Consider the following 41,706-nt stretch of genomic DNA (forward strand, 5'->3'; position numbering starts at 1 on the left):
CCCTCTCATGAGTCGCACGAGAACATCAAACCCGGCGACAAACTGCTATCGGAGATCTAGACGATCATCGTGGCCGACGCCGTGATGAGTTTGGACAATGTGATCGCGATCGCGGGGGCCGCGGAAACGGCCGACCCGGACCATCGCATCGCGCTCGTCGTATTCGGCCTCGTGGTGAGCATTCCGTTGATCGTCTGGGGCAGCACGCTCGTGCTGCGCTTGCTCGACCGCTTTCCTGTCATCGTCACGCTCGGCGCGGCGCTGCTCGGCTGGATCGCGGGCGGGCTCATCATCAACGATCCGGCGGGCGACCGCTGGCCGTTGCTCGATACGCCGACAGCCGAGTACGGCGCGCACATTGCCGGCGCGCTGCTCGTCGTGCTCGTCGGGTATTGGCTCAAGCGCCGCCTGCACCGACGCGAGGCGGCCGGGGCCTCGGAATCGCATCGCACGCACTGACGGGGGCCGCCTTGCATCGTCGGTGCGAGGCTCGGCGCAATGGTGGGCGCTAAGGTGGGCGCAATCTGAAGTGAGACCCGAGGTGCGATCTGCCGCCTTGGCGCCATTGGCCATTTGGCCGACTGCTTGGGCTAAACGGTAGTCGATACGCTGCGAACGTGGTGTCCGCCCGTGCGTGGGTGGGCCGTCGTTCGAGGAGCGTATCTGCCGATGTCCACCGTCTTCGTTTCGTTTGCTCGTCGTCTGCTGTTCGCCGCCTTGCGGGAAAGAGCGTCTCGCCGCGCTCGGCACGGCTTTACCCTGATCGAGTTGATGATCGTGCTTGCGATCGTCGGGATCGTGGCCGCCTACGCGGTGCCCGCTTATCAGGACTATCTCGCCCGCAGCCGCGTGGGGGAGGGGCTCTCGCTGGCGTCGGGCGCGCGTCTTGCGGTAGCCGAGAACGCCGCGGCGGGCAGCCCGTTCGGCAGCGGCTACGTTTCGCCGCCCGGCACGCGCAACGTCGACGCGATCGCCGTGGACGACGCCACCGGCGAAATCTCGATCCGTTACACGGCGCGCGTGGCCCCGGCCGGCAGCGATACGCTGGTGCTGGTGCCGTCGTCGCCCGACGAGTCCGATCCGCCCACTTCGCGCGTGCCGTTGGAATCCGGCTTCGTCCACGGGGGCGCGCTGGCGTGGGAGTGCTTCGCTTCGGGCAAACAAGCGTCGTCGCTGCCCGCGCCGGGGGGCGGGCCGATGCCGAACGCGATGGCCACGTTACCGGCCAAGCTTGCGCCGCCCGAATGCCGCACTTAGAGATAAAAGGGCCGATGGCTGCGGACACTGAAAGGAAATTTTTGTATAGTGCGCCGGTTGCTTGCGGCCCCTATCCTCATGACTTCTCCATTTGCCCGTTATTTGTCGTTTGCGTCCCTGGCCTTCGCGGCGCTGCTGCCTTACGCCGTCACGAACCATACGTACCCGATTCCCACGTTCTACGCCGAGTTCTCGGCGCTCTCGCTCTACTTGCTGGTGGGCGCGTCGGTGTTGCTCATGGTGATATCGGAACGCTCGCGCGTGCAATTCGCGATGCCCGCCGTCGCGCTCGTGCCGCTGGCCTTCGGCGCGTTGCTCGTGGTGCAGACCTTCGTGCTGCCGCTCGCGCAACCGTCGATGGCCTGGCTCGGCGCCGGTTTTCTGTTGGCGGGCTTCATGGCGACGCAAGCGGGCTATGGCTTCGCGCGCGCGGGGGTGGCCGAAACGGCGCTGCGTTGGATGGCGGGCGCATTGATCGTCGGCGGCTTGTTCGCCGTGTTCTGCCAGGTCGTGCAGCTGTTGCACCTCGAAGCGAAGGTGTCGCCTTTCGTCGTGGCTTACAACGTCACGACCGAACGGCGCCCGTTCGGCAACATGGCGCAAGCGAACCATCTCGCCACGGTGATTGCGTTTGCGCTCGCGGCGGCCATGTACCTCGTGCAGACGCGCCGGATCAATGTGCTCGTCTGGGCCGTCGTGTCTTCGATCTGCGTGCTGGGGCAGGCGTTGACGGTATCGCGCGGGCCGTGGCTGCAGACCGCCGTCGTCGTAGTCGCGGGGTTCTGGATGGCACTCGTGGTGCCGAGCGGCAACGGTTTCTCGCGTCGGCGCACGCGGCAATGGCTCATGCCGGTGCTGCTCGTCGTGCTGTTTATCGCCGTGAATCTGGCTGTGCGCTGGGCGAACGGGCGGTTTCAGCTCGGCTTGGATGTCTCGGCCGCGCACCGCTTCCAAGACAAAAGTCAGTTCGTGCTGCGCCTTGCCATGTGGAAGTACGGCTGGACGATGTTCAAAGGCCACCCTTTGCTCGGTGTGGGCTGGGGCGAGTTTCCGCGTTTCGAGTTCGAACTCGTGAGACAGCTCGGCGACGTCGAAATCGCCAACAATTCGCACGATATCGTGATCGATTTGCTGGCGAAGACGGGCATCGTGGGCCTTGGCATCGTGCTCATCGGCCTGTTGGCGTGGTTGTGGCGCGTCTTGCGTGCGCGGCACACGGCGGAACGCGTATTCGGTCTCGGGCTGATCGGCGTGCTGCTCATGCACGCGTTGGTCGAATATCCGCAGCAATACATGTTCTTTTTGCTGCCGGCGATGTTCGTCTTCGGGATCTTGGAGACGAAGCCGCTGTCCTTCGTGCCGGGGCGGTTCGCGCTCGGGCTGCAGTTGGCGGTCGTCTTGGGTGGGTTTGCCGCGCTGGTGCCGATCTATCGCGATTACGCGCGCGCCGAGGTGCTGTATTACGGCGCGCATCCTGCTGAGGAATACCGGGCCGCGCCGTCGGTGTTATTCGGGGCGTGGGGCGAATACGGGTTGGCGACGCTGCTGCCGATCGATAGCAACGATTTGCAGACGAAGATCGATATGCATGCGAAGGCGCTCGCGCTGTTGCCTGGCGAGACGGTGCTGCGCCGCTATGCGGCGTTACTCGCGCTCGATGGTAAGCAGGATCAGGCGCTCGATACGGTCGAGCGGCTGAAGATCTTTGCGCTCGTGCTGCACGATTGGCCGGCGCAGTTGTCGGCGCTATACGGCCTGTGCGGCGATCAGCCGAAGCTGGCGCCGTTTAAAGCGGAGTTGGTCAAGCGGTATGGGCCGGCGCCGAAGGCGTCTACCGACGATGGGGATGACAGCAGCGATTGAGCGAACGCGCGAAGGGGCTGTGGCTGCGAACTTGGTCAAGGCCACGAACGTTAGGTGTTGCGACGCCGTTGAGGCCGGGACTCGATACCGTTCGCCGCCAGTAGCTTTCGAAGCCGATGGTTCTCGGCGAACAGCCCCACGATCACGGCGGTCGTGATGATCGGCCCGGACCATTGCCCGGTGTAGTGGTAGAACGCCCACGCGCCGAATGCGCAGGGGATCGCGGTGAGGACTAGCGCGATGCGGTCGAGGATCCAATTCATGCGAATGCCGTGTTCGTTGAGGGAAGAAAATGGGGCAATTCCAACAAGGCTTAACCCCCCGCCACCCAATCCCCCGACTTCCCCCCATGCTTCTCCCGCACGCCCACATCGGTGATCACCATCCCCCGATCCACCGCTTTGCACATGTCGTACACGGTCAAGAGCCCGACCTGCACGGCCGTGAGCGCTTCCATTTCCACCCCGGTACGTCCGAGCGTTTCGACTTGAGCGGTGCAATGCACGCCGGGTAGCGCCTCGTCGATGGCAAACTCGATGGCCACGCGCGTCAACGCCAGCGGATGGCACAGCGGAATCAAATCGGCCGTGCGCTTCGCACCCTGAATCGCGGCGATGCGTGCGACGCCGAGCACGTCGCCCTTCTTGGCATGACCGTCGCGAATCAGCGCCAGCGTGTCGGGCTTCATTCGAATCGAGCCGCGCGCGATGGCGATCCGCTTCGTTTCGTCCTTGCCGCCGACATCGACCATATGCGCTTGGCCGGCCGCGTCGAAATGGGTTAATTCAGGCATGTCGTGCTCCTTCGAGGGGCACCTATCTTAGCAGCCGCTGGCGGCCTGCCCGTCGCACCCAGCTCAAGGGGCCAGCGTTTGCGCGGGGCTGGCGACGAAGCCGAAGCGCGCGGGTACGTCGGCACGACGCACGGTCTCGATCGCCAGCGCGTTGCCGGCACGCCAGTCGAATGTGCCGGCAAGGCCCGGCTCGTCGATCGCCGCCAACTGCGCGAACAGATCGAGGTCGTGATCGTGCAGGACAGCCACGCGGCCATGGCCCGATTCATCGACGAAGAGCACGCCGCCTTCGTCATCGACGAGCACGGCGGTCGGCTCGAACGAACCGCCCGTTTGATCGTTGAGCGTGGGCATGCCGGGCGAGGGCAGGGCCAGCCGCACGACCCAAGGCGTATAGGCCAATTCGACATACACCCGCTGCGGCCCATTCTGAAAGAACCAGCAACCGCGATCGTCGCACTCGTAATTGCGCTCGATGAACCCGATCAGCGCGGCATGCCGGATCGGCGTACCGAGATCGCCGCGCGCCTGCGCCGCCTCGTCGCGCATGCGCCATTGGCCGCGCCGGTCGAGCAGCAGCCAGCCCGTGCAATGCGGGACGCTGGGCCACTTGGCGAGCGCGGCTTTGACGATGTCATCCATGGGTCGCAAACGGCTCCAAAAAATTGAACACGCGCCGCGGCAGCCAATCGATCCGTCCCGGAAAAGGACCGGTCATGAAACCCACGTGTCCGCCCGCCTCGGGTTGATCGAGTTCGATCGCGGGCGACACTTCCGCGCGGGTGGGCAGCGCAGCACTCGGCAAAAACGGATCGTTGCGCGCGTTCAGCACGAGCGTCGGCACCACCACGTCCGGCAATAGCGGGCGCGTGGTCGCGCGGGTCCAGTAGTCTTCGGTATCGCGGAATCCGTGCAGCGGTGCCGTCACGATATTGTCGTATTCGTACATCGTCCGGCAAGCGAGCATGGCCTCGCGATCGAACAGCCCCGGGTATTGCTCGAGCTTGCTCAGCGCTTTGCGCTTAAGCGTCTTCAAAAAACTCATCGTATAGACGAGGGCGAACCCCTGCGAAAGCGCGCGGCCGCCGGCGTGCACGTCCAGCGGCGTGGAAATGGCGGCGGCCGCCGCGACGAACGTCGCATCCGAGCCGCGCTCGCCGAGCCAGCGCAGCAGCACATTGCCGCCCAGCGAGACGCCGGCCACGACGAGCGGCCCGCCATGCGCCTCGTGCAGGCGGCGCAAGACCCAATCCACCTCGGCGCTGTCCGCCAGATGGTAAAACCGGGGCGCGAGATTGAGCGGGCCGCTGCAACTGCGAAAATGCGGCACGACGCCGTGCCAGCCGAGCGCCCGAGCCGAGGCCATCAGCACGCGCGCGTAGTGGGAATCGGAGCTGCCTTCCAGCCCGTGAAACAGGACGAACAGGGGCGCATTGGGCGCTGGGGCGGCTTCGCCCGTCTCGTAGGCCAGCCAATCGAGTTCGATGAAATCGCCGTCGGGCGTGTCCCAGCGTTCGCGGCGGTAATCGACCGCGGGGCGGCGCGCGAACAGGGCCGGCACGATCGTCTGGGCATGGCTCGTGGGAAGCCATCGAGGCGGGTCGTAGATCAGTTGAACTAGCCTTTCGGTGGCCGCGGCTCCCGCAGCCGGCGACGAAACCGGTTTGTCATGTGTGGTGCTCATGACCGTCCCCAAATCCTTTAACCGCCGCGACCGGCTGTCCGTTGCCGGTCGGTCAGTGCAATGCGCCTTGTCCGTGTCGAATTTTGGCGGCGAACTCGGTGGCCGTTTGATCCGGCATCGGGCTCGCATGAATGTGTGCGATTCGCCATTCGCCGCGCTCGTGAACCATGACGTACGTGGCATAAACCATCCGCGGCGGCGCCAAAGGCTCCTGCGACCGATGCGCTTCCGCGACCGTGTAGACGACCGTGCCGAGACTGTCGTACACGCGCACGTCGAGCGGCTCGATCGCCGCCGGCAGCGTACGCGCATCGGCCAGCGCGACCAGCCCCGCGCGAATTTGATCCACGCCGTGCCAGTGCGCTCCGCCCGCATTGACGTAGCTCGCGAACTCTTCGTCGATCCAAAGGGCCATCAGCGCATCGATGCTGCCGTCGGCGACGGCCTGATAGAAGGCGTTCAGCGTATCGGTTGCGGCTTCGAACAAGCGGGCAAAACGTGGCATGGCTCTTTGGGCTCGTAGGTTCGCGCAAAAACGCGCCGTCAGGCTAACTGCTCGCGCCGCGCGGCGATCCGTGCGGCGGGCTCGGCAATACGGTCGTTCAGGCTCGGCGTGCGGCGCCCACGAATCAATGAACGCATAAAGGCGCGCGCGCTTCCGTGCGTCAGCGCTCGCCGAGCAACATGGCACGCAAATCGGCGAACACTTGCTCGGGCGACAGCTCGCGCAAGCAGCGCAAATGGCCCAGCGGACACTCGCGGGCAAAACAAGGGCTGCACTCGAGATGCAGCCATTGTACCTTCGCGAAGTCGGACAAAGGCGGCGTGTGGCGCGGATCGCTCGAGCCGTAGATGGCAACCAGCGGGCGGCGTAGCGCCGCCGCCACATGCATGAGGCCGGAATCGTTGCTGACGACAGCACCGGCCCGCGCGATCAGGGCGCAAGCTTCGCCCAGCGAAGTCTGGCCGCACAAATTGCGTACGTTCGGCGCTTCGCTTGCGATCGCCTGTGCGAGCGGCGCGTCCTTGTTCGAGCCTAGCGCGACGATTTGCGTGTACGGAAACGACTGGCCGACCATCCGTGCAAGCGCGGCGAAATGCTCGGTGGGCCAGCGTTTGGCAGTACCGTATTCGGCGCCCGGGCAAAACACGAGCAGCGGCACCCGCGTGTCGAGATGAAAGCGTGCCGAGACGCGCGCCGATTCGTTCGGATCGGCTTCGAGGTGGGGCATGCGCAGGCGTGCTTCGAGATCGGGCACGTCCGCACTGGGCGCAAAGGCGAGCGCGGCGTAGTGCGGCGCCATGGGCGGCCGTTCGCGCTTGTTCGGATTCGGATGGCGCACGTTGAGCAAGCCGACCCGGCCCTCGCCCGTATAGCCGATGCGCAGCCGAATGCCCGCGAGCCACGGAATCAGGGCGGACTTCAGCGAATTGGGCAGAATATAGGCGGCGTCGTAGCCGTACTCGCGCAGATCGCCGGCGAGCTGCCAGCGCCGCACGAGCTGCAGTTTGCCGTGCGCGAGATCGGTCGCATGCACTTCGTCGATCTCGGGCATCCGTTCGAGCACGGGGGCGACCCAAGTCGGGGCGAGCGCGTCGATCGCGATGCGCGGATGGAGTTGCTTGAGCAGCGCGAACAGCGGCTGCGCCATCAATGCGTCACCGATCCAATTCGGTGCGATAACCAACGCGCGACGCATCAGTGTGGGTATCCGAGAAATAGACGAATGCGGCGCATCCAATGCGCCGCATTCGGTCGTGGTGCGAGAGGTGCCGCCCTAATCGAGCGCGCCCGGCTGCGGGTTTCCGGCCGCAAGCGCCGGCCCTGCCGCGCACGCCCGCTTGCGCATGCCGCCGCGGCGAAGCCGATACGGCGCGCAAGCGACCGTAGGGCGAATCAGTGGTGCTTGACGATTTCGCCGTCGCGCAGCTTATAACGCGTGCCGCAGTACGGGCAGCGCGCTTCGCCGTGCGTCACGTCGATGAAGACGCGCGGATGCGCGCTCCAGCGCGGCATCGACGGGTTCGGGCAGTAAGCGGGCAAATCTTTGGCCGACAGTTCGACCAGCGGCATTTCCTTCGTTTCGCTCATGAGACGGGTTCTCGTTATTGGCGGTATGGCGTGCGGCGTTCGGTGCTTCGGGTCAGATCTTCGTGAGCCAGTGCGGATACTTCGCGTTCTTGCCCGCGATGACGTCGAAGAACGCCGATTGGAGTTTTTCCGTGATGGGGCCGCGCGTGCCGGCGCCGATCGTGCGGTTGTCGAGTTCGCGGATCGGGGTGACTTCGGCGGCGGTACCGGTGAAGAAGGCTTCGTCGGCCGTGTAGACCTCGTCGCGCGTGATCCGTTTTTCGATGACTTCGATGCCGGCGTCGCGCGCGAGCGTGATGACCGTGTCGCGCGTGATGCCGTCGAGGCAAGAGGCCAGGTCGGGCGTGTAGAGCTTGCCGTTGTTGACGAGGAAGAAGTTCTCGCCCGAGCCTTCCGACACGTAGCCGTCGACGTCGAGCAGCAGCGCCTCGTCATAGCCGTCTGCCGTGGCTTCCTGGTTCGCGAGGATCGAGTTCACGTACCAGCCGGACGCCTTGGCCCGCACCATCGAGACGTTGACATGGTGGCGCGTGAACGAGGACGTCTTCACGCGAATCCCCTTCGTCATGCCTTCTTCGCCCAGATAGGCGCCCCACGGCCAAGCCGCGATCGCTACGTGGATCGTATTGCCGCGCGCCGAGACGCCGAGCTTTTCCGAGCCGACCCAGATGATCGGGCGCAGATACGCCGTTTCGAGCTTGTTTTCGCGCACGACTTCGCATTGCGCGGCGGCCAGCGTTTCGTGGTCGAACGGCACATTCATCTGGAAGATCTTGGCCGAATTGAGCAACCGCTTCGTGTGCTCTTTCAGGCGGAAGATCGCGCTTGCGCCGTCGACCGTCTTGTATGCGCGCACGCCTTCGAAGACGCCCATGCCGTAGTGCAGCGTGTGCGTGAGGACGTGGATCTTGGCGTCGCGCCAGTCGATCAGCTTGCCGTCCATCCAGATCTTGCCGTCACGATCGGCCATTGACATAGGTATCTCCTAGCTGTGCGGTGGGCTTTGCCCCAGTGAGTTCGCCATTTTAGCGTCTTTTGCGCCTGTCTCGGCACGCGGTAGCGGCTCGGTGCGCAGTGAGCCCATCCGCCTCTATAATCGGACCCTTCCGTTTCGAATGCGCGGCGGGGCGCACGCAAAGCCCGCCGCCGCCTCGCCCACATGCTTTCTCGCCTCAGCCCCGTCGACCGCGCCGCTTTCATGAGCGGCATGCGCGACTATTCGCCGACGCTCATGGCGATGTTCTCGTGGGGCCTCGTCACCGGCGTGGCGATGAGCAAGTCGATCCTGACCGTGCCGCAGGCGCTCGCCATGTCGCTGCTCGTCTATGCGGGCTCGTCGCAGCTCGCCGTGTTGCCGCTCATGGCGGCCAAGCTGCCGATATGGACCGTGCTGCTCACGGCCGCCATGGTCAATACGCGCTTCGTGATCTTCAGCGCGGGGCTGGCCCCGCATTTCTCGTACTTGTCGTTTTGGCGGCGGCTCACGCTCGGCTATTTCAACGGCGACGTCGTCTATTTGCTGTTTCTGAAGAAGGCGTTCCCGAACGGTTATGTGCCGGGCAAAGAGGCCTATTTCTGGGGGATGGCGCTCGTGAGTTGGGTGTTCTGGCAAGTGTCGTCGATCGCCGGCATCTTGCTCGCGAGCGCCGTGCCCGACAATTGGGGGCTCGATCTGGCCGGCACGCTGGCCCTCGTGCCGCTGATCGTGAGCGCCGTGATCAACCGTTCGATGTTCACGGCCGTCGCGGTGGCCGGCATCGTGGCGCTGATCGCGATCGATCTGCCTTACCGCCTTGCGCTGCCGCTCGCCGTGTTCGCCGCCATCGCGGCGGGGAGCATCGGGCAGGTCCTCGTCGAGCGTGCCGATCTGCGCCGCATCCGGGCCGCGCAGCCGCCCGCGTCCGCGGCCGAGCGGGCGGGTCTCGGCGAAAAGAAGGAGCCCTGAACGATGTCGGCGACGCAAATCTGGCTCGCGATCGTCGGCATGACGCTCGTCACGGCCGCGACCCGCGCTTTCTTTCTGCTGGGCGGCAAGCGCGCCGTGCTGCCCGAGCGCGTGCAGCGCGCGCTGCGCTACGCGCCGGCCGCGGCGTTGATCGCCGTGGTGCTGCCCGACGTGCTGCAGACCCCACGCGGCATCTCGTTCGCGCTGTCGAATCATGCGTTTTACGGCACGTTGGCGGGACTAGCCTGGTTTCTCTGGCGCCGCAGCATGGTGGGCACCATCGTCATCGGGATGCTCGCGTACACGGTGCTGCGCCTGTGGGCGTGATCGGAACGCCTGGCCCGGCCGGCGGGGCCGTCGGCGCAGCCGGGCCGCTTCTTGACGCGGCGCACGCGCTCGGCGATACGCCGCGCCAATACACCGAATTACGACATACGTTCGCCGAATACGCGACATTCGTCGCCGGATCGGCTTGGTCGGCGGGACGATCGGCTAAAATGCTCGACTGCCGCTCTCGCCGCGAGCCGGGTTCGCCCGCCGCGTGCGGGCGCGCACTCGCCCGCCAATCAACCTGCATGCGTACATTCCCATGAGCCAAGTACTGCGTCTGTCCGATCTGATCGCAAAGGGCTTGCTGTCCGGCAAGCGTGTCTTCATCCGCGCCGATCTCAACGTGCCGCAGGACGAGCAAGGCAACATCACCGAAGACACGCGCGTGCGCGCGTCCGTGCCTGCCATCGAGGCGGCGCTCGCGGCCGGCGCAGCCGTGATGGTGACGTCGCACCTCGGGCGTCCGACCGAGGGCGAATTCAAGCCCGAAGATTCGCTCGCGCCTGTCGCCAAGCGCCTGGCCGAACTGCTCGGCCGCGAAGTGCCGCTCGTCGCCAATTGGGTCGAGAACGGCGTCAACGTCGCGCCAGGGCAGGTCGTCCTGCTCGAAAACTGCCGCGTCAACAAGGGCGAGAAGAAGAACAGCGACGAACTCGCGCAAAAGATGGCGCAGCTGTGCGACATCTACGTGAACGACGCGTTCGGCACGGCGCATCGCGCCGAGGCAACCACACACGGGATCGCCAAGTACGCGAAGGTGGCGTGCGCCGGCCCGCTGCTCGCCGCCGAACTCGACGCGCTCGGCAAGGCGCTCGGCAATCCGAAGCGCCCCCTCGTGGCGATCGTCGCCGACTCGAAGGTGTCCACGAAGCTCACGATCTTGAAGTCGCTCGCCGAAAAGGTCGATCAGCTGATCGTCGGGGGCGGCATTGCCAATACGTTCATGCTGGCGGCCGGCCTGAAGATCGGCAAGTCGCTCGCCGAAGCCGACCTCGTGAACGAGGCCAAGGCGATCATCGACGGCGCCCGCGCGCGCGGCGCGTCCGTGCCGATCCCGACCGATGTCGTGGTGGCCAAGGAGTTTTCGGCGACGGCGGCGGCCGTGATCAAGCATGTCGCCGACATCGAAGCCGACGACATGATCCTCGATATCGGCCCGCAAACGGCGAAAGCGCTCGCCACGCAGCTTTCGAGCGCCGGCACGATCGTCTGGAACGGCCCGGTCGGTGTGTTCGAGTTCGATCAGTTCGGCAACGGCACCAAGACGCTGGCCGAAGCGATCGCGAAGTCGTCGGCGTTCTCGATCGCGGGCGGCGGCGATACGCTCGCGGCGATCGCCAAGTACGGCATTCACGATAAAGTCAGCTACATCTCGACGGGCGGCGGCGCCTTCCTCGAGTTCCTCGAGGGCAAGACGCTGCCCGCTGTCGAAGTGCTCGAGTCGCGGGCTTGATCATGGGCGCGCGCGCTCCGAAGTCGGATAAACGCCCGGCTGCCAAGCCGGCCCGATCGGTGCGCCGCGCACCGGCCGCCAAGCCTGCCGGGGACACCCCCGCCCCACAGACGCAGCGGGCGCAGGCGGCCGCGCAGGTCCATCCCGTCGAACCCGTCGCCGTGCCGCTCGCCGGCACGGCGGCAGTTGTTTCATCGAACGTCCCATCGAACGAAGTCAAAGCGACGCCGGCTCGAACCGGCGCGCAACCCAGCCCCAACGCGAGCGCTTTGCCCCAGGCGCCCGACGCATCATCTCGCAGCCCGTTTACCAGCGACACCACTCAGACGAGGAGATACATGCATCGCGCCACCAAGATTGTCGCCACGATCGGACCGGCATCGAGTTCGCCCGAAGTTCTTTTGCAGATGATGCAGGCGGGCCTCGACGTGGTACGCCTGAATTTTTCGCACGGTACGGCCGACGATCACCGCCAGCGCGCCGAGCACGTGCGCGAGGCGGCGCGCCAAACGGGGCGAGCGGTCGCCATCATGGCCGATTTGCAGGGGCCCAAGATTCGGGTCGGCAAGTTCGAGCAGGGTAAGACGTTCCTCGAGCCGGGCGAGCCGTTCATCCTCGATGCGAACTGCGCGCTCGGCAACGACGAGCGTGTCGGTCTCGACTACCGCGATTTGCCGCGCGATCTGAAGCCGGGCGACGTGCTGCTGCTCAACGACGGCCTGATCGTGCTGACGGTGTCGCGCGTCGTCGGCGAGGAAATCCATACGATTGTCAAGGTCGGCGGCGAGCTGTCGAACAACAAGGGCATCAACCGCCAGGGCGGCGGCTTGACCGCGCCCGCGTTGACGGCCAAGGACATGGAAGATATCCGCACGGCGATGGCGATCGGTGTCGATTACATCGCCGTGTCGTTCCCCAAGAACGCGACCGACATGGAGATGGCGCGCCAGCTCGCGAACATCGCCGGCATGCCGTACGGCATCAAGCCGAAGATGATCGCGAAGATCGAGCGTGCGGAGGCGATCCCGGCGCTGCAAGGCATCCTCGATGCCTCCGACGGCATTATGGTTGCACGCGGCGATTTGGCCGTCGAAGTCGGCAACGCGGCCGTGCCGGCGCTGCAAAAGCGGATGATCCGCATGGCGCGCGAGTCGAACAAGCTCGTCATCACGGCCACGCAGATGATGGAATCGATGATCCACGCCCCGGTGCCGACGCGTGCCGAGGTATCGGACGTCGCCAACGCCGTGCTCGACGGCACCGATGCCGTCATGCTGTCGGCCGAAACGGCCGCGGGCAAGTACCCGGTGCAGACGATCGAGGCAATGGCCGCGATTTGCATCGAAGCGGAAAAATCGGAGCACGTCGAACTCGATAAGGATTTTCTCGACCGTACGTTCACCCGTATCGATCAGTCGATCGCCATGGGCGCGCTGTTCACGGCCTACCACCTCGGTGCGAAAGCGATCGTGGCGTTGACCGAATCGGGCGCGACGGCGCTGTGGCTTTCGCGCCACTGGTCGCACGTGCCGATCTTCGCGCTGACCTCGCGCGTGACGAGCGAGCGCGCGATGGCGCTGTTTCGCAACGTCACGCCGCTGTCGGTGGAGCCGAACAGCGACCGCGACCAGGCGTTGAAGCAGGCCGTCGAAGTGGTCGTGTCGAAGGGGTTCGCGTCCCGCGGCGATATGGTCGTCTTGACGGTCGGCGAGCCGATGGGTCAAGCGGGCGGCACCAATACGCTGAAGATCGTGCGCGTCGGCGATCCGTACTGATCGGCTGCGGGTAGGGTGAAGGCGGCGCGCCGGCTATCCGCTTGGCGCGCCGCGAACGAGCGCGAGTGTCCTCATCGGGCGAAAGCACGCGAAAGCACGCAAAAGCGGGCGAAAGCCGCTCGCCGGCGCATTTTGCGCCCCTCTTGGCGCTTGCCGCCGGGGTATGACGGCCCCGAAGTTCGGGAGCAGCCGTAGCTTCGCGATAAAATCGCGCATTCGCACATAAAAAGTGCCGACCGAGCACCAGATTTCAATCCTAGGAGTACAAGCATGCCTCTCGTATCAATGCGTCAACTGCTGGACCATGCGGCCGAGCATGGCTATGGCTTGCCCGCGTTCAACGTGAACAACCTCGAGCAAGTGCAAGCGATCATGGCGGCGGCGGATCAGGTCGGCGCGCCCGTCATCATGCAAGCGTCGGCCGGCGCCCGCAAATACGCGGGCGAGCCGTTCCTGCGCCACTTGATCGAAGCGGCGATCGAGTCGTATCCGCATATCCCGGTCGTGATGCACCAAGATCACGGGCAATCGCCGGCGGTGTGCATGGCCGCGATGCGCAGCGGCTTCACGAGCGTCATGATGGACGGCTCGCTGCAAGCGGACGGCAAGACGGTTGCGTCGTACGAATACAATGTCGACGTGTCGCGCAAGGTCGTCGAGATGGCGCATTCGATCGGTGTGACGGTCGAAGCCGAGCTGGGCGTGCTGGGTTCGCTCGAGACGATGATGGGCGACAAGGAAGACGGTCACGGCGCGGAAGGCACGATGACGCGCGAGCAGTTGCTGACCGACGTCGAGCAGGCCGCCGATTTCGTGAAGCAGACGCAGTGCGACGCCTTGGCGATTGCGATCGGCACCTCGCATGGCGCCTATAAGTTCACGAAAAAGCCCACGGGCGACATCCTCGCGATCGATCGCATCAAGGAAATTCACGCGCGGATCCCGAATACGCACCTCGTGATGCACGGTTCCTCGTCGGTGCCGCAGGATCTGCTGGCCGAAATCCGCGAATTCGGCGGCGACATGAAGGAAACGTACGGCGTGCCCGTCGAGGAAATTCAGGAAGGGATCAAGCACGGCGTGCGCAAGGTGAACATCGATACCGATCTGCGCCTGGCGATCACGGGTGCGATCCGCCGTTACTTGTTCGAGAACCCGAGCAAGTTCGATCCGCGCGACTACCTGAAGCCTGCGCGCGAAGCGGCCAAGAAGATCTGCGTCGACCGCTACCTCGCGTTCGGCTGCGAAGGCCAAGCCGGTAAGATCAAGCCGATCTCGCTCGATAAGATGGCCGAGAAGTATAAGGCGGGCGAGCTGGCGCAAGTCGTTCGCTGATCCGCCGCACGCAAGGGCCGCGCTTCACGGCGCGGCCGTTCGTGAATCGATCGCCGTTCCGATCAAACGATGGGAACGGCGTTTGCCTTTTGTCGTTTTGCGGTTTTTGTTGCTGTTTTGTAGTCTTTTGTTGTCCAGGCGGCCGAGTGCGGATTGCTTCGATGTGCCTGGTGTTTCATTCGTTCATCACTTTTGACTGACGGCTCACGACGATGTCTACCCTCTACGAATCTTCGCTCCGCTCGCTGCCGCTGCTCGGCCGCGGCAAGGTCCGCGACAACTACGCCGTCGGCAACGATAAGTTGCTGATCGTCACGACCGATCGTCTGTCGGCGTTCGACGTCGTCATGGGCGAGCCGATTCCGAATAAAGGCCGCGTGCTGAACCAGATGGCGAACTTCTGGTTCGATCGTCTGCAACACATCGTGCCGAACCACCTGACGGGCGTCGAGCCCGAGACCGTCGTCGCGGCGGACGAAGTGGAGCAGGTCAAGGGGCGTGCCGTCGTCGTCAAGCGGCTCGAGCCCATCCTCGTCGAAGCCGTCGTGCGCGGCTACCTCGCCGGCAGCGGTTGGAAGGATTATCAAGCCACGGGCGCCGTCTGCGGCGTCGCGCTGCCGCCGGGGCTCGCCAACGCGCAGAAGCTGCCCGAGCCGATCTTCACGCCGGCCGCGAAGGCCGAGATGGGGCACCACGACGAGAACATCACGTTCGAGGACTGCGAGCGCCGCATCGGGACCGAACTGGCCGCGACGATCCGCGACATCTCGATCAAGCTGTACCAGGAAGCGTCGGAATACGCGGCCACGCGCGGCATCATCATCGCCGATACGAAGTTCGAATTCGGTCTGGACAACCACGGCAAGCTGTTCCTCATGGACGAAGCGCTGACGGCCGATTCGTCGCGTTTCTGGCCGGCGGACGAATACCAAGTGGGCACGAACCCGCCGTCGTTCGATAAGCAATTCGTGCGCGATTGGCTCGAAACGCAAGACTGGGGCAAGACGGCGCCGGCGCCGAAGCTGCCCGAGGACGTGATCGCCAAGACGAGCAGCAAGTACCAAGAGGCGCTCGAGCGGCTCACGGGACAAACGCTGGCCTGATCCGATTCGATTGGAATAGAGCAAGAGGAAGGAAAATCGGATCATGACCGAACAAGTCCAGACCGCGCATACGCATGAGGCGCCCCTGGTGGGCGTGCTGATGGGATCGAGTTCCGATTGGGACGTGATGAAGCACGCCGTGGCGATGCTGCAGGAATTCGGTGTGCCGTACGAGGCGAAGGTCGTCTCGGCGCACCGGATGCCCGACGAGATGTTCGACTATGCCGAAAAGGCGCGCGAGCGCGGCATCCGAGCCATCATCGCGGGCGCCGGCGGCGCGGCGCATCTGCCCGGCATGCTCGCGGCGAAAACGACCGTGCCCGTGCTGGGCGTGCCGGTCGCGAGCAAGTACCTGAAGGGCGTCGATTCGCTGCACTCGATCGTACAGATGCCCAAGGGCGTGCCCGTCGCGACGTTCGCGATCGGCGAGGCCGGCGCGGCGAATGCTGCGCTCTTTGCCGTCGCGATGCTTTCCGGTATGTCGAGCGAGTATGCCGAGCGGTTGGCGGCGTTCCGCGTTCGCCAGAATCAGGCCGCTCACGCGATGGTGCTGCCAGCGCTTTGAGCGCCCGGGGGCCGGCGCGACGGTACGGATCGTACCGATGGCCGGCTCCGTTTCGAGGTCCCGTTTTCGCGACCGTTGCTTCCCGTCCCGCGGTGCTCCCACACGCCGCGGGCGCGACCGACCCACTGAGATGAATCCAGAGAACACCCCCGTTTCACCGATCATGCCCGGCGCTTGGCTCGGGATGGTCGGCGGCGGCCAGCTCGGCCGCATGTTCTGCTTCGCGGCGCAGGCGATGGGCTATCGCGTCGCCGTGCTCGATCCGGACGAATCGAGCCCCGCCGGCAGCGTGGCCGATCGGCACCTGCGCGCCGCCTACGACGACGAAGCGGCGCTGACCGAACTCGCGCGCTTGTGCGCGGCCGTCTCGACGGAATTCGAGAACGTGCCGGCCGCTAGCCTCGATTTTCTTGCGCGCTCGACGTTCGTGAGCCCGGCCGGTCGCTGCGTGGCGATCGCGCAAGACCGCATCGCCGAAAAGCGATTCATCGCCGAAGCGGGCGTGCCCGTCGCGCCGCATGTCGTCATCGAATCGTCGGACGCGTTGGCGGGGATCGACGATGCGCAGCTCGCGCACGTGTTGCCCGGCATCTTGAAGACAGCCCGCCTCGGTTACGACGGGAAGGGCCAAGTGCGCGTCGCGAGTCCCGACGAAGTGCGCGACGCTTACAGCGCGCTCGGCGGTGTGCCGTGCGTGCTGGAAAAGCGCTTGCCGCTCAAGTTCGAGGTATCGGCGCTGGTGGCGCGCGGCACGGGCGGCGCGACGGCGGTTTATCCGCTCGCGCAGAATCTGCATCGCGGCGGCGTGCTGGCGCTGACGGTCGTGCCCGCGCCCGACGCGTCCGTCGCGCTCGCGGAGCAGGCGCAATTGGCGGCGATCAGCATCGCCGACAAGCTCGGTTATGTCGGGGTGCTCTGCGTCGAGTTCTTCGTGCTGGAAGACGGCTCGCTCGTCGCCAACGAAATGGCGCCGCGACCGCACAACTCGGGCCACTACACAGTCGATGCCTGCGCGGCGAGTCAGTTCGAGCAACAGGTGCGCGCGATGACGGGCATGCCGCTCGGCGATACGCGGCAGCACTCGCCGGCCGTCATGCTCAACATTCTCGGCGACGTCTGGTTCCCCAAGGATCCGAAGGGCGTCGCGCGCGCCACGCCCGCGACGCCGCCCTGGCACGAGGTGGCGGCGATGCCGGCCGCTCGTCTGCACCTGTACGGCAAGGAAGAAGCGCGGCCCGGGCGTAAGATGGGCCATGTGAATTTCACGGCCGCGACGCTCGACGAAGCCCGCACGGCCGCTCGCGATTGCGCGCGGCTGCTGCATATCCCGCTCGCCTGACGCGCCCGCCTTTACCGATCGACGATGTCCGACCGTTCGCCTTCCCCCGCCGCATCGGCCCAGCCTTCCGTGTCCGATGCGCAAATCGACGAAGCCGCGGCGCTGCTCGCTGCGGGCGAACTCGTCGCGTTTCCGACCGAGACCGTGTACGGCCTCGGCGGCGATGCGGCCGATCCGGCCGCTGTCGCACGGATCTACGCGGCGAAGGGGCGGCCCGCCAATCACCCCGTCATCGTCCATCTGGCGCCGCACGGCGATCCGCAGTACTGGGTCGAGCACTTGCCGTCGGACGCGCAAAAGCTCATCGACGCGTTTTGGCCCGGCCCTCTCACGCTGATTCTCAAGCGCGCGGCGCGTATTCCGGCCGCCGTCAGCGGCGGGCAGGATTCGGTCGGGCTGCGTTGTCCGTCGCATCCCGTCGCGCAGCGGCTGTTGGATGCATTCAGCGCATGCCGTGCGGGGCACGGCGGCGTGGCCGCGCCATCGGCCAACCGTTTCGGCCATGTGAGTCCGACCACGGCGCAGCATGTGCGCGAGGAATTCGGCGAAGCGATTCACGTGCTGGACGGCGGGGCGTGCGATGTCGGGATCGAATCGACGATCCTCGATTTGTCGCGCGGTTTCCCGGCGCTGTTGCGTCCGGGGCGGGTGACGCCGCGCGAAATCGCCGACGTATTGGGCGTCGCGCCGCGCTTGCCCGACGGCAGCGATGCCACGGCGCCGCGTGCGTCGGGCACGCTGAAGGCGCACTACGCACCGCGCACGCCGCTTGCGCTGTTACCGTTCGAAGCATTGCAGGTGCTGCTTGCCGGCGCGCAAGCGGACGGGGCGCGCGTGGCACTGGTGGCGCGCCCCTCGCGCGCCGGCGCGTGGGCCGATGCGCCGAACGTGCATTTCGTCGCGGCGCCCGAAGATCCTCATAGCTATGCGAGGGAGCTGTACGGCTTGCTGCGTGCGCTCGATCGGGCGCAAGTCGAACGGATCTTCGTCGAAAAGCTGCCCGATACGCTCGAATGGATCGCCGTCAACGATCGGCTTGGCCGGGCCGCCGCGGCGTTCGACGCGCAGGGCTGATAGGGCCGATCCCGGCGCCGAACGAACCGTCGGCGGTGTGATCGCATTGCCCAACCCTGACCTGTCTGGCGCGATATCGATGGTTTGAGGCGCAGGGGCAAACCTACACGGCCGACATCGATCGCCGAAGCATCCAAGGCTTTTGTCCGTATCGGCAGGCACACGAACCAACGCCCAACTCGCGGTGAGTCGGGCGTTTGTTTTTTGGTTGTGCGACGCGGCCGGCCGAGCCGGTCGCGTCGAGCGCAGGGCAGGTCAGTGACCGATCCCGGCCTTGGCGATTTGCGATTCCACGTACTGGGCGAACAGCACGTGCGTGCGGGTGGTCGGGTGGACCAAATCGGCGAATATATACGTCTGGTCCGCATTCGGCGCCGTCAGTGTCTGCGGCGAGCAGAACAGCGACGAGGCGAGGGCCGCGCCGAACTGCGCTGCCGTCTGCCCCGGCAACAGCACGCTCGGGTTCTGTTGCGCGTAAGTCGTGGCGGACGTTTGCATTTGCGTCAAGTTGCAAGCCGTGTTCGTGTTCGACACCGTGAAGCCGTTCGCCTGGGAGGTCGCGATCAATTGATCGAGCCAGGTGAACGCATCGATCGAAATCACCGTCCCGGCAGGCAGATTCGCTGCCTGCAACCCGAGTGCGACGCCCTGATTGAACGCGGACACGATGCCGGAGATCAGTTGCTGAGCCGCCGCGCCGTTCTGCGCGGCCGCCTGTACGCCCAGCGGTGTCTGGCCGATATCGGGCACGTTCACGAACACGACGTGCTTGGCACCCTTGGCGACGATCGTGGCCACTTGCGTGACGAGCGCTTGCGCGGCCGGGCCGAGCGTGGCGCCCACCTCTTTGGCGATCGCATTGGTCGGCGTCATGCCGCCGCCGATATCCGTTTGCACCGCTACCAGCAGCGTGTTGAGGTTCGCGAGAATGTCGTTCGCGCCGCCTTCGACGAGGACGATCTGGTTCGCATTGAAGCTGCCGTTCGCGCTCAGATAGTTCGCCACTTGGGTCGCGATCGGCGTGGTCGTGGCTGCCAAGTTGTTCGGCGCCCAGCCGATACCCTGCGCGTTCGTCACTTCGGCGCCGCCTTGCGCATAGTCTAAGCCGCCGGCCGGCACGAGCGCCTTGCCGAAGCCGCCGACGACAGCCGGCGTGAGCGTGCCGCCGTAATAGTTCGCGACGTTTTGGGTCCAGACTTGGCCCGGGTTCGTCGTGAATCTGCCGCCGCCGAATTGTTGCGCGACGACCGGCGAATAGGTGCCCGCATCGGACAGGCTCGTGCCGAACGACACGATCTGCATCGTCACGCCGCCGGGCGGCGTCGCGCTAGCCGTCGACGTCGTGCTGTTGCTGCCGCCGCCACCGCCGCAGGCCGCTATCAGCGCGCAGGCCGCGGCTGCGATCGAGGTTTGCGCCACGCGCAGCCAAGTGATTTTCTGGGTCTTCTTACCGTGTTCCATCGACTTCATCTCCTCGTATAGGCGGTATGGCCGTGTTGTGATGCATGATGCTGAGTGCTGGCTGCGCGCGTCCCGCGTGGTAGGCGCTCGCCCATTCGGGCGGCCCGAAGAGCGCGCGCAGTTTGTCGGCGAAGCGCGGTGCGTGCAGCGCATCGGCGAACATCGAACGCCACTCGTGAAACGTCGCGCTCAATGGGTTATCGGTGCCAAGCGGCTCGACGATGCCGTAGCGCGGCGGATCGCTCGCGTCCTCGGGCACATAGCTGCCGAAGAGCCGGTCCCAAATAACGAGCACGCCGGCGTAATTGCGATCGATATAGCGTGGGTTCCGTGCGTGATGGCAGCGATGAATGGAAGGCGTATTGAAGACGTATTCGAGCCACCCGAGCTTGTCGATTGCCTGCGTATGGACGAAGAACTGAAACGCCAAATTGATCAGCACGATCGCGACGATCTGTTTGGGCGGAAAGCCGAGCAGCGCGAGCGGCGTCCAGAACGCCCACATGCCGGCGATCGGGTACATGAGGCTCTGGCGGAACGCCGTCGACAAATTCAGGCGCTCGGACGAATGGTGCACGACGTGCGCGGCCCAAAACCAGCGAATGCGGTGGCTGCACCGGTGAAACGCGTAGTACAGCAGGTCTTGTGCCACGAACAGCACCGCGAACGAAAGCCATCCGCCTTGCCAGGTGAACAGGCGCAAATGCGCGTAGACGTAGGCGTACACGGGCACGACCGCGAGCCAGGCGAGCTTATCGGCGCCTTGGTGCATGAGGGCGAGCGCGGCGTTGCAGAGGGTGTCGGGCCAGCTATAGAGCCGCTCGGCGCGGCGCGTGCGCGCGAAGTGCCACGCCTCCCAGCCGATACATGCGAGAAAGACGGGCGCCATGGCGAGCAGAAGCAATTCGGCGTCGAATTGCATGACGTCTTCCTCCTTCGTGTCTCGTCGTTATGGGGCCCCGCGGCGCGCTTCGCCGTGTCGCTGCCGCGCGGGGCAAACGCATCCAGCCGGTCAGCTGCCGGTCGTTGCCCGACAGCGTACACGCTCGTGTCACGCCCGGCGTCATTTGATCCTAGAAGAAGTATTCGATGGTCGGCGTCTTGCGCGCGGCGCCGACCGGGGCGGGAGGGGGAGCGGCGCGCTAGCGCAAACCCCGATAGACCCACTCGAGCAGCGCGTCGTGAGCCGCGCGTGCCTGCTCGGCGCGCGGGGCGTTGATGAGGCTGACGACGACGTAGCTTTGGCCGTTGTCCGCCGCGACGTAGCCGGCGATCGCGCGCACGTCGTTCAACGTGCCCGTTTTGATATGGGCGTTGCCGAGCACCGGCTCGTTGCGCAGCCGGTTGCGCATGGTGCCATCCACCCCGGCGATGGGCAGCGAAGCGACGAATACTTGCGCGACGGGGCTCGCGTTGGCGTTTTGCAGCAGATCGGCGAGCGAGCGTGCGCTCACATGTTCTTCGCGCGACAGGCCCGAGCCGTTCGCCAGCGTGAGACCGGGCATCGCCAGTCCTTGCGTGTGCAAGAAGCGCTCGATGACCTCGGCCGACTTCGCGGGCGTGGCGGGCGGCTTGTCCACCACGGCGCCGATCGTCAGAAACAGATTGCGCGCCATCACGTTGTTGCTGAACTTGTTGATGTCGCGAACGATGTCGCCCAGCACGGGGCCGCGGTGCGTCGCCACGAGCCGCGCGCCGGCGGGGACGGGGCCCTCGTGCGTCGTGCCCTCGAAGGTGCCGCCGGCCGAGCGCCATAGCGCGAGAAAGCCGCCGGCGAAGAACGCGCTGTGATCGAGCACGGCGACGTTGATCGTGCGCGGGCCGCAGCGCACGGGATAGTCGCCGGAGAACAGCGCGTCGACGGTGCCGTTCGCCTCCGGCGTAACGCTCGGCGTGAGCGCCATGTCGACGCCGACGCAAGCGCCGGGGCTCGCGCGCAGCGAGTTGTCGATTTGCAGTTGCGCGAGGGCCGGGAGGACGTCGATGGCGACGTTGCCGTCGGGCGAGGGCGTCAACGTAAACGAGAGCGATTTGAACGCATAGAGCAGCGGATCGGGGCCGACGTTGTAAGGCGCGGTCAGATCGCCGTCGAACGGCGGCAGGTCGCGGGTGGACGGATCGAAGAAGCGCTTGTCGAGCACGAGCGCCCCGTCGATGCCGGTGATGCCCCCTTGCCGGATTTTGTCGACGAGATCGATCAGCTCTTCCGGCACGAGCTTCGGATCGCCCGTGCCCTGAATGTAGAGGTTGCCGTGCAGCACGCCGTTGCGATCGACGTCGCCATCGGCATAGGCGCTCGTGCGCCAGCGGTAGCCCGGCCCGAGGATCGACAGGCCGGCGTAAGTCGTCACGAGCTTCATCGTGGACGCCGGCAGCATCGGGGTATCGGCGTTCAGCGCGACGAGCGGTGTGGGCTCGCCGATACGCTCGACCACGACGCTGATATCCGACATCGGCACGCCCGCGCGCTTGAGCGCGCCCGTGACCGAGACGGGCAACTGCGGCGTGCTGGCCGCGACGCGAGGGTGGCGATGAAACAGCTTGTGCGCGTGGGCCGGTGCGGCGAGGCCGAGTGCGCCGGCTGCCATTAGCGCGCAGGCGGTGCGCAGCAGCGCGGCGCCGCGCCGTTCGCGGCGAGCGCCGGCCGGCGGGGAAGGCCGCAAGGGCGACGAGGGCGACGAGGGCGACACGCAGGAGGCGCGAGAAGCGGAGAAACGTGGCGATGCGGCGACGGCGCGGCGGCGAGGCGAAAGAAGCGAGGCGAGCGTCATGAACAGGGCGATAGTGCGCGAAGACCGATAAGACCGATAAGGCCGGATGACAAGGGCGGGTAAGCGCGTTCGAGCGCGCGAAGCGCTCATTGTAGGGTGCAAGCGAGCGCAGATGCGCGTGAACTGTCGACGCCGGACCCGCTAGAATGCGCTATCTGATCGTTTCGGGTGCGTTGAGCAATGCGAATACTGCTAGTCGAAGACGACCGTATGATCGCCGAAGGCGTGCGCAAGGCGCTGCGCGGGGAAGGGTTTGCGGTGGATTGGGTGCAAGACGGCGAGGCCGCGCTGACCGCGGCGGGCAGCGAGACCTACGATCTGGTGCTGCTCGATCTGGGCTTGCCCAAGCGCGACGGGCTCGACGTGCTGCGTTCGTTGCGCTCGCGAGGTCATGCGCTGCCCGTGCTGATCGTCACGGCACGCGACGCGATCGCCGATCGCGTGAAAGGGCTCGATGCCGGCGCCGACGATTACCTCGTCAAGCCGTTCGACCTCGACGAACTCGGGGCACGCATGCGCGCGCTGATTCGGCGTCAGGCCGGACGCTGCGAATCGGTGATACGCCATGGGCCGTTGACGCTCGATTCGGCCGCGCACCAAGTCACGCTCGACGGGGCGCCCGTGGCGCTGTCCGCTCGCGAGTTCGCCTTGCTCGAGGCGCTGCTGGCAAGGCCCGGCGCCGTGCTCTCCAAGACCCAGCTCGAAGAGAAGATGTACGGATGGGGCGAGGAAATCGGCAGCAACACCGTCGAGGTCTATATTCATGCGTTGCGCAAGAAGCTCGGCGCCGACCTGATCCGCAACGTGCGCGGTTTGGGCTACATGATCGCGAAGGACTAGCGAGCGAGCCGGATCGTCGCGGGCGCTTCTTCCGGCCGTTGCCTTAAGCGCGCCCTCATCAGCCATATCGACCTTACTTGATGCATTGATGCAATCCATTCGCCGTCAACTGCTGTTCTGGCTGATCGGGATCGTTCTTGCGGGGGTGGGCCTTGCCGGTTGGCTCATCTACCGTCAGGCGCTCGCCGAGGCCAACGAACTATTCGACTATCAGCTGCAAGAGATCGCCGCGGCCCTGCCGTCCGAGCCGTTCGCGCAAATTTTCGGGGCGCATAACGATGCCGACGAAGGCATCGTCATCCAAATCTGGAGCCGCACCGGCTCGCTCATGTATTACTCGCATCCGCGCGCGCCCCTGGCCCCGCGGGCGGAACTCGGATTTTCGACGGAGCGCACGGACCGCGGCGATTGGCGCGTGTACGGGGCCATCGTCGGCGATAACGTCGTGCAGCTCGCGCAACCCTTGTCCGTGCGCAATCGTCTCGCCGCGAACGTCGCGCTGCGCACGCTGTGGCCGCTGATCGTCTTGCTGCCGTTTCTGGGCGTGGCGGTGTGGGTCGTGGTGGGGCGCGGGCTCGCCCCGCTCAGGCGCGTCACGCGGGCGCTCGACGCCCGGCGTCCCGAAGCGCTCGATCCGCTGCCCGAAGCGCGTCTGCCGCTCGAAGTGCGGCCGCTCGTGCGCGCCCTCAACGGTCTGCTCACTCGCTTATCGTCCGCGCTCGACACGCAGCGTGCCTTCGTGGCCGATGCCGCGCACGAGTTGCGCACGCCGCTCGCGGCCGTGCAGATCCAATCGCAGCTCGTCGCCCGCGCAGGGGACGCCGAGGCGCGTCGCGAGGCGCTGGCCGATCTGCAAGCCGGCGTCACGCGGGCCACGCGGCTGGCCGAGCAACTGCTCGCGCTCGCGCGGGCGGAACCCGACGCGAGCGCCGTCAAGGAAGCCGTCGACTTGCGCATGTTGCTCGCCGATTGCGTTGCCGCGCACGCGCCCATCGCCCAGCGCGCAGGCATCGATCTCGGTTTCGAGCAGTCGCAGCCGGCTACGGTGACGGCCGACGCCGATTCGCTGCGCGTGATGTTCGGCAATTTGCTCGACAACGCGGTGAAATACACGCCCCCGGGCGGTCGTATCGACGTGACGCTCGCCACCGACGAGGGCAGCGGCCGGCCCTGCGTGCAAATCGCGGACAGCGGTCCCGGCATACCGGCCGAGGAACGCGCGCGCGTGTTCGACCGGTTTTACCGCGACGCGTCGGCGCGCGCGCGCACGGACGTCTCGGGCAGCGGCCTGGGGCTCGCCATCGTCAAGCGCGTTGCGGCCCAGCACGGCGCCGCGATCGAACTCGGCGACGCGCCGCTCGGCGGCTTGCTCGTCACCGTGCGGTTTTAAGGATGGGGCGGCGCCAGGCCGGAATCGCCCGCTGGGACAGCCTGTCGGACGGTTTCACGGTTAAGTCTCCTTTAAGACAGGCCTTTTACTCTGCCTGACATCAAGCAAGGAGGCCCTTTCCTATGAACGCAAGAACGCTTTCTCGCGGTGCCATGGCGATTGCCGTTGCGGCCGCGCTGTCCGTGGGCTATGTCGCCGGTACGCGTCATGCCGATCCCCACATCATTTCGGCCGCGCAAGCCGCCGCCTTGATGCCGGCCGAAGCCGCCGCGAAAACGGGTATCCCCGATTTCTCCGGGCTCGTGGAAACCTACGGGCCGGCGGTCGTCAACATCAGCGCGAAACACGTCGTGAAGCAGACGGCGCGCCGCTCGATGCAGCAACTGCCGGTCGATCCCGACGATCCGTTCTACCAGTTCTTCAAGCGGTTTTACGGCCAGTTCCCCGGTTTCAACGGCGGCGACAACGGCGGTCCCGGCGCGCAAGAGGACGTGCCGAGCGCGAGCCTCGGTTCGGGCTTCATCATCAGCAACGACGGCTATATCCTCACCAACGCACACGTGGTCGACGGCGCGAACGTGGTGACCGTGAAGCTGACGGACAAGCGCGAATTCCGCGCGAAAGTCGTCGGCACCGACAAACAATCCGACGTGGCGGTGCTGAAGATCAGCGCGTCGAACTTGCCGACCGTAAAAATCGGCGATCCGAGCCAGAGCAAGGTCGGCCAGTGGGTCGTCGCCATCGGCTCGCCCTACGGCTTCGACAACACGGTCACCTCGGGCATCATCAGCGCGAAGGGGCGTTCGCTGCCGAACGAGAACTACACGCCGTTCATCCAGACGGACGTACCGGTGAACCCCGGCAACTCCGGCGGGCCGCTCTTTAACCTGCAAGGCCAGGTGATCGGGATCAACTCGATGATCTACTCGCAAACAGGCGGCTTCCAGGGCTTGTCCTTCGCGATTCCGATCGACGAGGCGATTCGCGTGAAGGACGAACTCGTGAAGACGGGGCACGTGAGCCGCGGCCGGCTCGGCGTGGCCGTGCAGGGCGTCAATCAGACGTTGGCCGATTCGTTCGGCTTGCAAAAGCCCGCCGGTGCGCTCGTCAGTTCGGTCGATCCGGGCGGCCCTGCCGCGAAAGCGGGGCTGCAGGCGGGCGACGTGATCTTGGCAGTCAACGGCACGGCCGTGAGCGATTCGACCGACTTGCCCTCGCAGATCGCGAGCATGAAGCCGGGCAGCAAGGCGACGCTCGATGTCTGGCGCGACAAGGCGAAGAAGCAGGTCACGGTCACGCTCGGTTCGCTGTCCGACACCAAGGTGGCCGATAACGGCACGAAGGCGTCGGAGCAAGGGCGGCTCGGTGTCGCGGTCCGTCCGCTCACGCCGCAAGAACGCAGCGGCACCTCGCTTACGCACGGGTTGCTCGTGCAGCAATCGAGCGGGCCGGCCGCTAGCGCGGGCATCCAGGCCGGCGACGTCATCCTGGCCGTCAACGGCCGTCCGGTCACGTCGGTCGAGCAATTGCGCGATGTGATCGCGAAAGCCGGCAACAGCGTGGCGTTGCTGATTCAACGCGATAACGCGCAAATCTTCGTGCCGGTCGATTTGGGCTGACGATTTGGGCTGACGTTTGCACGCATCGGCGCTCGAGCGCCGAGGGGCAGGCCGCATGACCGAACGCGGCCTGCCGGGAACGGTGTGTGCTTGCCTTTTCTCGTAGCGCCAATGTCGCGGGTAGCCAGGTGACGGGCGCGCAACTGGAAGGAGCGATGCAATGAAAACGCGAACCAGCAAGAAGGCGATGCTCGCCGCGGTTGCTGCGGCAACGGCACTCGGCTTTACCGCCGGCGCATGGGCGCAAGCCTCGGGCACGGTCGGCGGCACGACCACCGATATGACGAGTGCCGGCAACGTGAACGGCGGCGGTATGCCGCAAATCCAGCACCAGGGCGAAATCGCCTATGTCTCGGGCGGTGTGGGCACCGACGAATCGAATGCCCTCAAGCGCGCGGAGCACGAATGGCCGCTGGCCATGCGATTTACCGGGCCGGGCTCGGATTACCTGGCCGATGTCCACGTGCGCATCGTCGGTCCGCACGACGCCGACGTCCTAAAGGCGGACTCGCGCGGGCCGTATATGCTCGTGAAGCTGCCGCCGGGCCGCTATACGGTCCATGCGCGCTATAAGGACGACGACCAGACGCGAGCCGTCACCGTGTCGAAAACGCCCGGCGCGCGCGCGGACTTCCACTGGGACACGCAATAGCGCATCCGCCGCACTCATTCGTCTGCGCACTGCACGATAGAGGGCCGGCTGCCCACGCAGTCCGACTTTCGTCGATAATGAAGCCACGGGCGCCCGCTCGTGGCTTTTTTTGTGCGGTGCACACGGGCACCCGGCATACGCCTTGCAAGAGGAAAGCCATGACGAATGCCGATGCCACCCACCGTATCGAGATCGAGCCGAACCCTCACCGGCTGCGCGTCATTCACCGCGGCATCACCATCGCGGATACGCGACGAGGGCTGACGCTGAAGGAAACGGGCTTGCCCGACGTCTTCTACTTCCCACGGGAGGACGTCAACATGACGCGCCTGCATCGATCGGCGAGCGCCTCGCATTGCCCGTACAAGGGCGATGCGGCGTATTTCAATTTGCTCACGGAAGAGGACGGTCCTGTGGTCGATGCCGCGTGGAGCTACGAGTCTCCGCTACCGGGTGCGGATGCCATCAAAGGATGCGTGGCGTTCTACTCGTCGCGTGTCGACCGCATCGATCAAACCTCATAGGCGAGGCAGATCGAGGAAGCCGCCATGGAACTGACCGACGCGCTGCGTGTCCCGCTGCCTCCGTCCGCGGTGTGCGGCGCTTTGCAAGACATTGCCTTGCTGCGCGCCAGTCTCGAGAATTGCGAATCGTTCGGCCGGCTGCCGAGCGGCGAGTACGCGCTCACGCTCACGATTCCGCTGGGCCCTTTGCGCGCCCGCTATGACGTGCGCGCGCATCTGGCGAGCGCCGAGGCGCGGCTTGCGGCCGAGGCCCGAACGCCGGCCGATGCCTTGCACCGAACGCTCAATTTCAAGGCATGCGCGACCGGCGTCGGTTCGTTGCGCGGCCAGATCGATGTCGTGCTCGCCGGCGACGGGGCCGTCGAGGCGGGCGGCGAAGCCGATTCGACGCGGATCGAGTATTCGGTCTGGGCCACGCTGACCGGACCGCTAGCCGAGTTGCCGCCGCGCCAGATCGAAAACGCGCTGCACGAGTTGGCCGACGATTTCTTCGCCGAATTTTGCGCCGTGGTGGAAGCGAAGCACGGCAAGCGGGCCAACCGGGCCGCGGCCGGTCCGCGCCGTCAGCATGTTTTCTTAAGGCCGATCAATCTCGCCGGGCTCGGGCGCAAAACGTGGGAGCACAGCGCAGCGGCGGCCCTCGGCGGCCGCGCCGCGGGCACCCTGGTTTCGCCGCGCGGCGCGCAGGGCCTGCATCGCGCGCCTTCGCCCCAAGCCATGCCGGCGTGGGCTTGGGTGGCCATCGTCGTGCTCGTGGCCGTGCTGCTCTACGCGTTGCGCTGGCTCGCCTGAGCGGACTGCCCGCGCGACCTCCCTTCAAACGCCTCGAAACTCGCGCCGATAGCTCGACGGCGTGGTCTTGAATGCCTCGGCGAAGTGCTGCCGCAATGAGACCGCCGAACCGAAGCCGGCCGTGCCCGCGATCGCATCGACGCTGTCGTCGGTCGTTTCGAGCAATTGCTGTGCGCGCGACAGACGCGCCGACAGCAGCCAGGCGCCGACGGTCGTTCCCGTGGCCTGCTTGAAGCGGCGCGTGAACGTGCGCCGGCTCATCAACGCGCGCTGCGCGAGCGAATCGAGCGAATGCGGCTCGCGCAAGTTCGCCTGCACCCAATCGAGCAGGGCCGACAGCCGCTCGTCGCGTGCCCGAATCCCGATCGGCTGCTCGACGTATTGCGCTTGGCTGCCTTGCCGATGCGGCGGGACGACGAGCCGCCTTGCGACGTAGTTGGCCGCCTGCGCGCCGCAGCGGCGGCGCAGCAGATGCAGGCAGCAATCGAGACTCGCCGCGGTACCGGCAGAGGTCAGCACCTGGCCGTCGTCGATATAGAGCACGGCCGCATCGACGCGCACGGCGCGATAGCGGCGCGCGAACGCCTCCGCCCACGCCCAATGCGTCGTGGCGGGGCGGCCGTCGAGGATCCCGGCCGCGGCCAACACGAACGCCCCCAAGCACAACCCCACTATCTGGGCACCGCGCGCCTGTGCCCCGCGCAACGCATCGATCAACGCATCGCTCGGCGGCTCCAGCGCATTGCGCCAACTCGGCACGATCACGATATCGGCGGCGTGGACCGCATCGAGCCCATGTGGGGCGCCGATCGCGAAGCCGGCCGTCGTTTGCAGCATCCCGGGCGCCTCGGCGCAGACGCGGACGTCGAAGCGCGGCACGCCGCCCGCGCCGTAGTCTTCGCCGAACACGATGCAGGGCACCGACAGATGAAACGGGCTAATGCCGTCGAAGGCGACGACGGCAACGATGGGGGGCTGGACGGGCGAAGGGGCTAGCTGAGCGATGTGGGCTAGGTGCGTCATGACGAGGCTTCGTTTTCTTTTTTCGGAAGTAGGGGACAACGAACGCCGATGGCGGGGGCACGCCGATTGGCCCGATTATATCGATCAATGGCACTTGGGCCGCTGTCGGTGGTAAGCCGGTTTGGGAACAATGTGACCCATGCCCTCGCCGCGTATCGATCCCCGAACACGGCCGAGACGAAACGACGCTCAACCCGTACAACCCATCATTCAACGGAGATTCGCCATGTCCACCACGCCGCGCCGCGCCTTGATCGTCATCGACGTCCAAAACGAATACGTCACCGGCGAGCTGCCGATCGAATATCCGCCCGTGCAGGATTCGCTGGCTAACATCGGCCGCGCGATCGACGCCGCCCATGCCCACGCGATACCGGTGATCGTCGTTCAGCACCTCGAGGCAGCGGGCGCGGCGATGTTCGCACGCGGCTCGCATGGCGCCGCGTTGCATCCGGTCGTGGCGAGCCGGGCCTACGATCGCTTGATCGAGAAGACGCTGCCGAGTTCGTTCGCGGGCACCGATCTGGCCGATTGGCTCGCCGAGCAGGAGATCGATACGCTCTCGGTCGTCGGCTATATGACGCACAACTGCAACGTATCGACCGTGCTCCATGCGTCGCATGCCGGCATGAAGGTGGAATACCTGAACGATGCGACCGGTTCGCTGCCTTATGAAAACGACGCGGGCTATGCGAGCGCCGAAGAGATCCATCGCGCGTTCACCGTCGTCATGCACTCGCGGTTCGCGGCGGTGGTCGGCACCGGCGATTGGATTGCCGCCGTGAACGCAGGCAAGACGCTCGAGCGCGGATCGATCGGCGCGTCGAACAAGAAGGCGCGGGCATGTGCGGCAGCGCTCAGTGCATCGTGAGCAGGCCCACGGTCTCTTCCGATTTCCCGAGTTTGCGAGCTTCGTCGGCGAGATGCGCTTCCTATAATCGCTACTACCGCCATCGAACGCGCAGAGGGTAACCCCATGAGAAAGCGCCATCGCACTCGCACGTGTGTCGTCTTGGCAAGCGCCGTCGCGGCGCTTTCGGGCGCCCGAATGGCGTACGCCGAGGACGCCGCGTCCAATGCCGCCGCGGCGTCCGCGCCGCTGGCGCGACAAATCGATGTCTACGCGGTGTATGGCGACGGCAGCGCCACGAAGGGCGGAGACATGCGATGGCGCGCCTACGAAATCGGTTTCGGCGATGCGCTGACCAACACCCTCTCGGCCTATGTCGTCTACTTGAACGAAGGACACCCGTTCGATCATCACCGCGACGGCTTTGCCGCCTTGGGCGCGTTTCGCTGGCCGATCGGCAATCGCGTGAACGTCGAACTCTCGGCCGGGCCGTATTTCAGCATGGATACGACGCACGTCGGCGATGAGCCGCGCAACGAGAAGCGGTGGGGCGTGCGGGCCTCGGCAGCCGTGCGCTACTACCTGGTGCCGAACGGTTTCTTCTTGAAGTTGCAGTACAACCATGTCCAGATGATCGACGGATTCAATTCCGACATGGTGCTGTTCGGGATCGGTTCGGACTTCGCCGGCAACGCCAAGCCGGCGTTCTCCGACGGTAAGACGCAGGTGAGCGTCTGGGCCGGGACGTCGCAGACGAACCATCCCCAGGTGCCCATCGAGAAAGGCTATATGGTCGAAGTCAAACGGCCATTGGGCAACGCCTGGGCGTATTCGGGGAGCTTGCTCTACGAAGGCAACAATGGGGTGGCCGGCAGAAGAGGCGTCGCGGCGCAGTTCTGGTATGTCGCGCCGATCCTCGCCAAATGGACGGTATCGGCGGGTGTGGGCCCCTACCTCTCGTACGACCGCGACGAGCTTTCGCACAAGACGCGGCTCAATGGCTTGCTCAGTGCGCAAGTGAGCTACCAAGTCACGAACGATTGGGCCGCCAGCCTGCGCTTCAATCGCGTGGCAACCGGCAACGATAAGGACCAGGATCTGTTCATGGTCGGCTTGGCGCGCAATTTTTAGCGTTCGACGTCAGCCCGATCGGCGCGGACATCGAGACGACGCAGGTCTACGCACGGGTGAGCACCCGGGCGCTGAAGGATATCCATTCGGCTACGCATCCGGCGCGGCTTACCGTGCGACACTGAGGCCGGGAGGATGAGCCTCCGGCGACGGTGGCCGACTTGCTGGATGCACTGGACGCCGAGGTGCAGGCCGGAGCGCAGGAATAGGTGAACTTACGGGAGCGGTTAAAATGGCGCCATGCGTGACTGAGCTTAGGGGCCGAAAAATGGGAACGAGCTACGAAAAGGACGTGGTGGCCTGGGCCAACGAACAGGCTGCGTTGTTGCGCGCAGGTCAGTTCTCGGCGCTGGACATCGAGCACATCGCGGAGGAGATCGAGGACGTGGGCAAGAGCGAGCAGCGTGAGCTGGCGAGCCGCATGGCGGTGCTGTTGGCGCACTTGTTAAAGTGGCAATGCCAGCCGGAAAGGCGAGGTGCGAGCTGGCAGACGACACTGCGGATTCAACGAACGGCGATCGGGCGACGGCTGGACAAGACCCCGAGTCTGAAGCCCATGCTTAGCGATAGCGACTGGATTAGCGATATGTGGGGCGATGCCCGTCAGCAGGCAGCCGCCGAGATGCAGATCGGCGTGGCGCTGTTGCCCGAGTCGTGCCCGTGGTCGATGGCGCAGGTGTTGGACGAGGGGTTCCTGCCGGACTGAACGGTGACCTGCCGTATCCGAGCGGCCCTTCGTTGAAAGTGCTCGACCTGGTCGAGCACAAGGGCTTGGAAGCCCTGCTGTAAGTTGCTGCTGTACCGTCTCGGCCCAGTGCGCTTGCGATCGCGCTACCTCCTTAGCCGCTCTTGTGCGGCACTCCCCATCCCTTCTTACTATCCCGCCGGGCCGCTACGATCGGCCCGTCGGCGTTTGCGCGCTAGCGCGCTTTAACTTCCTTCGCTCGCGCCTCGACAGGCCGCAAAAACCGAGCAGTAGTACCTTGGGCGCCGGCCTAATTCACGCGCCGGTCCGACGCAATGCCCGGCTCGTCCGCAACGCATCGATGCACGCGTCGACGAACGCGTCGAGGTGCGACGCGAAATTGTCCGAGGCTGGCAACAGCAGCGTATCTCGCAAAAAGCCGCCGACGACGGCATGCACATACAACGCGCTGCGGCGCGTATCGAGATCGGCCGGCAACTGCCCCTTGCCGACCGCTAGGATCAAATCGGCTTCGATCTTGCTCACGCCCTCGCGCATGCTGGTTTGATGCCGTTCCTTGACCGGCCCCATCTCGTCGACGAACTCGCACTTCAAAAACAAGATATCGAACACGCGCCGGCGGCGCGGGTCGCCTGCGGCGGCTTGCAGGCACCACTTCAACACGCTGGCCAGCCGCGCCAGCGGATCGTCGTTGGCTGCTTCGGCCTCATTGGCGGGCGGCGCGCCGAGTTCGTCGAGCGGCAGCAGCACGCGGTCGAACATGGCGGTGAACAGATCGCCCTTGTTCTCGAAGTGCCAATAGATCGCCCCGCGCGTGACGCCGGCTTGGGCGGCGATATCCGCAAGCGACGTGCGCGATACGCCCTTGTCGTAAAACACCTGCTCGGCCGCATCGAGAATCCGGTTGCGCGTTTGCAGGGCTTCTTCCTTCGTTCGTCTGACCATTTTTTTGCCCGTGGGGAGGGCGTCTCAATGGGCGGACATCCGGCCGCCGTCGGTGCGTTGTCGCGAGTTTGCGTCGACCGTCAAGCACGGACGTGGCTCGGCAACATCATGTAATGATCGCCATTTTACATACAATCGAGAATGTATATAAAATACGCGGCGGCGTTTGAAGTGCCCTAACTGAAATCACGGGTATTATCGTCAGTCGTTTGCACGCGAGCCGGCTACATCGTCACGTGCATCGCGCGCCCTAGCGCGGCTCGCGCAGGCCATGGCGCCTGCGCCTAGCACCCGTGCCGGCGCTCATCGACTCACTCAAGCGTCTTGCGACGACCGTCGCGCCGCGCGCCTCGCGGGGGGAAGAGGCGCGACAGGATCATTTCGTTCCCAGTTATAGACCAGAGGTCGCTCCATGCGTGTCCAACCGGTTCCATTTCGCTTAATCTGCGCCGCCACCGCGGCCATGGCGCTCGCGGCCTGCGGACAAAAGCCGTCCGCCCCGCCCCAGCAAACGCCCGAAGTGGGCGTCATCACCGTGCAGCCGAGCGCGGTGCCCGTCGTGACCGAACTGCCGGGCCGTACCAGCGCGTTCCTCGTGGCGCAAGTGCGTGCCCGTGTCGACGGCATCGTCTTGCGCCGCGAATTCACCGAAGGCAGCGAAGTAAAGGCGGGCCAACGGCTCTATAAGATCGATCCCGCGCCGTATCAGGCCGCTTTGAACAGCGCGAAGGCGACGCTTGCCAAGGCGCAGGCGAATCTGGCCACCACGACGGCGCAAGCAAATCGCTACAAGGTGCTCGTCGCGGCGAACGCCGTCAGCAAGCAAGACTACGACAACGCCGTGGCCGCGCAAGGCCAAGCCGCGGCCGATGTCGCCGCGGGCAAAGCCAGTGTCGAGACCGCGCAGATCAACCTCGGCTACACGGATGTCGTGGCGCCGATCGGCGGCCGCACGGGTCTGTCGCAAGTCACGCCGGGCGCCTACGTGCAAGCGAGCCAGGCGACGCTGATGGATACGATCCAGCAGCTCGATCCCGTCTACGTCGATCTGACGCAATCGAGCCTGGACGGCCTGAAGCTGCGCCGGGAAGCGCAGGAAGGTCGATTGAAGACGAGCGGCCCGGGTGCCGCGAAGGTCACGCTGATTCTCGAAGACGGCCAGCCGTATCCGCTGCCGGGCAAGCTGCAGTTCTCGGACGTGACCGTCGATCAATCGACGGGCTCCGTGACGATCCGTGCCGTATTCCCGAACCCGAACCGCGTCTTGCTGCCGGGCATGTTCGTGCGCGCGCGCATCGAAGAAGGCGTGAACGAGCGCGCGATGCTCGTGCCGCAGATCGGCGTCACCCACGATCAGAAGGGCAGTGCGGTCGCCCTCGTCGTCAGTCCCGACGACAAGGTCGCGTCGCGTCAGCTCGTCACATCCGGCATGCGAGGCCCCGATTGGGTCGTCGACGGCGGCTTGCAGCCCGGCGATCGCGTGATTGTCCAGGGGACCGAAAAAGTCCACCCCGGCATGCAAGTGAAACCGGTCCCGGCCCAATTGCCGGCGGCTGCGACGGGCGCCCCGGCCAGCGGGGCCGCGCCGGCCTCGGGCGCGCAAGCGCCCGCCGCCTGAACACGGAGAGCCCGCAACAATGGCTAAGTTCTTTATCGATCGGCCGATCTTCGCCTGGGTGATTGCGATCATCCTGATGCTGGCGGGGATCGCGTCGATCTTCAAACTGCCGATCGCGCAATATCCGACCATCGCACCGCCGTCGATCCAGATCTCGGCGAGCTATCCGGGCGCATCGGCGAAGACGGTCGAAAACACGGTCACGCAGGTCATCGAGCAGCAGATGAGCGGCCTGGACCACCTGCTGTACTTGTCCTCGACGAGCGACGATTCGGGCACGGCCACGATCACGCTGACCTTCGACGCCGGCACGAACCCGGACATCGCCCAGGTGCAGGTGCAAAACAAGCTGTCGCTCGCGACGCCGCTGTTGCCGACGGTCGTGCAGCAGCTCGGCACGAAGGTGACGAAATCGAGCAGCAGCTTCTTGCTCGTGCTGGCCTTCGTTTCTCAAGACGGCAGCATGAGCCGGTACGATTTGGCCAACTACGTCGCGTCGCACATTCAGGATCCGATCAGCCGGCTCGACGGCGTCGGCACCGTCACGCTGTTCGGCACGCAATACGCGATGCGCATTTGGCTCGATCCCACGAAGCTGACGAACTACAGCTTGACGCCGGGCGACGTCGTCACCGCGTTGCAGCAGCAAAACGTCCAGATCGCGGGCGGTCAGTTGGGCGGCACGCCGGCCGTTCCGGGCCAGATGCTGCAGGCAACGATCACCGAGCAAACGCTGCTGCGCACGCCGAAGGATTTCGGCGACGTCATGCTCAAGGTGAACCCGGACGGCTCGCAAGTGCGCATCAAGGACGTCGCGCGCGTGGAACTCGGCGGCGAAACGTATAACTTCGATACGAAGTACAACGGGCAGCCGACGGCCGGCATGGGGATTCAATTGGCCACCGGCGCGAATGCGCTGCAAACGGCCAAGGAAGTGCGCGCGAAGATCGACGAGCTGAGCAAGTACTTCCCGCACGGTCTCGTCGTGAAGTATCCGTACGACACGACCCCCTTCGTTCGCCTATCGATCGAGGAAGTGATCAAGACGCTGCTCGAAGGGATCGTGCTCGTCTTCCTCGTGATGTACCTGTTCCTGCAGAACCTGCGCGCCACGCTGATCCCGACGATCGCCGTGCCCGTGGTGCTGCTCGGCACGTTCGCGATCATGAACGCCGTGGGCTTCTCGATCAACGTGCTGTCGATGTTCGGGCTCGTGCTCGCGATCGGTTTGCTCGTGGACGATGCGATCGTCGTGGTGGAAAACGTCGAGCGCGTCATGAGCGAGGAGGGCCTCTCGCCACGAGAGGCCACGCGTAAAGCGATGGGGCAGATTACCGGCGCGCTGGTGGGGGTGGCGCTCGTGCTGTCGGCCGTGTTCGTGCCGGTGGCGCTGTCGGGCGGCTCCGTCGGCGCGATTTATCGCCAGTTCTCGCTGACGATCGTCTCGGCGATGGTGCTGTCGGTGCTGGTGGCGTTGGTGCTGACCCCGGCGCTGTGCGCGACGATTCTGAAACCGGTCCAACCGGGCGAGCATGCGGCCACGACGGGCTTTTTCGGTTGGTTCAACCGCACGTTCGATCGCAGCCGCGACAAGTACCACAGCGGCGTGCACCACGTGATTCGCCGCTCCGGCCGCTGGCTCGTGATCTATTTGGCCGTGATCGTTGCCGTCGGCCTGCTGTTCGCGCGGCTGCCGAAGTCGTTCCTGCCCGACGAAGACCAAGGCCTCATGTTCGTGCTCGTGCAAACGCCCACGGGGTCGACGCAGGAAACGACGGAGCGCACGCTGTCGAACATCTCCGATTACCTGCTCACGAACGAGAAGTCGCTCGTGGAATCGGTATTCACGGTGAACGGCTTCAGTTTTGCCGGCCGTGGTCAGAACTCGGGCCTCGTGTTCGTGCGGCTCAAGGATTACGGCCAGCGTCAGCACTCCGATCAGAAGGTGCAGGCGATCATTCAGCGGATGTTCATGCACTACTCGCGCTACAAGGACGCGATGGTGTTCCCGGTGAATCCGCCGTCGATCCCGGAATTGGGTACGGCTTCGGGCTTCGACTTCGAATTGACCGACAACGCGGGCTTAGGCCACGACACCTTGATGGCCGCGCGCAATCAGTTGCTGGGGATGGCGGGCAAGGATCCGACGCTCATGGGTGTGCGGCCGAACGGGCTTAACGATACGCCGCAGTTCAAGGTCGACATCGATCGCGAGAAGGCGCAAGCGCTCGGAGTGTCGCCTCAAGCGATCGACCAGACCTTCTCGGTGGCGTGGGCGTCGCAATACGTCAACAACTTCCTCGATACGGACAACCGGATCAAGAAGGTGTACGTGATGGCCGACGCGCCGTTCCGCATGTCGCCCGAGGATATGAGCAAGTGGTACGTGCGCAATACGTCGGGCACGATGGTGCCGTTCACGTCGGTCGCATCGGGCCATTGGACGTTCGGTTCGCCGAAGCTCGAGCGCTACAACGGCATTTCGTCGATGGAGATCCAAGGCTCCGCCGCGCCGGGCAAGAGTACGGGCCAGGCGATGCAAGCGATGCAAAAGATCGCGGCGAAGCTGCCGGCCGGTATCGGCTATGCGTGGACGGGGCTCTCGTTCCAGGAAATCCAATCGGGCTCGCAAGCGCCGATTCTTTACGGCGTGTCGATTCTCGTCGTGTTCCTGTGCTTGGCCGCGCTCTATGAAAGCTGGTCGATTCCGTTCTCCGTCATCATGGTGGTGCCGCTGGGCGTCATCGGTGCGCTGTTGGCCGCGACGCTGCGCGGGCTCGAAAACGACGTGTTCTTCCAGGTCGGTCTGCTGACGACGGTGGGCTTATCCGCCAAGAACGCGATTCTGATCGTCGAGTTCGCGCGCGAGCTGCAGCGTACCGAAGGCATGGGGCCCGTCGAGGCGGCGATGGAAGCCGCACGCTTGCGGCTGCGTCCGATCTTGATGACGTCGATGGCGTTCATTCTCGGCGTGCTGCCGCTTGCGATCAGCAACGGTGCGGGCTCCGCCAGCCAGCATGCGATCGGCACGGGCGTGATCGGCGGGATGCTGACGGCCACGTTCCTCGCGATCTTCTTCATCCCCATGTTCTTCGTCGTGATTCGTGCGAAGTTCGGGGGCGAGACGGAAGACGTCGACCAGGCGGCTCGTCTGGCCGAGGCGCACCATGGAGGCCACGCGCCGGGCTCGGGCGAGAACAAGAACGGCGATGAAGGACACTGAGATGAAACGATATTCCTTGATTGCGCTCGCCGTCGCGGTGCTGGCGGCCGGTTGTACGTTCGAGCCGAAGTACGAGCGGCCGGCCGCGCCCGTGTCGGGGGCGTTCCCGGCCTCGGGCGTCTATGCGACGCAGCCGACCACGACAGCGGGCGACACGGCCCAGGGGCGCGCGGCCGTCGATATCGGCTGGCGCGAGTTTTTCTCCGATCCGCGCCTGCAGCGCATCATCGAACTCGCGCTTGCGAACAACCGCGACTTGCGCGTGGCCGTGTTGAACGTCGACGCGGCACGTGCGCAATACCGGATCACGCGCGCGCAGTTGTTCCCGGCGATCAATGCGCAAGGCACCAAGCAGGTCCAGCGCACGCCGTTGGATTTGTCGCCTAGCGGTAAAGCGATCTCGCAGGAGTACCAGGCGGGCTTCAACGCTTCGTGGGAGATCGACTTCTGGGGGCGCATTCGCAGTTTGAAGGATCAAGCGCTCGAGAAATATCTGGCCACCGCGCAAGCGCGCAAGGCCGCCGAGATCGCGCTCGTGTCGCAGGTGGCGCAGCAATACTTGCAAATGCTGGCAGTGGACGATCTGCTGAAGATCACCGACGACACGTTGAAGACGGCCGAGGCATCGTATTCGCTCACTAAACTGCAGTTCGACAACGGTACCGGCTCGGAACTCGACTTGCGGCAAGCGGAGACGGTCGTCGAGCAGGCGCGCGCGAATCAGGCGGCACAGGCGCGCGCACGGGCGCAGGCCGAGAATGCGCTGGTGCTGCTCGTCGGCCAACCGTTGCCCGACGATCTGCCGGCAGGCCGCAACCTCGACGATCAGCGTTTGCTCACCGATATTCCGGCAGGCTTGCCGTCCGATCTGCTTACGCGCCGGCCCGACATCATGGAAGCCGAAGCGACGTTGCGCGCGGCCAATGCGAACATCGGTGCGGCGCGCGCGGCGTTCTTCCCGCGTATCTCGCTGACGGGCAGCGTGGGGTCGGCCAGCCCGACGCTGGGCGGTTTGTTCAAGGCTGGGTCGGCCGCGTGGACGTTTGCGCCGCAGATCACGCTGCCGATTTTCGAGGGGGGACAAAACTTGGCCAACCTCGATCTCGCCAACGTGCAAAAGCGGATCGAGATCGCCAATTACGAGAAGGCGATTCAGTCTGCGTTCCGCGAAGTGGCCGACGATTTAGCCGCACGCAGCACCTACGATGCGCAGATTCATTCGCTCGAGCGCACGACGTTCGCGCAGTCGCGTACGCTCGATCTGTCGCAACTGCGGTACAAGAATGGCGTGGATAGCTATCTGCAAGTGCTGACCGCGCAGACGAACCTTTATACGGTGCAGCAGGCACTCGTGAACGCGCGCGTAGCGCGGCTCGATAACCTCGTCGCTTTGTATGTGGCGCTCGGCGGCGGCTGGATCGCGGACACGGGCGAGACGCCGCGGCCCGCCGATGCGCCGGCGACGGTGGGGGCGGCTTCGGCGAGTGGGGCGGCGTCGGGTTCGGCTTCGGCGAAGTCGTCGGGGTGAATCCAAACACATTCGAGCACGGAAAAGCGGCGATCGGTAAGGGTCGCCGTTTTTTTTTGGGGACGCGCTATTCCTCGCTTACCCATTCTGCATAGTCGAAGTTTCCGTATTTCAGGAAGCGTACGATGCGTTTTAGTGGTTCGGTGTGAAATAACTCTATAGAAGTTGAGTTGATAAAGATTACGCTGTACGATGCGCCGATTTTGAGCGCGCGTATCAGCGCCACTTTGCGTATTTACCTGCGCGACTCGGTGGCTACGCCAACACAGAAAGAGCCACCGCCACCCACAAGGGACGCCCGAATACCGGCACAAGGCTGAGAACGTCAGCATTGCGACGTATGAGGGCGCGAGCGAAAACGAGGCGTGGGGCATTTTTCTGCCGGGCGACCGAGTCCGCGTCATGATTACTGACGGTAACTTGAACGGTGGCAGCAACCCGAACAACCGCCCTGCCGATACCGACCCCTACACCGCGCAGGGCTCGCTCGACGAAGAATGGAACCGGCAGTATAGAAAGGGAGGAGTGAATTGAAGATTCAATGGCACGAAGCGATGCGAGAAGCCGCAAACGGGGGGATCCGTAAGCGCGCTAATGTGCGATTGCGCTTTGCAAAGGTCGCAGCGCTGCCGATTCTTTGCATGTCACTTGTCGCCTGCGCCGTGGCGCCGTCGGCTGCCGTAGCACCGGCGGATCTACCTCGGCATGTCGCACTGCTGTCGGGAGACACCATGGCGCTGAACTATACACCTTGGTACATCCATAGCTTTGCAATAACCGGTCCTCAAGGAAGCGGGATTGGTGGCGGGGGGCCGAACGTGATGCCGGTAAAGTCGAATGGCAGGCCGTCCGGTGGTGGTGCGGGGGTCTGCTGCACTAGCATTCCGGAAGAATGGCAGCCGGACCTGAGGTTAACGGTGCGATGGCTGGTGGATAAGAAGCAAGACGGGAAGACGCCGGGATACTGGTACAAGGCCGAGAAGGTTCGGATCGCACAGTACAACGGCGAGAATGCCGGGGGCGTATGGGGCATCTTTCTGCCCGGCGACCGCGTACGCATCATGGTATCCGACGGGAATCAAGGTGGCGGCAACAATCCAAACGACCGCCCAGCTGACAACGATCCCTACATCGCGCAGGGCGTGCTAGACCGAGAGTGGAACAGGCTGTACAGAAAGGGAGGGGGGGAATGACGATCCAATGGCCGGAGGTGATGCCGGACGGTGGACGGCTGCAACTATCGCAAAGCGAAGATGCATTCAAGGTCGGGGCGCTACGCATGCATGACGAAACTCGGTCATGCCAGCAGACCCTTCAGGTCAGTCTTTTCTTCGACGGCACGAACAACAACGACGCGGCCGATAATCCCCTGCGGGACTCGCTTAAGCGAACACATACGAATGTCGCACGGCTTTTTAACGTCGCACATGACGATGTCGACAATGGTGTTTTCAAATTCTATATTCCAGGTGTTGGCACGCCACTCCCCGAAATAGGAGAAGACACCTATCTGCAGATGGGCAAGGCAATGGCCAAGGGCTTCAACGCGCGCTGTCTGCTGGGGTACGTCCGTGTTCTGAATGCTGCGTACCTCGCGATAGCGCCGGACAAGAGCCTACCACTGATTTCGTTCAAAAAATCGGGGACCCTTTGCGGCGCGGCTGACAACGGCAATATGAGCGTATTCGATGAACCGCTCCAGACTCTAGGCATTACGCACAAACTCGCCGTAGACAACGATCATCCACCCCGCACCATCAAAAAAATCTGGATCAACGTCATCGGCTTTTCGCGCGGCGCGGCGTGCGCCCGTGCGTTCGTCCACAAGTTGGTAAACGAATGGGCCCCAGGGGGCAATCTCGTGCCCAAGTTCGGAGGCAAATGCGCACTGCAATACCAAGTGAACTTCTTGGGACTGTTCGATACGGTTGCGTCCGTAGGTCCGCCCGACTCCACTCGCGCGACCGTCAACATCGGCTCGTTCGACGGACACTTCGCCTTCGCCAACAACGGAGCCATGCGCAT

39 protein-coding genes and 2 pseudogenes are annotated in these 41,706 nt (G+C 65.0%); 28 read left to right on the forward strand and 13 right to left on the reverse strand.

The window, feature by feature from the left end:
- The 3 genes and pseudogenes from ACTHN9_RS25025 to ACTHN9_RS25035 form a co-directional block, all read left to right on the forward strand.
- Window positions 1-459: pseudogene (locus ACTHN9_RS25025) on the forward strand (TerC family protein); the annotation flags it as partial.
- Between the two features lie 210 nt (window positions 460-669).
- Window positions 670-1,257, forward strand: coding sequence for a pilin (locus ACTHN9_RS25030; RefSeq protein WP_440539508.1), 588 nt, complete (start codon window positions 670-672; stop codon window positions 1,255-1,257).
- A 78-nt stretch (window positions 1,258-1,335) separates the two neighbouring features.
- Window positions 1,336-3,120, forward strand: coding sequence for a PglL family O-oligosaccharyltransferase (locus tag ACTHN9_RS25035; RefSeq protein WP_440539509.1), 1,785 nt, complete (start codon window positions 1,336-1,338; stop codon window positions 3,118-3,120).
- Between the two features lie 50 nt (window positions 3,121-3,170).
- Here ACTHN9_RS25035 and ACTHN9_RS25040 read toward each other — a convergent pair whose 3' ends face one another.
- The 8 genes from ACTHN9_RS25040 to ACTHN9_RS25075 all read right to left on the reverse strand — a co-directional run bounded on the left by ACTHN9_RS25040 (window position 3,171) and on the right by ACTHN9_RS25075 (window position 8,665).
- On the reverse strand, window positions 3,171-3,383 hold the full coding sequence (locus ACTHN9_RS25040) for a hypothetical protein (protein WP_440539510.1): 213 nt from the start codon (window positions 3,381-3,383) through the stop codon (window positions 3,171-3,173).
- Window positions 3,384-3,433: 50 nt separating this feature from the next.
- Window positions 3,434-3,913, reverse strand: a complete 480-nt coding sequence (moaC, locus tag ACTHN9_RS25045) for a cyclic pyranopterin monophosphate synthase MoaC (protein WP_440539511.1) — start codon at window positions 3,911-3,913, stop codon at window positions 3,434-3,436.
- 63 nt (window positions 3,914-3,976) lie between these two features.
- Window positions 3,977-4,555: a DUF2946 family protein gene (locus tag ACTHN9_RS25050; RefSeq protein ID WP_440539512.1), complete on the reverse strand. Its 579-nt coding sequence runs from the start codon at window positions 4,553-4,555 to the stop codon at window positions 3,977-3,979.
- Window positions 4,548-5,597 carry a YheT family hydrolase gene (locus tag ACTHN9_RS25055; protein ID WP_440539513.1) on the reverse strand — a complete coding sequence of 350 codons (1,050 nt, stop codon included), beginning with the start codon at window positions 5,595-5,597 and terminating at the stop codon, window positions 4,548-4,550. Before ACTHN9_RS25055 ends, ACTHN9_RS25050 begins: the two co-directional genes overlap by 8 nt.
- 52 nt (window positions 5,598-5,649) lie before the next feature.
- The gene (locus ACTHN9_RS25060; RefSeq protein WP_440539514.1) at window positions 5,650-6,102 is read right to left on the reverse strand and encodes an SgcJ/EcaC family oxidoreductase; all 453 of its coding nucleotides are present in this window, start codon (window positions 6,100-6,102) and stop codon (window positions 5,650-5,652) included.
- 160 nt (window positions 6,103-6,262) lie between these two features.
- Window positions 6,263-7,297 (reverse strand): lipopolysaccharide heptosyltransferase II, encoded by a 1,035-nt coding sequence (gene waaF, locus ACTHN9_RS25065; RefSeq protein ID WP_440539515.1) that lies wholly within the window; start codon window positions 7,295-7,297, stop codon window positions 6,263-6,265.
- A gap of 197 nt (window positions 7,298-7,494) precedes the next feature.
- Complete coding sequence (locus tag ACTHN9_RS25070; protein WP_102608952.1) at window positions 7,495-7,689, reverse strand: zinc-finger domain-containing protein; 195 nt, start codon at window positions 7,687-7,689, stop codon at window positions 7,495-7,497.
- Window positions 7,690-7,741: 52 nt separating this feature from the next.
- Window positions 7,742-8,665, reverse strand: coding sequence for a branched-chain amino acid transaminase (locus ACTHN9_RS25075; protein WP_440539516.1), 924 nt, complete (start codon window positions 8,663-8,665; stop codon window positions 7,742-7,744).
- A 183-nt stretch (window positions 8,666-8,848) separates the two neighbouring features.
- On the opposite strand from ACTHN9_RS25075, the gene ACTHN9_RS25080 reads away from it, so the two are divergent.
- The 9 genes from ACTHN9_RS25080 to ACTHN9_RS25120 all read left to right on the forward strand — a co-directional run bounded on the left by ACTHN9_RS25080 (window position 8,849) and on the right by ACTHN9_RS25120 (window position 18,608).
- Window positions 8,849-9,634: an AzlC family ABC transporter permease gene (locus ACTHN9_RS25080; RefSeq protein WP_440539517.1), complete on the forward strand. Its 786-nt coding sequence runs from the start codon at window positions 8,849-8,851 to the stop codon at window positions 9,632-9,634.
- A gap of 3 nt (window positions 9,635-9,637) precedes the next feature.
- A complete protein-coding gene (locus ACTHN9_RS25085; RefSeq protein ID WP_440539518.1) occupies window positions 9,638-9,961 on the forward strand; it encodes an AzlD domain-containing protein in 324 nt (107 codons plus the stop codon).
- 262 nt (window positions 9,962-10,223) lie between these two features.
- Window positions 10,224-11,417, forward strand: coding sequence for a phosphoglycerate kinase (locus ACTHN9_RS25090; protein ID WP_440539519.1), 1,194 nt, complete (start codon window positions 10,224-10,226; stop codon window positions 11,415-11,417).
- A 338-nt stretch (window positions 11,418-11,755) separates the two neighbouring features.
- Window positions 11,756-13,192 carry a pyruvate kinase gene (gene pyk, locus ACTHN9_RS25095; RefSeq protein WP_440539520.1) on the forward strand — a complete coding sequence of 479 codons (1,437 nt, stop codon included), beginning with the start codon at window positions 11,756-11,758 and terminating at the stop codon, window positions 13,190-13,192.
- 270 nt (window positions 13,193-13,462) lie between these two features.
- A complete protein-coding gene (fba, locus tag ACTHN9_RS25100; protein WP_440539521.1) occupies window positions 13,463-14,527 on the forward strand; it encodes a class II fructose-bisphosphate aldolase in 1,065 nt (354 codons plus the stop codon).
- A gap of 212 nt (window positions 14,528-14,739) precedes the next feature.
- Window positions 14,740-15,630, forward strand: a complete 891-nt coding sequence (locus ACTHN9_RS25105; RefSeq protein WP_440539522.1) for a phosphoribosylaminoimidazolesuccinocarboxamide synthase — start codon at window positions 14,740-14,742, stop codon at window positions 15,628-15,630.
- Between the two features lie 43 nt (window positions 15,631-15,673).
- Complete coding sequence (purE, locus tag ACTHN9_RS25110) at window positions 15,674-16,195, forward strand: 5-(carboxyamino)imidazole ribonucleotide mutase (protein ID WP_440539523.1); 522 nt, start codon at window positions 15,674-15,676, stop codon at window positions 16,193-16,195.
- Window positions 16,196-16,325: 130 nt separating this feature from the next.
- A complete protein-coding gene (locus tag ACTHN9_RS25115; RefSeq protein ID WP_440539524.1) occupies window positions 16,326-17,534 on the forward strand; it encodes a 5-(carboxyamino)imidazole ribonucleotide synthase in 1,209 nt (402 codons plus the stop codon).
- A 24-nt stretch (window positions 17,535-17,558) separates the two neighbouring features.
- Complete coding sequence (locus ACTHN9_RS25120; protein ID WP_440539525.1) at window positions 17,559-18,608, forward strand: L-threonylcarbamoyladenylate synthase; 1,050 nt, start codon at window positions 17,559-17,561, stop codon at window positions 18,606-18,608.
- A gap of 255 nt (window positions 18,609-18,863) precedes the next feature.
- Here ACTHN9_RS25120 and ACTHN9_RS25125 read toward each other — a convergent pair whose 3' ends face one another.
- The 3 genes from ACTHN9_RS25125 to dacB form a co-directional block, all read right to left on the reverse strand.
- Window positions 18,864-20,069, reverse strand: coding sequence for an SGNH/GDSL hydrolase family protein (locus tag ACTHN9_RS25125; RefSeq protein ID WP_440539526.1), 1,206 nt, complete (start codon window positions 20,067-20,069; stop codon window positions 18,864-18,866).
- On the reverse strand, window positions 20,056-20,991 hold the full coding sequence (locus ACTHN9_RS25130; protein WP_440539527.1) for a sterol desaturase family protein: 936 nt from the start codon (window positions 20,989-20,991) through the stop codon (window positions 20,056-20,058). The genes ACTHN9_RS25125 and ACTHN9_RS25130 overlap by 14 nt, the downstream gene beginning before the upstream one ends.
- Window positions 20,992-21,211: 220 nt before the next feature.
- Window positions 21,212-22,840 carry a D-alanyl-D-alanine carboxypeptidase/D-alanyl-D-alanine endopeptidase gene (gene dacB, locus ACTHN9_RS25135; protein ID WP_440539528.1) on the reverse strand — a complete coding sequence of 543 codons (1,629 nt, stop codon included), beginning with the start codon at window positions 22,838-22,840 and terminating at the stop codon, window positions 21,212-21,214.
- A gap of 180 nt (window positions 22,841-23,020) precedes the next feature.
- Between dacB and ACTHN9_RS25140 the strand changes: the two genes are divergently transcribed.
- From ACTHN9_RS25140 to ACTHN9_RS25165, 6 genes are all read left to right on the forward strand, one after another.
- Window positions 23,021-23,680 (forward strand): response regulator, encoded by a 660-nt coding sequence (locus tag ACTHN9_RS25140; protein WP_440539529.1) that lies wholly within the window; start codon window positions 23,021-23,023, stop codon window positions 23,678-23,680.
- 88 nt (window positions 23,681-23,768) lie between these two features.
- Window positions 23,769-25,070 carry an ATP-binding protein gene (locus ACTHN9_RS25145; protein ID WP_440539530.1) on the forward strand — a complete coding sequence of 434 codons (1,302 nt, stop codon included), beginning with the start codon at window positions 23,769-23,771 and terminating at the stop codon, window positions 25,068-25,070.
- A gap of 122 nt (window positions 25,071-25,192) precedes the next feature.
- Window positions 25,193-26,689 (forward strand): DegQ family serine endoprotease, encoded by a 1,497-nt coding sequence (locus tag ACTHN9_RS25150; RefSeq protein ID WP_440539531.1) that lies wholly within the window; start codon window positions 25,193-25,195, stop codon window positions 26,687-26,689.
- Window positions 26,690-26,849: 160 nt separating this feature from the next.
- Window positions 26,850-27,341, forward strand: a complete 492-nt coding sequence (locus ACTHN9_RS25155; protein WP_440539532.1) for a carboxypeptidase regulatory-like domain-containing protein — start codon at window positions 26,850-26,852, stop codon at window positions 27,339-27,341.
- Window positions 27,342-27,499: 158 nt separating this feature from the next.
- Window positions 27,500-27,865: a DUF427 domain-containing protein gene (locus ACTHN9_RS25160; protein ID WP_440539533.1), complete on the forward strand. Its 366-nt coding sequence runs from the start codon at window positions 27,500-27,502 to the stop codon at window positions 27,863-27,865.
- A gap of 24 nt (window positions 27,866-27,889) precedes the next feature.
- Window positions 27,890-28,657, forward strand: coding sequence for a CoxG family protein (locus tag ACTHN9_RS25165; RefSeq protein WP_440539534.1), 768 nt, complete (start codon window positions 27,890-27,892; stop codon window positions 28,655-28,657).
- A 24-nt stretch (window positions 28,658-28,681) separates the two neighbouring features.
- Here ACTHN9_RS25165 and ACTHN9_RS25170 read toward each other — a convergent pair whose 3' ends face one another.
- Window positions 28,682-29,680 (reverse strand): GlxA family transcriptional regulator, encoded by a 999-nt coding sequence (locus ACTHN9_RS25170; protein ID WP_440539535.1) that lies wholly within the window; start codon window positions 29,678-29,680, stop codon window positions 28,682-28,684.
- A gap of 226 nt (window positions 29,681-29,906) precedes the next feature.
- Between ACTHN9_RS25170 and ACTHN9_RS25175 the strand changes: the two genes are divergently transcribed.
- From ACTHN9_RS25175 to ACTHN9_RS25185, 3 genes are all read left to right on the forward strand, one after another.
- Window positions 29,907-30,551: a cysteine hydrolase family protein gene (locus ACTHN9_RS25175; RefSeq protein WP_440539536.1), complete on the forward strand. Its 645-nt coding sequence runs from the start codon at window positions 29,907-29,909 to the stop codon at window positions 30,549-30,551.
- Between the two features lie 105 nt (window positions 30,552-30,656).
- Window positions 30,657-31,661 carry a hypothetical protein gene (locus ACTHN9_RS25180; RefSeq protein WP_440539537.1) on the forward strand — a complete coding sequence of 335 codons (1,005 nt, stop codon included), beginning with the start codon at window positions 30,657-30,659 and terminating at the stop codon, window positions 31,659-31,661.
- A 268-nt stretch (window positions 31,662-31,929) separates the two neighbouring features.
- Window positions 31,930-32,367, forward strand: a complete 438-nt coding sequence (locus ACTHN9_RS25185) for a DUF29 domain-containing protein (protein ID WP_440539538.1) — start codon at window positions 31,930-31,932, stop codon at window positions 32,365-32,367.
- A gap of 294 nt (window positions 32,368-32,661) precedes the next feature.
- Here the strand turns inward: ACTHN9_RS25185 and ACTHN9_RS25190 are convergent, their stop codons facing one another.
- Window positions 32,662-33,312, reverse strand: a complete 651-nt coding sequence (locus tag ACTHN9_RS25190) for a TetR family transcriptional regulator (RefSeq protein WP_440539539.1) — start codon at window positions 33,310-33,312, stop codon at window positions 32,662-32,664.
- Between the two features lie 412 nt (window positions 33,313-33,724).
- On the opposite strand from ACTHN9_RS25190, the gene ACTHN9_RS25195 reads away from it, so the two are divergent.
- The 7 genes and pseudogenes from ACTHN9_RS25195 to ACTHN9_RS25225 form a co-directional block, all read left to right on the forward strand.
- Entirely contained in the window at window positions 33,725-34,930 is a 1,206-nt protein-coding gene (locus tag ACTHN9_RS25195; RefSeq protein ID WP_440539540.1) for an efflux RND transporter periplasmic adaptor subunit, read from the forward strand.
- A gap of 19 nt (window positions 34,931-34,949) precedes the next feature.
- Complete coding sequence (locus ACTHN9_RS25200; protein WP_440539541.1) at window positions 34,950-38,153, forward strand: efflux RND transporter permease subunit; 3,204 nt, start codon at window positions 34,950-34,952, stop codon at window positions 38,151-38,153.
- A gap of 1 nt (window position 38,154) precedes the next feature.
- Window positions 38,155-39,681, forward strand: a complete 1,527-nt coding sequence (locus ACTHN9_RS25205) for an efflux transporter outer membrane subunit (RefSeq protein WP_440539542.1) — start codon at window positions 38,155-38,157, stop codon at window positions 39,679-39,681.
- 255 nt (window positions 39,682-39,936) lie between these two features.
- Window positions 39,937-40,071: pseudogene (locus tag ACTHN9_RS25210) on the forward strand (hypothetical protein); the annotation flags it as partial.
- Between the two features lie 12 nt (window positions 40,072-40,083).
- Entirely contained in the window at window positions 40,084-40,215 is a 132-nt protein-coding gene (locus ACTHN9_RS25215; protein ID WP_440539543.1) for a hypothetical protein, read from the forward strand.
- Window positions 40,212-40,874: a DUF3304 domain-containing protein gene (locus ACTHN9_RS25220; RefSeq protein WP_440539544.1), complete on the forward strand. Its 663-nt coding sequence runs from the start codon at window positions 40,212-40,214 to the stop codon at window positions 40,872-40,874. Before ACTHN9_RS25215 ends, ACTHN9_RS25220 begins: the two co-directional genes overlap by 4 nt.
- On the forward strand, window positions 40,871-41,706 hold an 836-nt coding region (locus tag ACTHN9_RS25225), incomplete at its 3' end, for a phospholipase effector Tle1 domain-containing protein (RefSeq protein ID WP_440539545.1). The genes ACTHN9_RS25220 and ACTHN9_RS25225, both read left to right, overlap by 4 nt.

The sequence above is a fragment of the Trinickia sp. genome (assembly GCF_051953405.1).
GTDB lineage: Bacteria > Pseudomonadota > Gammaproteobacteria > Burkholderiales > Burkholderiaceae > Trinickia.

Bases quoted from the DNA above. Each gene is read 5' to 3' on its own strand.
- ACTHN9_RS25060 (WP_440539514.1), bottom strand. From the start codon at position 6,102: ATGCCACGTTTTGCCCGCTTGTTCGAAGCCGCAACCGATACGCTGAAC.
- ACTHN9_RS25105 (WP_440539522.1), top strand. From the start codon at position 14,740: ATGTCTACCCTCTACGAATCTTCGCTCCGCTCGCTGCCGCTGCTCGGC.
- ACTHN9_RS25115 (WP_440539524.1), top strand. From the start codon at position 16,326: ATGAATCCAGAGAACACCCCCGTTTCACCGATCATGCCCGGCGCTTGG.
- ACTHN9_RS25175 (WP_440539536.1), top strand. From the start codon at position 29,907: ATGTCCACCACGCCGCGCCGCGCCTTGATCGTCATCGACGTCCAAAAC.
- ACTHN9_RS25030 (WP_440539508.1), top strand. From the start codon at position 670: ATGTCCACCGTCTTCGTTTCGTTTGCTCGTCGTCTGCTGTTCGCCGCC.
- ACTHN9_RS25180 (WP_440539537.1), top strand. From the start codon at position 30,657: ATGAGAAAGCGCCATCGCACTCGCACGTGTGTCGTCTTGGCAAGCGCC.
- ACTHN9_RS25035 (WP_440539509.1), top strand. From the start codon at position 1,336: ATGACTTCTCCATTTGCCCGTTATTTGTCGTTTGCGTCCCTGGCCTTC.
- ACTHN9_RS25195 (WP_440539540.1), top strand. From the start codon at position 33,725: ATGCGTGTCCAACCGGTTCCATTTCGCTTAATCTGCGCCGCCACCGCG.
- ACTHN9_RS25075 (WP_440539516.1), bottom strand. From the start codon at position 8,665: ATGTCAATGGCCGATCGTGACGGCAAGATCTGGATGGACGGCAAGCTG.
- ACTHN9_RS25085 (WP_440539518.1), top strand. From the start codon at position 9,638: ATGTCGGCGACGCAAATCTGGCTCGCGATCGTCGGCATGACGCTCGTC.
- ACTHN9_RS25170 (WP_440539535.1), bottom strand. From the start codon at position 29,680: ATGACGCACCTAGCCCACATCGCTCAGCTAGCCCCTTCGCCCGTCCAG.
- moaC (WP_440539511.1), bottom strand. From the start codon at position 3,913: ATGCCTGAATTAACCCATTTCGACGCGGCCGGCCAAGCGCATATGGTC.
- ACTHN9_RS25140 (WP_440539529.1), top strand. From the start codon at position 23,021: ATGCGAATACTGCTAGTCGAAGACGACCGTATGATCGCCGAAGGCGTG.
- ACTHN9_RS25125 (WP_440539526.1), bottom strand. From the start codon at position 20,069: ATGGAACACGGTAAGAAGACCCAGAAAATCACTTGGCTGCGCGTGGCG.
- ACTHN9_RS25145 (WP_440539530.1), top strand. From the start codon at position 23,769: ATGCAATCCATTCGCCGTCAACTGCTGTTCTGGCTGATCGGGATCGTT.
- ACTHN9_RS25205 (WP_440539542.1), top strand. From the start codon at position 38,155: ATGAAACGATATTCCTTGATTGCGCTCGCCGTCGCGGTGCTGGCGGCC.
- ACTHN9_RS25040 (WP_440539510.1), bottom strand. From the start codon at position 3,383: ATGAATTGGATCCTCGACCGCATCGCGCTAGTCCTCACCGCGATCCCC.
- ACTHN9_RS25080 (WP_440539517.1), top strand. From the start codon at position 8,849: ATGCTTTCTCGCCTCAGCCCCGTCGACCGCGCCGCTTTCATGAGCGGC.
- dacB (WP_440539528.1), bottom strand. From the start codon at position 22,840: ATGACGCTCGCCTCGCTTCTTTCGCCTCGCCGCCGCGCCGTCGCCGCA.
- ACTHN9_RS25190 (WP_440539539.1), bottom strand. From the start codon at position 33,312: ATGGTCAGACGAACGAAGGAAGAAGCCCTGCAAACGCGCAACCGGATT.
- ACTHN9_RS25165 (WP_440539534.1), top strand. From the start codon at position 27,890: ATGGAACTGACCGACGCGCTGCGTGTCCCGCTGCCTCCGTCCGCGGTG.
- waaF (WP_440539515.1), bottom strand. From the start codon at position 7,297: ATGCGTCGCGCGTTGGTTATCGCACCGAATTGGATCGGTGACGCATTG.
- ACTHN9_RS25130 (WP_440539527.1), bottom strand. From the start codon at position 20,991: ATGCAATTCGACGCCGAATTGCTTCTGCTCGCCATGGCGCCCGTCTTT.
- purE (WP_440539523.1), top strand. From the start codon at position 15,674: ATGACCGAACAAGTCCAGACCGCGCATACGCATGAGGCGCCCCTGGTG.
- ACTHN9_RS25215 (WP_440539543.1), top strand. From the start codon at position 40,084: ATGATTACTGACGGTAACTTGAACGGTGGCAGCAACCCGAACAACCGC.
- ACTHN9_RS25055 (WP_440539513.1), bottom strand. From the start codon at position 5,597: ATGAGCACCACACATGACAAACCGGTTTCGTCGCCGGCTGCGGGAGCC.
- ACTHN9_RS25200 (WP_440539541.1), top strand. From the start codon at position 34,950: ATGGCTAAGTTCTTTATCGATCGGCCGATCTTCGCCTGGGTGATTGCG.
- ACTHN9_RS25185 (WP_440539538.1), top strand. From the start codon at position 31,930: ATGGGAACGAGCTACGAAAAGGACGTGGTGGCCTGGGCCAACGAACAG.
- ACTHN9_RS25050 (WP_440539512.1), bottom strand. From the start codon at position 4,555: ATGGATGACATCGTCAAAGCCGCGCTCGCCAAGTGGCCCAGCGTCCCG.
- ACTHN9_RS25120 (WP_440539525.1), top strand. From the start codon at position 17,559: ATGTCCGACCGTTCGCCTTCCCCCGCCGCATCGGCCCAGCCTTCCGTG.
- ACTHN9_RS25155 (WP_440539532.1), top strand. From the start codon at position 26,850: ATGAAAACGCGAACCAGCAAGAAGGCGATGCTCGCCGCGGTTGCTGCG.
- ACTHN9_RS25070 (WP_102608952.1), bottom strand. From the start codon at position 7,689: ATGAGCGAAACGAAGGAAATGCCGCTGGTCGAACTGTCGGCCAAAGAT.
- ACTHN9_RS25150 (WP_440539531.1), top strand. From the start codon at position 25,193: ATGAACGCAAGAACGCTTTCTCGCGGTGCCATGGCGATTGCCGTTGCG.
- pyk (WP_440539520.1), top strand. From the start codon at position 11,756: ATGCATCGCGCCACCAAGATTGTCGCCACGATCGGACCGGCATCGAGT.
- ACTHN9_RS25090 (WP_440539519.1), top strand. From the start codon at position 10,224: ATGAGCCAAGTACTGCGTCTGTCCGATCTGATCGCAAAGGGCTTGCTG.
- ACTHN9_RS25160 (WP_440539533.1), top strand. From the start codon at position 27,500: ATGACGAATGCCGATGCCACCCACCGTATCGAGATCGAGCCGAACCCT.
- fba (WP_440539521.1), top strand. From the start codon at position 13,463: ATGCCTCTCGTATCAATGCGTCAACTGCTGGACCATGCGGCCGAGCAT.